The 52762-nt window shown below is 42.1% G+C and carries 42 protein-coding genes and 1 pseudogene; 20 read left to right on the top strand and 23 right to left on the bottom strand.

Annotated features, from left to right (window positions below):
• On the bottom strand, nucleotides 1-954 hold a 954-nt coding region (locus tag Q0688_RS03410; RefSeq protein ID WP_367179778.1), incomplete at its 3' end, for a sugar-binding domain-containing protein.
• 189 nt (nucleotides 955-1143) lie between these two features.
• Nucleotides 1144-2190, bottom strand: coding sequence for a LacI family DNA-binding transcriptional regulator (locus Q0688_RS03405; RefSeq protein ID WP_299073192.1), 1047 nt, complete (start codon nucleotides 2188-2190; stop codon nucleotides 1144-1146).
• A gap of 435 nt (nucleotides 2191-2625) precedes the next feature.
• Here Q0688_RS03405 and Q0688_RS03400 point away from each other — a divergent pair, with 435 nt between their 5' ends.
• From Q0688_RS03400 to Q0688_RS03380, 5 genes are all read left to right on the top strand, one after another.
• Nucleotides 2626-5295, top strand: a complete 2670-nt coding sequence (locus tag Q0688_RS03400; protein ID WP_299073191.1) for a TonB-dependent receptor — start codon at nucleotides 2626-2628, stop codon at nucleotides 5293-5295.
• Between the two features lie 155 nt (nucleotides 5296-5450).
• Entirely contained in the window at nucleotides 5451-7001 is a 1551-nt protein-coding gene (locus Q0688_RS03395; RefSeq protein ID WP_299073189.1) for a tryptophan halogenase family protein, read from the top strand.
• Nucleotides 7002-7048: 47 nt separating this feature from the next.
• Entirely contained in the window at nucleotides 7049-7768 is a 720-nt protein-coding gene (locus tag Q0688_RS03390; RefSeq protein ID WP_299073187.1) for a SapC family protein, read from the top strand.
• A 10-nt stretch (nucleotides 7769-7778) separates the two neighbouring features.
• Nucleotides 7779-8798 carry a cupin-like domain-containing protein gene (locus Q0688_RS03385; protein ID WP_299073185.1) on the top strand — a complete coding sequence of 340 codons (1020 nt, stop codon included), beginning with the start codon at nucleotides 7779-7781 and terminating at the stop codon, nucleotides 8796-8798.
• 59 nt (nucleotides 8799-8857) lie between these two features.
• Nucleotides 8858-10405: a tryptophan halogenase family protein gene (locus Q0688_RS03380; RefSeq protein ID WP_299073183.1), complete on the top strand. Its 1548-nt coding sequence runs from the start codon at nucleotides 8858-8860 to the stop codon at nucleotides 10403-10405.
• Nucleotides 10406-10454: 49 nt separating this feature from the next.
• On the opposite strand, the gene Q0688_RS03375 is transcribed toward Q0688_RS03380, so the two are convergent.
• Nucleotides 10455-11150: a PEP-CTERM sorting domain-containing protein gene (locus Q0688_RS03375; RefSeq protein ID WP_299073181.1), complete on the bottom strand. Its 696-nt coding sequence runs from the start codon at nucleotides 11148-11150 to the stop codon at nucleotides 10455-10457.
• Nucleotides 11151-11346: 196 nt separating this feature from the next.
• On the opposite strand from Q0688_RS03375, the gene Q0688_RS03370 reads away from it, so the two are divergent.
• The gene (locus Q0688_RS03370; protein WP_299073179.1) at nucleotides 11347-13491 is read left to right on the top strand and encodes a winged helix-turn-helix domain-containing protein; all 2145 of its coding nucleotides are present in this window, start codon (nucleotides 11347-11349) and stop codon (nucleotides 13489-13491) included.
• Nucleotides 13492-13549: 58 nt separating this feature from the next.
• Here the strand turns inward: Q0688_RS03370 and Q0688_RS03365 are convergent, their stop codons facing one another.
• On the bottom strand, nucleotides 13550-14653 hold the full coding sequence (locus Q0688_RS03365) for a sulfotransferase family 2 domain-containing protein (RefSeq protein WP_299073177.1): 1104 nt from the start codon (nucleotides 14651-14653) through the stop codon (nucleotides 13550-13552).
• Nucleotides 14654-14902: 249 nt separating this feature from the next.
• On the opposite strand from Q0688_RS03365, the gene nagB reads away from it, so the two are divergent.
• From nagB to Q0688_RS03330, 7 genes are all read left to right on the top strand, one after another.
• Complete coding sequence (nagB, locus tag Q0688_RS03360; protein ID WP_299073175.1) at nucleotides 14903-15709, top strand: glucosamine-6-phosphate deaminase; 807 nt, start codon at nucleotides 14903-14905, stop codon at nucleotides 15707-15709.
• Nucleotides 15710-15903: 194 nt separating this feature from the next.
• Nucleotides 15904-16797, top strand: a complete 894-nt coding sequence (locus Q0688_RS03355) for a BadF/BadG/BcrA/BcrD ATPase family protein (protein ID WP_299073173.1) — start codon at nucleotides 15904-15906, stop codon at nucleotides 16795-16797.
• Nucleotide 16798: 1 nt separating this feature from the next.
• The gene (gene nagA, locus Q0688_RS03350) at nucleotides 16799-17926 is read left to right on the top strand and encodes an N-acetylglucosamine-6-phosphate deacetylase (RefSeq protein ID WP_299073171.1); all 1128 of its coding nucleotides are present in this window, start codon (nucleotides 16799-16801) and stop codon (nucleotides 17924-17926) included.
• A gap of 37 nt (nucleotides 17927-17963) precedes the next feature.
• Nucleotides 17964-19277 carry a sugar MFS transporter gene (locus Q0688_RS03345; RefSeq protein WP_299073169.1) on the top strand — a complete coding sequence of 438 codons (1314 nt, stop codon included), beginning with the start codon at nucleotides 17964-17966 and terminating at the stop codon, nucleotides 19275-19277.
• A 99-nt stretch (nucleotides 19278-19376) separates the two neighbouring features.
• On the top strand, nucleotides 19377-21317 hold the full coding sequence (acs, locus tag Q0688_RS03340) for an acetate--CoA ligase (RefSeq protein WP_299073167.1): 1941 nt from the start codon (nucleotides 19377-19379) through the stop codon (nucleotides 21315-21317).
• A gap of 30 nt (nucleotides 21318-21347) precedes the next feature.
• On the top strand, nucleotides 21348-23987 hold the full coding sequence (locus tag Q0688_RS03335) for a family 20 glycosylhydrolase (protein WP_299073165.1): 2640 nt from the start codon (nucleotides 21348-21350) through the stop codon (nucleotides 23985-23987).
• Nucleotides 23988-25088: a heparan-alpha-glucosaminide N-acetyltransferase domain-containing protein gene (locus Q0688_RS03330; protein WP_299073163.1), complete on the top strand. Its 1101-nt coding sequence runs from the start codon at nucleotides 23988-23990 to the stop codon at nucleotides 25086-25088.
• Between the two features lies 1 nt (nucleotide 25089).
• Here Q0688_RS03330 and Q0688_RS03325 read toward each other — a convergent pair whose 3' ends face one another.
• From Q0688_RS03325 to Q0688_RS03265, 13 genes are all read right to left on the bottom strand, one after another.
• On the bottom strand, nucleotides 25090-26385 hold the full coding sequence (locus tag Q0688_RS03325) for an ATP-binding protein (protein ID WP_299073161.1): 1296 nt from the start codon (nucleotides 26383-26385) through the stop codon (nucleotides 25090-25092).
• Complete coding sequence (locus tag Q0688_RS03320) at nucleotides 26382-27722, bottom strand: sigma-54 dependent transcriptional regulator (protein WP_299073159.1); 1341 nt, start codon at nucleotides 27720-27722, stop codon at nucleotides 26382-26384. Before Q0688_RS03320 ends, Q0688_RS03325 begins: the two co-directional genes overlap by 4 nt.
• Nucleotides 27723-27866: 144 nt before the next feature.
• Complete coding sequence (locus Q0688_RS03315) at nucleotides 27867-29072, bottom strand: FtsX-like permease family protein (protein WP_299073158.1); 1206 nt, start codon at nucleotides 29070-29072, stop codon at nucleotides 27867-27869.
• Nucleotides 29073-29084: 12 nt separating this feature from the next.
• Complete coding sequence (locus Q0688_RS03310; RefSeq protein WP_299073156.1) at nucleotides 29085-30398, bottom strand: ABC transporter permease; 1314 nt, start codon at nucleotides 30396-30398, stop codon at nucleotides 29085-29087.
• A gap of 1 nt (nucleotide 30399) precedes the next feature.
• Entirely contained in the window at nucleotides 30400-31134 is a 735-nt protein-coding gene (locus Q0688_RS03305) for an ABC transporter ATP-binding protein (RefSeq protein ID WP_299073154.1), read from the bottom strand.
• Between the two features lie 54 nt (nucleotides 31135-31188).
• Entirely contained in the window at nucleotides 31189-32445 is a 1257-nt protein-coding gene (locus Q0688_RS03300) for an efflux RND transporter periplasmic adaptor subunit (RefSeq protein WP_299073152.1), read from the bottom strand.
• 744 nt (nucleotides 32446-33189) lie between these two features.
• Nucleotides 33190-34113 (bottom strand): DUF2608 domain-containing protein, encoded by a 924-nt coding sequence (locus Q0688_RS03295; protein WP_299073150.1) that lies wholly within the window; start codon nucleotides 34111-34113, stop codon nucleotides 33190-33192.
• Nucleotides 34114-34255: 142 nt separating this feature from the next.
• The gene (locus Q0688_RS03290) at nucleotides 34256-35314 is read right to left on the bottom strand and encodes a cyclase family protein (protein ID WP_299073148.1); all 1059 of its coding nucleotides are present in this window, start codon (nucleotides 35312-35314) and stop codon (nucleotides 34256-34258) included.
• A gap of 140 nt (nucleotides 35315-35454) precedes the next feature.
• Entirely contained in the window at nucleotides 35455-36837 is a 1383-nt protein-coding gene (locus Q0688_RS03285; protein WP_299073146.1) for a hypothetical protein, read from the bottom strand.
• A 453-nt stretch (nucleotides 36838-37290) separates the two neighbouring features.
• Nucleotides 37291-38214 (bottom strand): DUF2608 domain-containing protein, encoded by a 924-nt coding sequence (locus Q0688_RS03280; RefSeq protein WP_299073144.1) that lies wholly within the window; start codon nucleotides 38212-38214, stop codon nucleotides 37291-37293.
• 577 nt (nucleotides 38215-38791) lie between these two features.
• The gene (locus Q0688_RS03275; protein WP_299073142.1) at nucleotides 38792-39568 is read right to left on the bottom strand and encodes a hypothetical protein; all 777 of its coding nucleotides are present in this window, start codon (nucleotides 39566-39568) and stop codon (nucleotides 38792-38794) included.
• A 153-nt stretch (nucleotides 39569-39721) separates the two neighbouring features.
• Nucleotides 39722-40012: a DUF1330 domain-containing protein gene (locus Q0688_RS03270; RefSeq protein WP_299073139.1), complete on the bottom strand. Its 291-nt coding sequence runs from the start codon at nucleotides 40010-40012 to the stop codon at nucleotides 39722-39724.
• Between the two features lie 93 nt (nucleotides 40013-40105).
• Nucleotides 40106-40324, bottom strand: coding sequence for a hypothetical protein (locus Q0688_RS03265; protein ID WP_299073137.1), 219 nt, complete (start codon nucleotides 40322-40324; stop codon nucleotides 40106-40108).
• Nucleotides 40325-40603: 279 nt separating this feature from the next.
• Between Q0688_RS03265 and Q0688_RS03260 the strand changes: the two genes are divergently transcribed.
• Nucleotides 40604-41089: a hypothetical protein gene (locus Q0688_RS03260; protein ID WP_299073135.1), complete on the top strand. Its 486-nt coding sequence runs from the start codon at nucleotides 40604-40606 to the stop codon at nucleotides 41087-41089.
• Nucleotides 41090-41490: 401 nt separating this feature from the next.
• Here the strand turns inward: Q0688_RS03260 and Q0688_RS03255 are convergent.
• Nucleotides 41491-42496, bottom strand: a pseudogene (locus tag Q0688_RS03255) (transposase).
• Between the two features lie 122 nt (nucleotides 42497-42618).
• Here Q0688_RS03255 and Q0688_RS03250 point away from each other — a divergent pair.
• The 5 genes from Q0688_RS03250 (at nucleotide 42619) to Q0688_RS03230 (ending at nucleotide 47754) form a co-directional block, all read left to right on the top strand.
• The gene (locus Q0688_RS03250) at nucleotides 42619-42828 is read left to right on the top strand and encodes a hypothetical protein (RefSeq protein WP_299073133.1); all 210 of its coding nucleotides are present in this window, start codon (nucleotides 42619-42621) and stop codon (nucleotides 42826-42828) included.
• A 183-nt stretch (nucleotides 42829-43011) separates the two neighbouring features.
• Nucleotides 43012-44499, top strand: coding sequence for an HlyD family efflux transporter periplasmic adaptor subunit (locus Q0688_RS03245; RefSeq protein WP_299073131.1), 1488 nt, complete (start codon nucleotides 43012-43014; stop codon nucleotides 44497-44499).
• On the top strand, nucleotides 44499-45221 hold the full coding sequence (locus tag Q0688_RS03240) for an ABC transporter ATP-binding protein (protein WP_299073129.1): 723 nt from the start codon (nucleotides 44499-44501) through the stop codon (nucleotides 45219-45221). The genes Q0688_RS03245 and Q0688_RS03240 overlap by 1 nt, the downstream gene beginning before the upstream one ends.
• The gene (locus Q0688_RS03235) at nucleotides 45218-46447 is read left to right on the top strand and encodes an ABC transporter permease (RefSeq protein ID WP_299073127.1); all 1230 of its coding nucleotides are present in this window, start codon (nucleotides 45218-45220) and stop codon (nucleotides 46445-46447) included. The genes Q0688_RS03240 and Q0688_RS03235 overlap by 4 nt, the downstream gene beginning before the upstream one ends.
• Nucleotides 46448-47448: 1001 nt before the next feature.
• The gene (locus Q0688_RS03230; RefSeq protein WP_299073125.1) at nucleotides 47449-47754 is read left to right on the top strand and encodes a DUF2845 domain-containing protein; all 306 of its coding nucleotides are present in this window, start codon (nucleotides 47449-47451) and stop codon (nucleotides 47752-47754) included.
• A 126-nt stretch (nucleotides 47755-47880) separates the two neighbouring features.
• On the opposite strand, the gene Q0688_RS03225 is transcribed toward Q0688_RS03230, so the two are convergent.
• The 4 genes from Q0688_RS03225 to Q0688_RS03210 all read right to left on the bottom strand — a co-directional run bounded on the left by Q0688_RS03225 (nucleotide 47881) and on the right by Q0688_RS03210 (nucleotide 51046).
• Nucleotides 47881-48498: a PolC-type DNA polymerase III gene (locus Q0688_RS03225; RefSeq protein WP_299073123.1), complete on the bottom strand. Its 618-nt coding sequence runs from the start codon at nucleotides 48496-48498 to the stop codon at nucleotides 47881-47883.
• A gap of 74 nt (nucleotides 48499-48572) precedes the next feature.
• Nucleotides 48573-49013 carry a hypothetical protein gene (locus Q0688_RS03220; protein ID WP_299073121.1) on the bottom strand — a complete coding sequence of 147 codons (441 nt, stop codon included), beginning with the start codon at nucleotides 49011-49013 and terminating at the stop codon, nucleotides 48573-48575.
• Nucleotides 49014-49194: 181 nt separating this feature from the next.
• Nucleotides 49195-50352, bottom strand: a complete 1158-nt coding sequence (locus Q0688_RS03215; RefSeq protein WP_299073119.1) for an iron-containing alcohol dehydrogenase — start codon at nucleotides 50350-50352, stop codon at nucleotides 49195-49197.
• 28 nt (nucleotides 50353-50380) lie between these two features.
• Nucleotides 50381-51046 carry a type 1 glutamine amidotransferase domain-containing protein gene (locus Q0688_RS03210; protein ID WP_299073193.1) on the bottom strand — a complete coding sequence of 222 codons (666 nt, stop codon included), beginning with the start codon at nucleotides 51044-51046 and terminating at the stop codon, nucleotides 50381-50383.
• 153 nt (nucleotides 51047-51199) lie between these two features.
• On the opposite strand from Q0688_RS03210, the gene Q0688_RS03205 reads away from it, so the two are divergent.
• Nucleotides 51200-52144 carry a LysR family transcriptional regulator gene (locus Q0688_RS03205; RefSeq protein ID WP_299073117.1) on the top strand — a complete coding sequence of 315 codons (945 nt, stop codon included), beginning with the start codon at nucleotides 51200-51202 and terminating at the stop codon, nucleotides 52142-52144.
• Nucleotides 52145-52153: 9 nt separating this feature from the next.
• Here the strand turns inward: Q0688_RS03205 and Q0688_RS03200 are convergent.
• Nucleotides 52154-52762: acyl-CoA dehydrogenase family protein (locus tag Q0688_RS03200; protein ID WP_299073115.1), on the bottom strand; the 609-nt coding region annotated here is incomplete at its 5' end.

Here is a 52762-nt window from a genome sequence, read left to right as displayed (position 1 = left end):
AACAACTTCTCCCTGCTCATCGAGCAAGCTGACCACACAACGATACAAGTTAGGGGTTTCGGCTGTCCATTTTCGCGGGCTTTCTATGGCAATAGTTTGAAAAACCACGTCATCCCAACCGCCTTTTTCATCAACGCGCTTATTGTCGGTACTTTGTATTTCGGCTTCACCGATAATTGCATTTTTATCAAAAACCTGCACAGACACCTGGTAATGTTCAGGTGCATCTACAGTGGTTTTGACGGCCAAGGTAGCATCGCGGTAACAGGCATCAAGATCAGGCGTAATAAAAATATCTTTGATATGCGCTTGTGGCTTAGTCAATAAAGTCACATCACGAAATATGCCACTGAGCCACCACATATCCTGATCTTCAAGGTAACTGCCATCACTCCAACGTATTACCATCACCGCAATGCGATTTTTACCGGCAATTAAGAATGGCTGTAAATCAAACTCACTGGGTAAGCGACTATCTTGTGAATATCCCACCCACTCGCCGTTACACCACAAATGAAACGCCGAGTTCACACCATCAAAAATAATGTGATTACCTTGGGTTAATTGCTCTTGGGTGATAGAAAATTCAGTTCGATAACAGCCGGTAGGATTATCACTTGGCACAAAAGGTGGATTGACCGGAAAAGGGTATTTAACGTTGCAATAAATGGGCTTATCAAATCCCTGCAACTGCCAATTAGATGGGACAGCAATGCTGTGCCATGGCTCTGGAGTGTGTTCCTCCAGAAAAGAGTCATCTACCGCTTCGGGTTTTGCAAAAAGTTTAAATTGCCACTGGCCGTTTAGTAGCTGCCTGCCTGTGTTTAATTTATGTAGCGCGTCAGCAGAGGTTTTATATCCGTTTAGAGGGCTATGAGCCTTAACATTATTGATTTGGGTGCTTAATGGCGTTTCCCAGTCGCGGCGCAGAATAACCTGCTGTAAAGTCGTCATGAAGTTTTCCGTAGGCTGGTAAATGGTTAATATTTATTGTGCCAAATTATCATTTCATTTTACGAAAAACCACACAATAGAACATGGAAATACTGATAGGAAACACTAAAGGATGATTGCGTCCCCCTTTTTGGGGTTAACATTCAGGTTATACCAATCACCGTAAGTAATCAGCCTTTGCGTATTAATCTAGTCCTCAGTCACTCCAAGTGTCGACTCTCTGGTCACTAATTGCGGCCGGTAGTGCAAATGAGTAATGCTATCGGCATTGGTTTTAGGGGATCGCAAATGAGCAAGGTGCTGGATCAAAGACGCCGCTGCTTTGCGTGCAATCACATTTGTTGGCTGAGCGGCTGTGGTTAACTGCGGCCATGTTTGACGAGAAAAAGGGCTATCCTCAAAACCGGCGATGGCCATATCGCTGGGCACATTTAGTCCTTTTAAACGCACCGCAAATAACGCCCCTGCCGCAATCTCATCGTTACAAGAAAATATGCCTGTGGGTGGATTATCTAGAGATAATAGTTGTTTCGCCCCTTGTACACCAAATTCAAAAGAGTACGAGCCATCTATTTGATAATCTTCAATTATAGGCAAATTGTGCTTTTTTAAGGCCTGCTGATACCCTAATTTTCGTTCATGACTAGACTGGTGGCACTCGTCACCCCGTAAAAATGCAATCTTCCTATGACCTTGCTCAATTAAATGTTCGGTAATATCGAAGGCGGCATCGCGGTCATTGATACATACACAAGGTGAAGATCCTTGGCTCACTTCACTGGCAGAAATAATCCGAATAAAAGGAATATTCATGTCATCTAAGGCACTGAGCACATCGGTCATTTCTGACAGCGGCGGTGAAATAATCAAACCTGCTAATTGCGAGCGTTTAACCATAGTGGCTAATTCATCGACTATATCTTTGTTAGTGGCCGAACAAGGGTGAATAACCAGCTCATATCCGCGCTCTCGGCATTCCGCCAAAATGCCGTTTTGCATGTCGAGTACATAATAAGCATTGGGGTTGTCGTACACGTAACCTAGTGAAAAAGATTTATTCCCAGCTAAATTTCGCGCCGCATTATTGGGCTGATAGTTTAACTGACGGATTGCGTCGTTGACTTTTTTGAGGGTCTCTTTACGCACTGAGCCTTCATTATTAGTAACCCGCGAGACTGTTTTAAAAGACACGCCCGCCAGCTCAGCGACATCTTTAATGGTCGTTTTTGTTTTCATTGTTGTATCAAATACCACTTTTATATTGAGTTATGATGTCAAAATCCAAGGTCAATATTAACTCATTTAATTTCAATCGCTTACTAAACTTTTGCACACTTTTTTAGAACAAAAAATAAGCGCGATGCTGAATAAACACACATTTGGTTTTGTGTTTTTTTTGTAAAACATGTTGCAGAATTATTTCAATTGGATTAGATTACCCACAAATGACAACGCTGTCACCAGTTTACACAAAATAAAAACCAAGTTGTCATTATTATTTTTGGATGAATAACAGGGCTTAATCTTAATCATACCAGTGCATTAAGTTCAGGTGATCTAAGCATAAGTTCTATGTGAGTGCTTGAGCTTTCATCCTAGGTATTTTAAATATTTTTTTAGAATAAAATGACAACGCTGTCAATAATAACTGAAGGTAGGATATACATGAAAATGTCAAAGTTTAATAAAATCACTACAGGCATTAAAGTTGCCTGCGTAGTGGGCACGGCAATAGGAGGCGTTACGGCAACTTCTGCCACCGCCCAAGAATCTACCGGTAACGCCACCGAAGTCATTGAAGTGAAAGGTATTCGTGGTTCTTTAAAAGAAAACATCAATGCCAAGCGCTTCGCCGACGGCGTTGTTGATGTTATTACTGCTGAAGATGTAGGTAAATTTCCAGATAAAAACGTAGCCGATACGTTATCGCGTATTACGGGTGTGGCAGTAAGCCGTGAATTTGGTGAAGGTGAAAAAATTACAATTCGTGGTGCAGGTCCAAAATACAACCGTACTTTATTAAATGGCCAATCGGTGGGTACTGCCGATTGGTTTATTCTAGATGAAGCAAACCGCAGCTTTAACTACACCTTGCTACCTTCTGTTATTGTTAAAGGGTTGGAAGTACATAAATCTCCTTCTGCTTCAATTGATGAAGGTTCTTTAGGTGGTACGGTTATTCTAAACACCCGCCGCCCATTAGAGTTAGATGCCAATACGGTCAGCCTAGCTGCTGAAGCGCAATATTCAGAAAGTTCTGGCGAAACTGATCCTAACCTTGCCGCTATGTATTCATGGAAAAATGAAGACGAAAACATCGGTTTCATGCTATCTGCGGTTAAACAAGACCGCAACGTAGAACGTCAAGGCTTTGAAGTATTAGGTTGGGTTGAAGGCCCAGATGACGAATTCTCTGTGCCTCGTAACATAGGTGTGCCAAAGTTTGTTCAGCAACGTGAACGTGAAACCCTTTTCGGTACATTACAATACGCCCCATCTGACGACCTACTCATAACATTTAATGCTCTCTCTTCTGAAGTCGATGCCAATAACGAAAATGCTAACTTAATTAACTTTGCTGGTGTTTCTGAGCGTGATGAAAACATTGCGAATGCGACCAATGTTGTTAATGGCGCTGTATTGGCTTCATCAAGCGCCGAAGGTCGTTATGCTTACAACATGATCAACCGTGTATCATCAACAAAAACCAACCAGTTTCATCTAGATATTGATTATGCGACGGATAGCTTAGCAGTCAACTTTGAAATCGGCTCAACCGAAGCTAAAGGTGGAACATACCGCGAAACATCATGGGAATACGTAGCCAATGGCGTAGGTTATGCTTATGATCTAACGGGTACTCCAACGGTAGAAGTAGGCGCAGATCCGTCAGATGGCAGTAATTTTGCGGGCGGTTGGTTATGGGGTGGCTCTAAACCCACCACTGATGAAGAAACCTTTGCTCAGGTAGATCTTGAATTTCAAGTAGACGCAGGGCCATTTACAGCCATTAAAACCGGTGGTAAATATCGTCAAGCTGAACGTACTCAAGGACGTACTGCCTTTAGTTGGCATGGTCCACAACCAAATGGTGCGGGCGATCAAGATAACTACTTAGCCTATATTTTTGCCCAGTGTCCAACTATGGCTGATTGTGGCTTAGATGGTAACGGTTCTGTCAGTATTGATGCATTAGCCAACGGCAACCTAACTGAACAGGTCGCTCAAGTTCGCTCAGTAATGGAAGATATTGCCTTTAACGGCTTAAATGGTGTTGATGCCTTCCATTTTGAACATGATAACCTTGCTGAAATTTGGGCGGTAGAAGAAGATATTATTGCCTTATATGTTCAAGGTGATTTTTCAGGTGACGGTTTCCGCGGTAACTTAGGTTTACGTTACGTTTCTACTGACCAAACCTCTTTTGGTTATGAATATTCCAGTGATTCATCTGGTCTTAAAACCCTTAATGGAGAATGGTTAAACCCAAGTAGTTTAGAGTGGGTTTCGCAAGACAATGATTATGCTGAGTTTTTACCAAGCTTTAACATTGCCTTTGATTTAAGCGATGATAAAATTTTACGGGTAGGCGCAGCACGCGTTATGGCTCGTCAGAACTGGGCTGATATTTCAAGCCTAGAAACCTATGGTTCTTTAAGCGGTGATACCGCCAATGGTTCTCGTGGTAATCCCTTGTTGAAACCCACTATCGCCAATCAGTTTGACGTATCTTTTGAGTGGTATTATGGCGACTCATCAATGTTTTCAGCTGCTTACTTTATGAAAGACCTGAACTCATTACGTACCACAACCTTTTTTACAGAAGACCGTTTTGACCAACAAAGAGAAGTTAATGTTCCTGTCACCTTCTCTCAGCCGGGCAATGGCTTAGGTGGTGTGATTGAAGGTATTGAGCTTGCTATCCAACATGATTTTGGTGGTTATGGTGTAAGTGCAAACTATACCTACACTGATGCGTCTGCGGATGCCGAGCGTGACCCTGCCAACGTAGGCTCTGGCTTAGTTGAAGGTACCTCTGACAACATGCTTAATCTCACCGCTTACTATGAAAATGATACCTTTGGCGCCCGCTTAATGTATAACTACCGTAGTGAATGGTACAAAGGTATTCATTCCAATGGCGATGAAATTTATAATGATGAATTTGGCCAATGGGATGCAAGTGCTGCGTATAACGTCACTGAGAGCCTTTCTTTTACCTTAGAAGCCGTTAACATAACCGACGAAGAAGTCATGGAATACAACCTTGATAAGGCACGTATTATGTCTTTGTATGCCAACGGTCGTCGTTTTGTAGCAGGGGTACGTTATAGCTTCTAGCTTCTAGCTTCTAGCTTCTAGCTTCTAGCTTCTAGCTTCTAGCTTCTAGCTTCTAGCTTCTAAAGTGGGCATCAATAGAATATAAAAGTCGAGCTTAGGCTCGACTTTTTCTTACTACATTGCTTGCGAAGGTTATAAAACTCACTGAGGGTTATATGGATTCACCAATAAAACATATTGCCATTGTTGGGGGAGGCACAGCTGGGTGGTTAACGGCTTGTATACTTGCCAAACAATTAAATAATCAGGGCGACCTCACAACCACTATTAGCCTTATTGAATCGGCAGATATTCCACCTATAGGCGTAGGCGAAGGGACAGTGCCCACTATGCGCCAAACCCTTAAAATGATCGGCGTAAACGAAGCAGACTTTATTCAACAATGCGACGTTACCTTTAAGCAGTCCATCAAGTTTGTCGATTGGTTACACGCTCCCACAGCGCAGCGTAGTCACAGCTACCATCATTTATTTAACTACCCCAATACACCAGGTTTTGATCTGACCCCTTATTGGTTATTAAATAAAGCGCATAATAGCTACGCCAGCCATGTAAGTTTTCAAGAAAATATATGCGACTTACAGTTAAGCCCTAAACGTATAACAGACAAAGAGTATGTGGGCAGCTTGGAATATGCTTATCATTTAGATGCTGGCAAATTTGCAAAATTTTTAGCACAACATGGCTGCGACAAACTCGGAATCAAACATAGATTTTTCACTGTAGAAGAAGCCATATTGGGGCCTGATGGCAGCATACAAACATTACGTGCCAAAGACGGACAGGTAATAGCGGCAGATTTTTTTGTAGACTGCTCTGGTTTCTCTAGCCGCTTAATGGCAGAAGCGTTAAAGGTGGGCTTTGTCAGTAAAAAACATCAATTACTGGTCGATCATGCCATCGCCATGCAAGTGCCCTATAAGGATGAAAATAAAGAAATCTCCCCGTATACCCTAGCTACTGCCCACGAAGCAGGCTGGACTTGGGATATTGGCCTGTCGAAAAGAAGAGGTGTGGGTTATGTGTATTCTTCACACCACACCTCCCATGACAGAGCAGAACACATCCTAAGGCAATATGTGGGGGATGAGTCCATTGGACTATCCCCTAGGCGGATCCCCATGAATGTGGGATACAGAGAAAAATTTTGGCATAAAAACTGTGTAGCCATTGGCCTTGCCGCCGGTTTTGTAGAGCCCTTAGAAGCGACAGCCCTGCTTATTGTTGAGGCTTCAGCTAAGTTGTTGGCTGAAAAACTACCCACAACAACGCGAGGCATGGCCTATGCTGAAAAAACCTTTAACGACATCAGTCGTTACGCTTGGGATAGAGTCATCGATTTCATCAAGCTACATTATTTTTTAAGCCAGCGCCGCGACAGCGATTTTTGGCTGGATAATGTCAACCCAGACACCGCACCAGACAGTTTGTTAGCCAAGCTCGATTACTGGAAATTTAATTTACCTAGCCAGTCAGACTTTTCCAGTAAGTATGAAGTATTCCAATTAGAAAATTATCAGTATGTACTTTACGGTATGGATTTTAACACCGACTTGAGCCAAATAAGCCAGCGCTATCCACATCTAAAGGTGGCCGATAAAGCCACACAAAAAATGCAACAACATGGCCTTCAGGCACAACAGCATTTATCGTCTCACCGAGATACTATCAACAAAATTAAACAATTCGGTATGAGCAAAATATAATTGCATGCTTATGCTAACAGTACAGTTGAACACCACAGGACTTAACAATGACCAACATAAATATGATCCCTTTAGATCCCGTTAAACACAAAAACTTGCGTATCAATGTTGATCGTAATTATTCACACGTCAGTCATCAAAATATGACGGCTTTGCTGGCGTCAGAATTTTTACAGGCATCCACTAACTTCCCCATAGTCTTTGTTAAACAACCCGACACCGGCAAATTTAAAAGTGTGGCTTTGCTAGGATTAGATTCAGAAGAAAATGTAGTGTTTGCTAATAACAAAATCCACAGTAACTATATTCCTATAAACATTCGTCGCTACCCTTTTGCTGCGGGCGCAAAAAACGCAAAAGAAGATGAAATGATCTTATGTATCGATGAAAACAGCAGGTTACTAAATGAAAAGGAAGGTGTAGAAATTTTTGATGAAAATGGCAAACCTTCTGCTGCTACCAACCAAGTTACCACTATGCTCACTGACATTTTAGCCAAAGACGCCGCCACAGATATTTTTATCGAATTTTTGGTTGAGAATGATTTGCTACAAGCAGCCGAAGTGAAATTAACCCTAGGTGAAGAAGGGGAAAGAAAACTAAATGGGCTATATAAAGTGGATGAAGAAGCATTAAACGAACTCGATGATGATGAAGTACTCACCCTATACAAGCGCAAGTATTTTCCTGCCATATACGCACACTTAGCCTCGTTAAGTCAGTTTCAACGTCTGTTACAGCTAAAGTCTAACTTTACACCTGAGTAAGAGTGTCATTATGAATCACTCCGCCCTAACTGAAATTGAACATTGGCATAATGTCACCCCAGAGATATTTACCAAAGAAATACTGCCCTTACACAAACCCGCCGTATTAAAAGGGCTTGTTAATGATTGGCCTGCAGTAAAACAGGCAAAGACAGGCGTCGAAAATTTATACCAGTATTTTTCAGACTTATATGTGGGGGGCGATATTCAGTTTGCACGTATTCCCCCCAAAGAAAAGGGGCGCTTTTTTTATAACAAGGATATGTCAGGCTTTAATTTCAAAAGAGAAATAGGCCCATTAGATGTTTTTTTTCGTGACGTTCTAGCAGCGAGTCAAGATGACAGCGCCGATATACTGGCCCTGCAAAGCGCTCCTATTGCCGATTATTTTCCCGACTTTGATAATCAAAATCCCTTTCCCTATTTTGCCAAGAGTGTGCCCCCCAGAATTTGGATTGGCAACAATGCCATTGTATCCGCCCACTATGATGATTCAGAAAACCTTGCCTGCGTGGTAAGTGGTAAACGAATATTTACCCTATTTCCCCCCGAACAAGTTGAAAACCTCTATGTGGGGCCAATGGATTTCACTCCTGCAGGCGCACAGGTCAGTTTGGTTGATTTTGATCAGCCTGACTTTGATAACTTCCCAAAATTCCAGCAAGCATTAGAAAATGCAGTAGTTGCGGAATTAGAACCAGGCGACGCTATCTATATTCCAACGCTTTGGTGGCATCACGTACGTGCGCTAGGCGGTGTGAATATGTTGGTTAACTATTGGGAAGGAGGCTCTATTAATAGCACTACCAAACCTATGCCATCAGATAGCATTTTAATGGCCATGTTAACTATCCGTGATTTACCTTTAGAACAAAAAAACACTTGGAAAGCCTTATTTGATTACTACATTTTTTCAGACCAGCACCAAAAATACGATCACATCCCACAGCAAGCCAGAAGTATTTTAGAGCCGTTAAATGAGCACGCCAGAAAAGCCATTAAAAAATGGCTCAAAAAACAACTTAAATAGCCCAGCACTTGAATTTGACTAGATACACTAAAGGCAAAGAGACGCTGAAGGAAAAATACATGAATAAAGCGATAGAGAATATAGTGATTGTTGGTGGAGGCACCGCTGGTTGGATATCGGCGGCGATGTTAGCCAAACAACATTGTGGGGGTAAAAACTCTAACATTAGCATCACCTTAATTGAGTCGGATCAAATTGCGACTATAGGGGTAGGTGAAGGGACGTTTCCAACCATGAGAAAAACCTTAAGCACCATAGGTATCTCAGAGACTGAATTAATAAGGCGTTGTGACGCAACATTTAAACAAGGCGCTAAATTTGTAAGCTGGCGCTTAAATGACAGCAAAGAGTTTTATTATCATCCCTTCAATGTACCCAGTGGTTATGGCCAATTTGATATGACCGCGTACTGGCAAAAGCCAGAAAATCAAGCCAAGTATGGTCGCTTTGCAGAAGCGGTAGATTTTCAAGATCAAATTTGTGAAGCCGGACTCGCCCCGAAAAAAATAGTCACACCTGAATATCAATCGGTCTTAAATTATGCCTACCACTTTGATGCCATAAAAGTGGCAGAGCTTATTAAAGAAAAAGCCATTGAATTAGGCGTGCAACATGTGGTCGATAAAGTCATGGATGTGCAACTAGATAAAGGCGGTTACATTGAGCATTTGCACTGTGAAAAAAGCGGCGCCATTGCAGGGGATTTATTTATAGATTGTTCCGGTTTTGCCGCAGTATTAATTGATAAAACCATGAAAATCCCCTTTATTCCCGCTAAGAAAACCTTATTTAACGACTATGCAATAGCCACACAAATTCCTTATGACGATGGCGAAGATATTGCTTGCCACACTATTGCCACAGGGCAAACCGCCGGTTGGACTTGGGATATTGGCTTAAGTAGCCGTAAAGGTATGGGTTATGTTTACTCGAGCGACCACACCAGCCATGAAGATGCCATTCAAACATTTGCCAAACATATTGGCCCTAAAGCAGAAGGGCTAGACTTTAGGAAGATCCCTTTTACTTCGGGATACAGAGAAAAATTCTGGCATAAAAACTGTGTGGCGATTGGTTTATCTGCTGGGTTTTTAGAGCCATTAGAAGCATCGGCCCTCATACTGGTCGATAATTCAGCAGAATGGATAAGTGAGCGCTTACCTATTGACTTTACCAGTATGAAAGTGATTGCCAAACAATTTAATCATGGTTTTACTAAAAAATGGCAAGCCATAGTAGACTTTTTAAAGTTACATTATGTGCTGTCAGAAAGAACCGACGAAGCATACTGGCGGGATAACGTTCAAAAAGAAACCATGTCTGATCGCTTGCAAGATTTGTTAGCACTTTGGAAATACCACCCACCCCATGTCAATGACACCGATGCTCAGTTTGATGTGTTTCCGGTGGCCAGCATTCAATATGTGTTATACGGACTAAATTTTAAAACTGATGTGAGCAAACATGGGCACTTATACCAAAATGATATGCGCGCCCAAAAACACTTTCAACAAAACCTTAAAATGTTAGATAAAATCAAAACTAGCCTACTCAATCACCGTGATTTTATAGAACAAATTAAGTTACATGGCTTGCAAAAGATTTAATTTCAAGTTGGAGAATTAGCTAGCCCTAGTATACGTTTCGCAGCGATTATTATGTCCTTCTTGACATATTACGAGCAAAACCAATACCAATCAATGCTAGGCTAAAGATGGCAAAAGTGGATGGCTCTGGGACATCCGATGTTGTTGGTGAGTCCTGAACCATAAACCAACCCGACAAGTCCCATTGGGTTGTGCCATTGGCAATATGTTCATAATCATTTGTTCTCGCGTAGTATTCAAACAAAAAGTCATTTTGTAATGGGTCGCTTCGATCTGCAGACGCTATTCCTCCTAAACGGGTCGCAGTGCCATCCGCATAAAATCCATAACTATACAAACTATGCAAACTAGCATTGATACCTTCATTAGTGGCGCCAAAATATTGGGAAAATAAATTGTCGGTAAAGCCCGTATCTCCAACGGAATCACACCTTGCTCCTGTGCCATAATCAAAACAAGGCCCATTAGAAACAATGTCGATACCAAGTTGATCAGTAGGGTCGGCAAATTGTGAAAACATAGCGCTAAATTCAGCGAATGAAGCCACATGATACCCGGTTAACGCCAGTGTTTGGTTATAGGTCCAACCATCTGTTTCTGTTAAATCCAGCCATTCAACACCGTCAACTGTCACGTGATTGCCGTTGTCTATTATGCTAGCGTTAACATTAGCACTCAGTGCCAACACTAAAATTAGCGCCACTAGCAGTGTTATTACATGGTTCATTATTTCTGTGTGTTTCATTGTATTGTCCTTAAAGTAATTTAACTCAATTTTTGTTTTTTTGATTGATTTCAGTCGGAGCACTGATATACCCGTCATTAAGATAGTTTTGATCTATTTAAATGTTCTATGGAAAAGTTATGGAAAACCTATGTAAAGCTATGTGACCTAGGTATAGTGGGTTTTATGAGCAGTACAGGGGTAGGAATGGGTTTCAATGACGATTGATTTCCACGTAGGTAAATGGCAGTGTTTTCCTAATGGTTGTTTAATTTCTGATGGCAAACAGCAGATAAAGCTTGAACCCAAAGCCATGGATTTATTAGTGGTGTTGGCCTCAGCGGAGGGTCAATTAGTGACCCGTGATGATATTTTTGCAAATGTTTGGAAAAACCAGATTATTGCCGATCATGTCTTGTATAACTTAATTGCCAATTTACGCAAAATTTTAGAAGACGATCCGCAAAAACCGACCTACATAATTACGGTACCCAAAAAAGGTTATCGCTTAGGCCAGCCAACTCAGCCCTTGCAACAACCCGCGATTCAAGTAAAAAAACCAAGATGGCACACTTTAATGAATATCGCTGCCGGTATTTTATTGTTTGTTATTATGGCTTATTGGATCAACCAACCGCTTGACCAAAATCCAACACCCACAGAAAAAACGGCCATACCCTCTTCAATTGCTGTTTTACCTTTCGATATCTACGATGCAGACACTAATTTAAGTTACTTTGCCGATGGTTTGTCAGAAGAGATTATTCATCAATTAACGGCGATTCCCGAGTTGGCGGTGATTTCGAGAACCTCTTCGTTTGCTTTCAGAGGGAAAAGCATGGATATCCAATCCATTGCTAACAAACTCAACAGTCAATTTGTATTAGAAGGCTCAATCAGAAAATCAGGAGAGCAGCTAAGGCTGACCATTCAGCTAATTAAAGCCAAAACGGCGACTCATTTATGGTCAAAAGTATTTGATATAACAGAAACTGATGTCTTTAAGTTGCAACAAGACATTAGCCTCTCCATTGTAAATTCTATGCTGCCCGAATATGGCGATATCCCGGTAGGAAAGCTTCGCGTACACCCCCGTCATGGCGAGGCTTATCGGCATTTTTTGCGGGGCAAGGCCATGGCTGCCAAAGCCACAGTTGAGCATATCCAACAAGCCATAGCAGAATGGCAAACAGCAATCGAATTGCAGCCAGATTATGCGTTAGCCCATGTTTCGATTGCATTTAATACTATGGTGCTTTATCAACATCGGGTCATCGAGGCCGAAGAAGCCCGAGATATTGCGCAAAGGGCGATAGCAACGGCATTGCAACAAGACCCTTTTCTGGCATTAGCGCATACGGCACAAGGGTTATTGCATGTTAATTATGGGGAGTTTGCAGCTGCAGAAACCGCCTTTATACGTGCGCTTAATTTGGATCCCACTTTACCCCTAGCTCATCATAATTATGGCTATTTATTGTGGTTACAAAGTAAGCATCAGCAAGCATTGGGGCACTTTCAACGGGCGTTAGCCACCAATCCTATGTCTGCTATTAGTAACTTTGCGGTTGCGGATTCTTTATTTGTGACCGGTCAACTCGATGCTGCTTTAAAACAATATAAACATTGTGTCGCGTTACTTCCCGACTACCCGGCATGTCAATTGGGGATTGCCAATTTTTACCGTTTTACCGGTCAACCTCAAAACGTGCAGCAGCATATGCTAAAAGCCCAACAGCAATTAGCAAAAGACAATACCTATTGGTTAACGGCTAAGACTGTCGATGCAATGTGGCAAGGCAATCCCGTACAGGCTAGCCGCATACGAGACACAATGGCGATTTTTGAAGACAGTCATTACCTAGACTTACAACTGAAAACACTGATGAATGTGCAAATAGGCAAGTCGCAACAGTGGTCATTAAAGTTAGCGTATTCTGCTAAAAAATGGCCACAAAACAAGTCGATTACGCTGGTCTTGGCATTAAATTATTATTTTGCTGGTGATTATCCGGCTTCGATTAAACTATATGAATCGATCCCATTTAAAGACATTGAATTATATGAAAAATTTAGTGTTGCTGCGTGGGGTGTATCCCATGTAGCCAATATGGCTGATTGTTATCAACAATCAAATAATCAACCCAAGCTTCAAAAAATGTTGCTATCCCTAAGGCAACAAACAGACAAATTTAAGACCGACAACTATGTCATCCCAGGGTTGATGTTGCTACAAGCAAAAATGGATCTGTTATCGGGTAACGCTGCACAGGCAAAGACTAAACTGTCCAACTTAGATAAGTTAGATTGGCCATTAGAATGGATGCAACAGGTTGATCCTATTTTTGGGTCCATTCGATAAAGTGATTTATCTTGGGTAAATGCAATTAATCAGATTCTATTCTAAGGTTAGTTAGTACTCACCAGTTAATCACCCCTTTCACCACCACATCTTTTTGCTGTAACACTTTGCCCATTTGTGAGGTGAGCAGCAGTTTGATTTTGGGCTGGCCTAGTTCTAATCCTAAAGCGGGATTGCTTGTAGCGGCGTCAATTACTCTTGCTATGGCGATGATCTCATCTATTGCTGATGGCCGTCTAATTTGTTTGATCTGCTTGGCAAATTTAGTGCCTTTAAAATACTCGGCTACCGATTTTTTGAATAACTTTACCCAATTTTTGGCGTATTCTTTTCCCGATCCTGTGGTTTTATGTAAATACAAATTAAGGGTCACAAAAAAGGTTTTGTTTTCTTCGATAAAGCGACGATTTGAGAGCTCGATATCCAAAATACAATTCCAAACCGTGTAAGGAATAACAAAGTCCAATTTGCCACCTTGGTATTTTATTTTATTGATTGAAAGTTGCTGCGTACGCTCGATGAGTTTAGCCTTGCAATGCTGGTAAAGTTGCAAATCAAGCTCATTAGCCGCCAGTATTTTATCGACTACTTCGGAGGAAATTTGTTTAACACTTGGGCGGTTGATGGTGGCTCTTTTGACATCAATAGTCTGCGGCCAAGTAAAGTCTCCGACCTCACTAAAATAACTTAAAGAACGATCGTATTCTTCGAATATTCCCACATGCATATCTAACTCATCGATAAGGGAAATAATCTCTGTGGCCCGCTTGGATGTTAAGGCGCTTTCTGAATAGATACGTTGTCCATCTAAAAACTTCAGCATGTAGTTCGAGGTTTGTGGGTTAGAGATATATTCTGCAAAGCTGTTAGGGTGAGTCGTTAAAAACCCCATGAATTCGGGATTTTTTCTGATGTAGTAATATTCTGAGATAAGCCTATCGACGGGATGGCGCAACATCATAAAAATAAACTCTTGCTTATATTTTTCTCGGTTGGCGCGGTCAAAAATATCGCCGCAAGTAGACGTTTTTGTCTCAAATTCCAAATGCCGATAATAATAGTCGAGGGGCGTTTGCCACTCGGTACCTTTGATCACGCAGTTGATGCTAGTGCCACCTGTTTTAGGAATGTGAATAAATATAGGCTGCTGTTTTTCTTGCATAAAACTCTCTAAGGCGTGAAACCATGATAAAAAACGGTAGTCTGGATCTGGCTCTACAATACGATTAATTATAGGTATTGTCGATCCTAGCCATCCACCCAATCGATCAAAATGTTGCAAATAGTTTAATACAATGTATTATAAATGACAACGCTGTCATTTTGACGAATAAACAAATAACAAAAGGGTTTTGTCGTCGCCATTAGGGCAACGAATACCAGTAAGTTGATTGAGGTTTTAGAAAAGCTTATGCAAATTATTATTTATGATAACGCTCAGCAGGTTGCTCAAAGTGCCGCCCAATGGGTTAAAGAGCTTATCAATAAAAAACCCGATCCTGTGTTAGGTCTAGCCACGGGTAGTACGCCTATTAGCCTATACAAAGAGTTAGTTGCGCAATATACAGCTGGCCAACTGAGCTTTAAGAATGTCAGCACTTTTAATCTTGATGAATATCACCAAATCGACCCAGCTAATCCTCAAAGTTATCGCAGTTTTATGCACCAAAACTTATTTAAGCATGTGGATATCGATACAAATAATACATCATTACCTACTTGCGCTGTGGGCGAAAACCCAAGAACCCAAGGCTTGGCTTATGAGCAAAAAATCAAACAAGCCGGTGGCATTGATTTGCAAATTTTAGGCATAGGAGGCAATGGTCATATTGGTTTTAACGAGCCCACTTCCAGCCTGTCATCCCGCACTCGCATCAAAACCTTAACCCAGCAGACTATTAGCGATAATAGCCGTTTATTTAAACAAGGTGAGGTTCAGCCAACTATGGCCATGACTATGGGCATTGCCACTATTATGGATGCCCGTTACGTAGTGTTAATGGCAACCGGCGCAAGCAAAGCCCAAGCAGTAAAAGAGATGATTACTGGTGGTGTGTCTGCCATGTGCCCTGCTTCTGCGCTACAAATGCACGAAAATGCCATTGTATTGTTAGATCAAGCAGCAGCCAGTGAATTAGGTGAAAAAAATTATTACCAATGGGCCAATAACGAAAACCGTAAGCTCATTGAAGATTACGGTTATTTTCATAACTATTAAAGGAAACTATCACTAAATAGCCCGCTCAATTTGTTGCAAATAGTTTAATAATAGGTAAACTAAAATGACAACGCTGTCATATTGTAAGCATTTAACCCGCTTACAATGACTTTAACTATTGATTGATGCTCGAAAATTAGTGCACAGATACACCTTTACAAGTAGCTATTGTTTTAAGAACAGAGGAATTATTTTTGACTAATTCAACAGACATCTTTCTAGGCATTGATGGCGGCGGTACTAAATGTAAGGCTCGCTTGGAAGATGCACAAGGCAAGTTATTGTCCGAAGCTATGGCGGGGCCCGCCAATGCTTATCGTAATTTGCCAGGTTCGGTTGCAGCGGTTCTAGAAGCCAGCCAAAAAGCAGTGGCTAAGGCCAATGTCCAAGGGTTAGACCTAAGCCAAGTTCATGCTGGGATCGGCTTGGCTGGGATTAATATTCCTCAAGTTAAACAAGCGTTTTTAAAACAGAGCCTTCCTTTTGCAAGTTGGCATGTCACCACAGATTTGCATATTGCCTGCCTTGGCGCGCATTTAGGCCAAGATGGCGCCATAGTGATAGTAGGCACTGGCTCGTCAGGTATTGCCATTCACAATGCTCAACATCTAGAGATTGGTGGCCATGGCTTTATTGTGGGCGACAAAGGCAGTGGCGCTTGGCTTGGCAAAAAAGCCATTAGTCAATGCCTAGAATCATTAGATGGGCTCAGCCCCCATAATTTGCTGAGCCAACAACTTATGCACAAACTCAATTGCCACAATGCCTATGATGTAGTGAGTTTAACCTTAGAAGCAAAACCGGCATTTTACGCTTCGATTGCGCCCCTCATTTTTGAATTGGCCGAAAGTCAGCAACAAGATGCATTATTATTAGTGAAACAAGCGGCGGATTATATTAACAAAATTTGTTTTAGGCTATTGAAGGGCAATTCAGGTAGTCTTTCTTTAATAGGTGGCATAACCCAGCCGTTACTGGGATATTTGCATAGCGAATTGCAAGCAATCATTCAGCCCGCCAAAGCGACGCCCGAGCAAGGTGCTGTTTTGTATGCTAAGTCCAAGTTTACTCAGAATATAAGAGGCTAAAATGCAGCATTATTTTGCCCAGCGTTTATTTGATGGCTCCACAGTAAAGCAAAATCAATTGATTAAGGTTAACAAGGGCAGCATTCACTCTATTGAATCATCGCAACCGCTAAACCAAGCCATTCAACTTAATGGTTTAGTGGTGCCCGGTTTTGTGGATGTGCAAGTCAATGGCGGCGGCGGGGTATTATTTAATAACCATCCCAGTGCAGAAACCTTAGTGACCATGAGTCGCGCCCATCAACAATTTGGCAGCACGGCTATTTTACCTACCCTTATCACCGATGATTTAGCCACCATGCAATCGGCGGCCCATGCCGTGGCATCGGCTATGGAACAAAAAGTGCCGGGTATAGTGGGTATTCATTTTGAAGGGCCTCATTTAAGTCAGCCCAAAAAAGGCATTCATCCCCAGCAGCATATTAGGCACATTAGTCCTGCCGAAATGGCCTTATTTACCCGCCAAGATCTTGGTGTGGTTTGTGTCACCTTAGCCCCAGAAAATGTCTCCATTGAGTCAATCGAAGAGTTAGTCAGCGCTAAGGTCAAAGTGTGTTTAGGCCACTCAAATGCCAGTGCCCAACAAACTCAAGCAGCACTTAATGCTGGCGCAACAGGCTTTACCCATTTATTCAATGCCATGTCACCTTTGCAAAGCAGGGCAGCGGGCATGGTGGGAGCAGCATTATTAGACTCATCCAGCTATTGTGGACTCATAGTTGATCACGAACATGTTGATATTCCCAGTTGCCAATTGGCCATAAAATGTAAAACTCCTGAGCGCATCATGCTGGTGACCGATGCCATGTCTCATGTGGGTAGCGATCAAATTGCACTTGAATTTGCGGGTATGCAAATCCATCGACAAGGTAACAAATTAACCATTGAAGGCGGCAGATTAGCCGGCTCGGCTCTCGATATGGCCACTGCGGTGCGTAACAGCATAGTGGATCTAGGCTGCGCCGTTGAAGATGCCTTAAAAATGGCCTCGGCTACGCCCGCAGCATTTTTAGGGTTGCAACAACAAAAGGGCGCTTTAGCCGCTGGGTTTGACGCCGATTGGGTAGTACTAACTGACCAATACCAAGTAGATGCCACTTACATCGCGGGCCAACACGTTTCCGCTTAATTCAGACTTAACATTAGACTCATTGAGAAGGTGAACAATGCAAACAAATTCCTCACAACAGCCTAGTTCGGGCGCACTGGTACCTATGCTCATAATAGGTATGCTGTTTTTTGTCTTTGGCTTTGTCACTTGGCTGAACGGCGCCTTGATCCCATTTTTACAAATTGTATGTGACTTAACTGAATCACAAGCGCTGTTGGTGGCCTTTTCTTTTTACATTGCCTACGTGGTAATGGCGCTGCCTATGTCATGGGTACTCGACAAAGTAGGGTATAAACACGCTATGTGTTTAGGGCTAGTCGGCATTGCCTTAGGCTGTCTATTGTTTATTCCCGCCGCCTATTCGCAAGAGTTTGCAGTATTTTTAGTGGCGCAATTTATTGTGGGGACGGGACTGACTATTCTGCAAACCGCTTCTAATCCTTATATCGTTAAAATTGGCCCCCAAGAAACTGCCGCGGTGCGTATTTCTATCATGGGACTACTCAATAAATTTGCCGGTTTCTTAGCACCTATCGTTTTTACTGCCTTAGTGTTAGGTGAATTTGCAGGGGTGAATGCACAGTCAATCGCGGCCTTATCCGAGGCAGAGCGAGTCTCTCAAATTACTGCTTTAGCCGATGGCCTAGTGTTACCTTATGCCTATATGGCGCTGGCGCTATTTGCTTTAGCGGTTTTATTAAAGTTTTCTTCATTGCCTGATCTTGTGCTTGAAACGCCCCCCACAGCAGATGCCGAAGCCGGTAGTTTAAATGCCTACCCACAACTAATACTTGGGGTGATTGCACTGTTTTTATATGTAGGTGTTGAAGTGATAGCCGGCGATACCATCGGCCTATTTGGCTCCCAGTTAGGTGTGGCGAATGCCACTTCGCTTACCTCCTATACTATGGCGTTTATGGTGATTGGCTATTTGATGGGCCTAGTGTTAATTCCACGCTTTATTGATCAAGCGCAGGCGTTGGCTGGCTCGGCCATTTTAGGTTTAGTGCTAAGTGTGGCTGTGGTATTTGCCGATGTTGAATCCACTTCTATCTCGAGTGTGTTATGGGGTTGGATGGGCATAGCCGAACTACCTAACGCCGTCACCCTCATCGCCATATTAGGTTTTGCCAATGCATTAGTGTGGCCTGCAGTGTGGCCCTTAGCCTTAGACGGTTTATATAGCTTAACGGCTCGTGGGTCGGCTTGGCTAATAATGGGAATATCGGGCGGCGCAGTATTGCCGTTACTTTATGGTGTTTTGGCCGAGCATTTTGATAGCCAGGCGGCCTACTGGATGATGCTGCCTTGTTACGGTTTCATCCTATTTTATGCCTTAAAAGGGCATAAAATCAGGACATGGTCTTAACCCTATAGCAAGCCTAAAGATCCCATCTTTAGGCTTATTTATTCCTTCACATTGAATAGTAAACCAAGCTATCAGGCTTCATTTTTACTGGAATCCCTTATGACTAAAATGCTCTATCCCGTGCCAGATAACGCTACGCAAAATTCTTATTTGAGCGCCGAAAAATATCAAACCATGTATCAACAATCCATTGGATCTCCAGATGAGTTTTGGCAGCAACAATCACATATTATAGATTGGTACAAAGCCCCTACTATCATTAAAAACACTCAGTTTGCTAAAGATGATTTACTTATAAAGTGGTTTGAAGATGGTGAGCTAAATGTTAGCTACAACTGCATCGATAGACACCTAGCCAAACAAGCTCAACAAACCGCCATCATATGGGAAGGCGACGACCCAGACACCGATAAACACATCAGTTATCAACAATTACATGATGAAGTATGCCGTTTAGCTAACGGTTTAAAAAAACTAGGGATAACCAAAGGCGACAGAGTGGCAATCTATATGCCCATGGTGCCAGAAGCCGCATACGCTATGCTGGCTTGCACCCGAATTGGCGCGGTACATTCAATCATTTTTGCAGGGTTTTCGCCTAATGCCATAGCCGATCGCATCAACGACTGCGATGCTAAAGTAGTGATCACAGCCGACGAAGGTCGCCGTGGTGGTAAAACAGTTCCCCTCAAAATCAACGTAGATGTGGCCTTAAAAGATAACCGCTGCCCCAGTATTGAGCACTGTATTGTGTTTCAAAACACCCAAGCTGACTTACAATTGAATACGCTAGATTGTTGGTGGCACCAATTAGTTGCAGACTGCGGCACAGATTGCCCGCCAGCCGTGATGAACGCCGAAGATCCGTTATTTATTCTCTACACCTCTGGCTCAACGGGCACCCCTAAAGGTGTGGTGCATACCACAGGGGGATATTTAGTCTACACAGCACTGACTCACAAATACGTGTTTGATTATCACCCCGGCGAAATATACTGGTGCGCCGCCGATGTGGGCTGGATCACCGGCCACAGCTATATGGTGTACGGCCCCCTCGCTAATGGTGCCACCACCTTGTTGTTTGAAGGCATACCCACCTACCCAGATGTCAGGCGTATTTGCCAAGTGGTTGATAAGCATCAGGTGAATATTCTGTATACCGCGCCCACTGCTATACGGGCGCTCATGGCCCATGGTGATTATCCCGCCGCTGGCAGCCACTGTGACTCACTGCGGCTACTAGGCTCGGTTGGCGAGCCCATCAACCCTCAAGCGTGGCAATGGTATTATCAAACCATAGGCAAAAGCCGCTGCCCCATAGTCGATACTTGGTGGCAAACCGAAACGGGCGGCATCATGATCACTCCTTTACCCAGTGTCACCGACTTAAAGCCAGGCGCCGCAAGTATGCCATTTTTTGGGATCCAGCCCGCCATAGTCGACAGTACAGGCAATGAATTAGTCGGTGCCGCTGAAGGTAACTTGGTAATTCAAGACAGTTGGCCAGGCCAAGCCAGAACGGTTTATGGCGACCATGAACGGTTTATTCAAACCTATTTCAGCACCTACCATAACCAGTATTTTACCGGCGATGGTTGCCGCCGAGATGAAGACGGCTATTATTGGATAACGGGACGCGTGGATGATGTGCTTAATGTGTCTGGCCATCGCTTGGGCACCGCCGAAATAGAAAGCGCGCTAGTATCACACCCAGCTGTAGCTGAAGCGGCGGTTGTGGGCTATAACCACGATATTAAAGGCCAAGGGATATACGTGTATGTAAGCCCAGTCGCTGGCCAACACTATGATGAAGACCTCACAATCGAACTCAAAAACTGGGTGCGCCAAGAGCTCAGTCCCATTGCCACCCCAGATATGCTGCAATGGACCCAAGGTTTACCTAAAACTCGCTCAGGCAAAATTATGCGTCGAATTTTACGGAAAATTGCCGCCAATGAGCATCAGCAACTCGGTGATGTATCGACGCTGGCAGATCCTAGCGTGGTAGAGAGTTTGATTGAAAATAGACTAAACCGCTAACTTACCCACTATGTACACAGGACTTAACCTATGAAAATCGGTACTGCGACTACGCCGTTAAACAACCCACTAAAGAAACCTGCCTTTGCTTGTTTAACTGTTTTTTTGGCACTGTTAATGGCTGGTTGCGGCCAAGCAAACCACGCACAACTAGCCTCTCAAGAAAACTTGCCCCTTAAGGTAAGCGAGGCGGCGCAACATATTAAAATCAAGCTGGGGATTGAGCACAATTATCTGACTGCAGGTTGCCCCAACAACACACAAGATTGTTACCGGGCCACCATGACCCTTCAGCTTCCAACTAATATGCCCCAAGATTGGCGCATACTATTTAGTCATTTATCGCCTATTAATAAGTCCATCAGTGAGGCATTTAATTTAAGCCATATAAATGGCGATATGCATCAAATTTCCCCCAAAGCAGTTAAATTACAAGCAAACACTGCCTATAAGATTACCTTTTATGGCAACACACCTTTAGTCTCAGGCTCTGTGTTGTTTCCTAATTACCTACTCGTGGCAGGCGATGGTAAAACCAGCATAATAGCCTCAACCACAGAACATATAGCACCTGGGCACCAAGTGCCAAGCCCACAACATATAATGCCATTTACCCGCCCAGAACAAATGCTCAGAAAGGCAGATGACAAGGTGGCGATTGCAGATGCCAATGAACGATTTGCGCGATTTTCTGCAAGAACAGTCAATCATACCGCCGCTCAAGCCCCGCGTATCATCCCCCAATTGCATACCGCCAAATGGTCAGGAACGACTATTGAGCTACATACAGGGCTGCGATTACCCAAAATGCCCAAAAATCTCGCTACTGCTGTCATCCAAAGATTTAATGCCAACGCCATAGAAACAAGCCCACAAGGTTTACCTATAATGGCAAAATTGCAAACCGATGCCACACCGCAAAGCTACGTTTTGAGCATCAGCACTAATAAGATACAAATAGACTATGGCGATAGCGCTGGTTTTTATTACGCCATGATGTCAATCGCCCAACTTTATGATGCCAGTAGTCAGTCTCTGCCTATTGGTGTAATACACGACCAACCCAATATGGCATTTCGCGGCTTGCATATTGACGTATCACGAAACTTCCGTAGTAAAGACTTTATCTTGCAAACCTTAGATCAAATGTCTTACTACAAACTCAATAAACTACATTTACATTTAGCCGACGACGAAGGCTGGCGCTTACAGATTGACGGCTTACCTGAGCTAACCCAAGTAGGGGCATTTAGATGCTGGGATGAAGCAGAACAAAACTGTCTATTACCGCAACTTGCAGGAGGCAATGGCGAACTGGCTACAACTAGACAAAACAGCGGCTTTTATAGCGTTAATGATTACATAGAAATCTTGCAATATGCCCATGCAAGGCAAATTGAAGTGTTGCCGTCTTTGGATATGCCAGGTCATTCTAGGGCCGCCATTGTCTCGATGAACGCCAGATATCACCGCTTGATGCAGCAAGAAAAGCCTGCCGAGGCGCAACAGTACTTTTTAACTGAGTTGGCGGATAGCAGCCAGTACCGCTCTATTCAGCATTATAACGACAACACCTTAAACCCCTGTTTACCCGCTACTTATACTTTTGTTAGCGAAGTGCTGAACCAGTTGATTCATATGCACAAAACCGCGGGGGTACCGTTAAAACGCTATCACATAGGTGCAGATGAAACTGCTGGGGCATGGACTGATTCACCTGCCTGTAAAGCGCTGATTGCTAGTGACGATAGGCTTACAGAGGCGGCACAACTGGGCTCTTATTTCGTCGAGAAAGTGGCCAATACTATCAGCGAGCTGGGTATAGTACCGGCTGCGTGGAGCGATGGCTTTACCCATGCAAATGATAAAAATTTGCCCAATAAAGTCCAATCTAACGCATGGGAAACTTTGTACTCAGGCGGCCATACTAAAGTGCATAAGATGTTAAACAAAGGCTGGGAAGTGGTATTGTCTTCACCGGATGTGCTGTATTTTGATTTTCCTTATGAAGCCGACCCTATAGAGCCGGGATATTACTGGGGTTCTAGAAGCACTGACACCTATCAAGTCTTCCAATTTATGCCACATAATTTGGCTGTGCATGCCGAAATTTGGAAAGATAAATTTGGCCACGATTACCAAGCATCAGCCAGCATAGATATTCAAAACAACCGACAAGTATTAGGTATTCAAGCACAGCTTTGGGGAGAAACCGTACGCTCAGATGCCCAAGCAAACTATATGCTATACCCAAGATTACTAGCCGTTGCCGAACGAGCTTGGCACTCGCCGGCTTGGGCAGAGCCTTATCAATCTGGCGTAGATTATTCCGCCGAAAGCACACATTTTGACGACACCCAAAAACACGCCATGAACACAGATTGGTTAGGCTTTAGCCAAGTGTTAACAACTAAGGCTATGCCGCAGCTCATAAAAGACTCCATAGTGCCCAGAGTGCCATTACCCGGCGCTAGGCAAAAAGACGGGGGGTTGACCTTACACTCTGCTATGGGTGGCTTACCACTTGAATATAAAGTGTCTGGTCAAGATTGGCAGCTTTATAAAAATCCAACAGCGCTTCCAAAGCAAAATGAGATCCGTATCAGGGCAAAGATCCCTAACAGCCAAATTAGCAGCCGCGAGCAAGTTTTGCCAGCGATGGAACAATAAATGTCACAGCCTAGCCAAACCCGTATCGATGCCATTGATGTATTACGAGGCTTAGCCTTAGCCTTGATGTTGTTGGTGAATAATCCAGGCTCGTGGTCGGCGGTTTATGGACCATTTTTACATGCAGATTGGCACGGATTGACGCCAACAGATCTAGTATTTCCGTTCTTTTTGTTTGTGGTAGGCGCGTCAATGGCATGCTCACTTAGAGGCCAAATTCAACACTCTGGTTTACCTTGGTTGTCGGTGCTAAAGCGTAGTTTTTTATTGTGTTTGATTGGCTTTATTTTACAGATTATTCCTCTTGACCAAACACCAGACACATGGCGAATAATGGGAGTGCTACAGCGCATCGGTCTGTGTTTTTTATTGGTTGCTATTGCAATAACCATCCTAAAAGAGCGTTGGCTTATACTAGTTTGCAGCTTAGTTTTAATAGCATATTGGTTGTTGCTGTTAACCGCAGGCTCCTCACCTTATTCTTTAGAAAGTAATCTTGTACGTCATGTGGACATGGCCATACTTAGTAGTTCACATATGTGGCCAGGAAAAGGCTTAGCGTTTGATCCTGAAGGCCTGCTTAGCACTATTGGCGCTAGTATCACTGTATTAAGCGGTTATTTAGTCTGCGTTAAGGTTTTACAACAAAAAACTAAAAATCAGCAAATCATACAGCTACTACTAGTTGCATTTGCCTTACTTTGCATAGGGTTAATTTGGTCTTTATGGCATCCTATCAATAAAAATTTATGGACAGGCTCTTTTGTACTAGTTAGCAGTGCAGCAGCGTGTTTAAGCCTCGCGTTAATCATTTGGATGTGGCGCGTCTCGGTTTTCACACCTGTACTTAACGGATTAAAAATCTATGGTAGTAACCCAATATTCATCTACGTGGCTGCTTGGCTTTTTTCGGTGTTTTTAAGTAGAGTTACAATCACCGTCAATCAGCAAACACTGTCTGTTCAGGAATGGATATTTGGCTGCTTACAGAACCTTATGACCGCAAAACTTGCTTCTTTGATATACGCGATAATTTTTGCAACATTATTCTATTTAGTAGCACTAGTTTTATATAGAAAACGCATATTTATTAAACTGTAATTTAATTAGGCAGTGTCACACGAACCATCAAACCGCCTTGCTCTCGGTTGTATAGTGAAATATTGCCTTGATGTGCCTCCACAATTTCTCTACACAGTGCTAAACCTAGGCCACTGCCCGTTGCCTTAGTGGAGTAAAAGGGAATCAATACGCTATTTAATCTAGATTCTGCAATTCCTTTGCCTTGGTCGGTCACAATTATAGTGGTGTCGTTGACTCGTTGCTGGATTTCTACTGTGACCTTATCGGGATCAGTTTCGGACTCATGGGCATTTTTTATTAAGTTTATTAGCAATTGCTCTAATTGTGACTTGTCGGCGAATAGGTGTTCCACACCATGATTGACATAGTTAAACTGCCATTGTTCAGACAATTGCTCAAAAAGCTTTCCGCAGTCTATCGCTTCTTGTTTAGGCTCGGGTATTTTGGCGAATTTTCCGTATCCTTGCACAAAAGTACTTAAGTGTTTGATGCGTTCATCTATGGTTTCAAACACTCTTGTTAGGCGATCATCTTTTGCATTGTTACTTAAGATTTGACCACTATGTAGCATTGAAGAGATCGGCCCGAGAGAGTTGTTAAGTTCGTGGCTAATGACTCGAATCACCTTTTTCCAAACAGCCACTTCTTGACGACTGAGTTCTCGCGTCATTTGCTTAAGTATGTACAAGGTATGAGATTGGTTATTTAAGACAAATGTGCCTAAGGAAATATGCCAAGTCTCTGGCTCTTGTTCGTCTTTAACGACACTAAAAAGCCCTTCTTTGTTTTCTTCAATGGCTGCTTGTGTGCCTTTTGGGGTGTGTTCATACAAAGACGAAAGTTCTCGCCCTTCTATGCCGTCGTGTACTTTAAAAAAATGCCGAGCGGCAATATTGCTAAATACAATTTGCTCTTGTTGATTAACTAAAAATAAGACTTCTGGCGAACTTTGGGTAATTTTATCGAGCATAAGTTCGCGTTGATACAGCCAATGCTTTTCATCTCGTAGTTGCTCAATGGTTTGATTAAAGAGCGCGCACATAAGCCCTAGCTCATCTTTATTTTGATAATTTAGGCTAGTTGAAAATTCGCGATCTTTTAAGTTGAGTAGTCCTGTCTCTAAGGCGCTTAAACCCTCACCAAGATCTTTGAACAAAAAACGCAGTAATAAAAAGCAAATTGACATGACGCTTGCGGCAAAGCCAAACTTTTTTAATATGTCCCAATCTAAAAACCAAAATATTGGAATAAGGGCAAGCACACAGCAAAACGAAGTGATCAGCCAAATCCGCGTAACTATGCGCAAATTTTTCAATATTCAATCCCAAATTTATTTAAGCGCCTATACAGCGCTTGGCGACTCATACCATAATGTCTGGCTACTTTTGCAATGACACCTTGGTGTTCCTTCATAGAGGCTTCAAGTTGATCTTTATCCGGCTCAATAGTTTTAGGCGAAGTGGCAGACGCGCTGTCTCTTGGCTGTTCTGAAACAGCGAAGTCTTCTGGTTCAATAATCCCTTCGGCTTTAAGTACCGCGACTCGTTTGCAGGCATTTTCAAGCTCACGGACATTGCCTGGCCAAGCATGTTGTAACAATGCTTTTTCCGCTGACAAACTCAGTGTTCTGTGAGGTAAAAAGTGGTTTACCAGCGGCATGATATCGTCTACACGTTGATGCAAAGGCGGAAGTTGCAATTCAATCACGTTCAATCTGTAATACAAATCTTCTCTAAAAGTGCCTGCATTTATGGCGTCTTTTAAGTGCGCATTGGTAGCTGAAATCACTCTTACGTTAACTTGTTGGGTTTTAACTGAGCCTACGCGCTCAAATTGCCCAGTTTGCAATACCCGCAAAAGCTTGGTTTGACCGGAATAAGACAAATTACCAATTTCGTCTAAAAATAACGTTCCTCCGTCGGCGGCTTCAAAACGACCTATTCTTGTTTTGGTTGCTCCGGTGAAGGCCCCTGCTTCTGCTCCAAATAATTCTGCCTCAATTAAATCTGCGGGTAACGCGGCACAATTCAATTTGATGAATGGTTTTTTGAATTGCTGTGATTGTGATTGAATAACTTCTGCAATTTTTTCCTTGCCAGAACCATTAGGACCGGTAATTAACACTGAGACATCTGACTTTGCAACCTGAATGGCCATATCAATCACCCGCTGCATTGCCGCACTAGCGTAGACTAAACCAACATTTGCAGCAGCAGTTTGAGTAGGCGCTTGTTGCTCTTGATGTCGTGCTAAGGTTGCTGTTTTTTCTCGCGTTTTGCCTAGTTCTATTAGATTGGCAACGCTGGTAAGCAATTTTACGTCGTCCCAAGGTTTAGCAATATAATCAGCAGCTCCGGCTTTTACTAAACCAATGGCTTGCTCTAAATCGGTCCATGCGGTGATTAAAATAATGGGTAGATTAGAATTTAGGTTTCTCAGCTCTGTGAACAGCGCTTTACCTTCCTCGCCTGATGTTGTGTCACTGGTAAAATTCATATCTTGAATCACTAACGACACTCTTAGTTGATTAACAAATTGGAGCGCTTGTTCGGGAGACGTAGTGGTAACCACCTCGTAACCATGGATTTCGAGCAATAATGATAGCGCTTGAAGCACTGCGGTGTTGTCATCTACTATTAAAATCTTATCCATTTATTATTGTATTTACTTACTTTTAAAAGAGTTTTTTAGAAAAAGCTTTAACTCATCTATTTAAAAAACGACATTATTGTTACCTGTTAAAGGTATCAATAATGCCAATCCGTAATTGTCTATCCCTATTAGAGATAATGTTGGTTATATGCTTCTTGTTGCAATGCTGGGTGAAATATTAGCCGCTCTATTGGCTGGCAGTAAGACCGACAATAAACTAAAACTCAATACGAAAATAGCGGTTATCGCTATATAACTGTGGTTCAATGCAGGCAAAGAGTAATATTCAAATAGGGCTTGCCCTAAAATCAATGCTCCCACGGCTCCAAATATCAAGCCGGCAATACAAATCAGACAGTTTTCGACCAAAAAATAGCGGACAATAGCCGACTTGCGTGCACCTAGTGCTCGTCGGGTGCCAATTTGTTTAGTGCGTTTGTTAATATTAAAAACGGTTAAGCCAAAAATCCCCAACGCTGTCACTAGCACTAATACAACTATCAGCACTATCAGCATTCTCATCATTAACACATCGCCAGCGTTATACTCATCCTTGGCATCATCTAAGCCCTTTAAACCGAAAATAACTCGTTTGTTATATGACGCTAACATGGCATCTTCAATTTGCCCCAAAATGGACGAACGCGAAGATGCATCGGTGCGTACTACTATTTTCTGCAACGAGCCCGTTTTAGACATGGGTAAAATAACCATATTCTTAGGAGAATCATCTTTTAGCCAAGGCCCCAACATTTTGTTTACCACACCAACAATTTTTACCGGATAAGGGCCTAAGTAAATGATGTTGCCCAAGCCGTCACCATTAGGGAACATTTCATCTAAAAAAGATTTAGACGCAATCGCTACCGTTGGTATAGTCGCGCTTCCTTTAAAGACAATAACATCATCTGGCGTAAAGCCACGTCCTTCAGACACTTCAAGTCCCAGTGAATTAAGTACATGTTCATCAGCCATGGTAAACCCAGCTCGCACACCTTTACTGTCTTTCGAATCAGCATCCAAATGAAAGCTTGAAGCCGCTCCACTGCCACTTAATGGAACTGTGCTTAAAATACTAGCGTCGATTACGCCAGGAATATTGCGTAACATCGCTTCATCTGCTTCAAAAACTTGATTTAGGTCTCTGTCTTTACCGTAGGTAAGTACCGCAAAACTGAATATTTCATCTTCTGGATAACCTGTGTCTTGCTGCAAATACTCGACTTTATCTTTAATAATAAATGCGGCATTGCTTACAATGGCGGTAGTAATCGCTATTTGAATAAGTAGCATCATGGCACCCGCTTTTGAGCGACACAATGAGTTGAATATTGGTTTTATTTCTAACATTTTTATCCGCTCCTATTGGGTTTTTAAATAAAGGGCAGGTGTGGTTCTACACACTAACCAAGCTGGGTATAATCCGGCCACAACGCACGCGCTTATCGCAATTACCGGCGCTGCAAGGAGCATACTTAAGTCCATTGTGGCCAAGTCCGAGTAATAACTGTAAGTTGAGCGCACACCCCACAATCCAAGTTGGGCCAGACCTATGCCTAAGATCCCTCCCATAAACCCAAGCAATGACACTTCTACTAAATGCTGCATAAAGATATTGCGTTTACTTGCACCTAGTGCTCGACGTACTCCCACTTCTGGTGCGCGGCGCAAAAACTTACCCAACAGTAATCCTAAAATATTTGCCAAGCACACAACAAGGAACATAAAACTTAGTCCAACTAAAATTCTATTCTCTTCAGACACAACATTATTGTAGGTTAGCCACTGGTTGACGTTGCGCAGGCCGAAATACTCTTTTTCTCGGGTGTATCGCCCAAGCTGACCTTGCCCGTCTAAATAGGCACTTAAAAACTCACGATATTTTGTTTCTTGTTTAGGTGATGTAAGTTCAACCCAAAACTGTATCCAGTACATTTCTGAGTTTAAGCGATCTTGATAGGTGTTAACTTCTTCATATTTCCAGCTATTGGTATTACCCCAAGTTGGAATTTCCATAGCGGGTATCAGTGAAAATGGTATAAACACTTTTTCGCTGTTAACAAACGCGCCATTATTAATATCGTAGTACTTAATATGAATATTCCATTTTTTAGTCACGCCTACTATTTGGAAGCTAGCGTCATCTAAGTAAATTTGTTTGCCAATCGAGTTTTCACCTCCAAATAATTTGTCGTTGAGTTCTTCACTTATAACAACTACCGGTGCGGCCCCTTTTTCTTGCGCCATTGACCAAGTGTCGCCGTATAAGAATTCAAGATTAAACATGGCAAAAAAGTCGCGACCCGTTACGCGAGTACTTTCTAAAAATGGTTTTACGTGATCGCTATTCATGTGCACTGTAAACCCACTTTTGATAGACGGCACTTTGCGCATTGGAGTGTCTGCTTGATAGAGTGATATGGCGTCTTTGTATGTGATTTGATGGGGCAAATCATCTTCAGTCCACCATGTATTGCCATCATCCATAGTGCCTAATTGAAGGTTAAAAAGCTGGTCACTTTTTGATGGAATGGGATCCATAGACATCATGTGATAAACCGACAAACTGGTCATGGTAATACCAATCCCTACGGCAATAGCCAGCACCATTAATATTGATACTAGAGGCGTGCGTTTAAAGCTACGCCAAGCTAAATCTATATAGTGGCTAAACATTTTACACCTCCGCAACTTTTGGCAATTCTGACTGAGGTACAACAACTCCGCTTTCTCGACTTTGATATAAAGTAAAGTCCGCTAATTGACCATCTACAACTTGAATATTTCTAGGTGCACGACGAGCTAATTCAGGATCGTGAGTCACCATAACAATGGTTGCCCCTTCTTTATTGATGTTTTCTAGCAATTCCATTACTTGACGCGCCATCAAGCTGTCTAAATTACCGGTTGGTTCATCCGCTAGTAAAAATCTAGGTTCGCCCGCTAATGCTCTTGCAATTGCGACTCGTTGTTGTTGCCCACCTGAAAGCTGCTGTGGCAAATGTTTTGCCCGGCTGGCTAAGCCTACTTTTTCAAGACAGTCTTCAATTCTGCGCTTGCGTTCAGCTGATTTAATGCCACGATAGCGCAACGGTACTTCAACGTTTTCGTACAAGTTCAAATCAGGAATTAGGTTAAACCCCTGGAATATAAAACCTATTTTTTGGTTTCTCAAATCGGCGCGTTGGTTGTCGTTTAGTTTACCAATGTCAACGCCATCCAATAGAAATTCGCCAGAGCTGAAATCTTCCAACATACCCGCAATGTTCAAGAACGTAGTTTTACCCGAACCTGATGGCCCGGTTACGGCGATAAACTCGCCTTCTTCTACATTTAAATTAAAGTCTCGCAGTGCGTGTGTCTGCACTTTTTCTGTTTGATAGACTTTGGTGATATTTTTCATTGATAGCATGTTCATGATCCTTTTAAATAATTCTGTTTAGTTTCTATAAATTCTTGGTTTAACTTAGTTAAGTAAGATTGACTCGGAATCGTCAAACGCTTCGTAAGTTGAGATGATAATTTGGTCGTTGGCATTTAGGCCGGTGAGTATTTCCACTTCTCGCATGCTGGTCGCGCCAATTTGGATAGGCACTCGTTTTGCTACATCACCTTCTAACTTGTAGGCAACAAAACCACCTGCTTGTACAAAACTTCCGCGACGTACTTTTAAAACTTGGGATTTGTTTTCTAACAAAATACGCGCTGTGACTTGTTGATTTTGGCGGATACCTCTGATGTCTTTTTGATCGAAGCGCACTCTTGTGGTTACTTCACGATTAGTGACCTCAGGGGAGATACCAGACAAGGTCCCTACTAACTCTTGTCCTCCAATGGAGATTTCTACTTCCATGCCTAGGCTTAGTTCATTTGCATAACTTTCTGCTACATTTAGCTCGGCCTCATAAGCGCTTAGATCGACTAGTGTCATAAGTGGTTGGTTTTTACTGACTAACGAACGTTGTTGAGTAAGTAAGTTACCCACCACGCCATCTACACTCGCCAAAATATTCAACTCACTGGTTTTACGTTCGAGTTCAGCCACCACTAATTCTTGGCGGGAAACGGTACTGCGTGCACTATCCAGTTCAAATTCAAGGGTATCTTTAGCCAATGTGACTTCTTCTTTAGCGTGCTTAAAAGTCAATTTGGCGCGGGCTAAATCATCGATTGCTTTTTCCAAATCAATTTGACTAATTACGTTGCTCACAATAGAAGTTTGGGCACGCCTTTCTTCACGATGGGCAGCTTGTAAGTCAACTTCGGCTAAATCAAAAAGTTTAGTTAACTGTAAGGTTTGACGACGGGCGTCGAGTTTTTGTCTAGCCAGTTCGCCAGATAAACGCCCCAATTCAGAACGTTCTTGTTGCAATTGATTTTGCAATTCAGGGCTATCAACAGAAGCAACAATTTGTCCAATGGTTACTGTGTCGCCAGCATTAACCTTTAAATTTACGAATCCTTGCTCGGGTGAATATAGTTGCGGTGCATTGGCAGCAACAATTTTACCAGTAGATAATACGTCTCTTATCAAATCCCCTACTTCTAAGGTCGCTATTTGAACCGATGCACTATCGATGGAGCGATTAGCTGAGGGAGACCCAATGTAAGCGTATGCACTTGTAGCAACGATGAATATTAATATTGAAACAATCATCAGTTTGCGTTTATTGAATGATGTTTCTGAGACTTCGATGTCGGTGGCGCTAGTGTCTTTAATCATATTGATGAGCCTTTGATAAAAAATTAAAAAATAAGCATTACTTATGCGCTTACAGGTTGTTCGAACAAAGAAATAACCCAAGCAAGCATCAAAACGGTTATTGGTGAGATAAGAAAATAAATAATCATTTGAATACCTTTAAAGTTCTGTATTAATGAGCCAATTGCGAACCGTAATTATAATCATCATTACATTTCGTCTGCTTTATTTAGGAATTAATGCTAAAGCCGTGCCAGTTATTAAGTCATTGTTTTTTTTAAAATAACTATTGAATTTTATTTTTGAAAAAAGTGTCCGCGGACACAAATACCGTCCGAATCGGACACTATTCTATGAGTGGATTGCGTGAATGCTAATTGCAGGTGTTGGCATTTGTATATGGTGCCTCAAGCTAATTGAAACTGGGGGTTAAGGCTATGGAAGGCAGCATCCTATATTTTTTCTTAGCGGGTGTACTGCTAATTGCCATATCAATAAGAGATTTACTATTGCTCGCGACTAACCCGTTTCTTGGTATATACCCAAATCTTAAACTTAAACTCAGTGGAGACTTTTGGACATTTCTTTTAAACCCAGAAGTTAAGGATAAACAATCTACTTATTGAATGATGCTACCTTGTTACGGATTTATCCTGTTTTACGCCTTAAAAGGTCATAAAATCAGATAATGATCTTAACATTCTATTAAGCCTGAAGATCCCATCTTTAGGCTTAATAAAAGAGAGACTTTACGCCCAACATTCTTTAACGACCCAAACAACCTTGCTCTAGATCTCTAGCTGGAAAGATCTGCTGCAATGTTCTATTCAATTGCAGCCATTGCTCGGCCATGTTATCGGCTTGATCTTGGGTTAATACATGGCCAAATTGTTTTTCGCGCTGATCTTCTATATGGGTGTAGTGATAAATGCGCATATCCAGATTTTTAACATCCTGATAAGCCTTATAGATATTATCAATATTCTTTTGTGAATCATCTACAAAAACAATAGCCGAAAATTCTCTCTGAGTTTTATCTAGAAGGTGTTGCAACATTTCGCCTTTATTCAAGCCAGAGGTCATCATCACCCCTTGCATGTAGCTAATTTCTCGGCCTTTTATCTCGCGAAATGTCATTGAATCCTGCCCTTTTGGTACAAGAGCGCTTGCCGCTAAATTAACCTGATTACGGGCTAATTCACGCTCGGTCGCCGCACGATACTTAGGTGCACGTGAGGTTAATGCAATAACGGTATGCCCTGCTTTTTGCCAGTTAGTTATGTTGTGATCCACATTCTGCTCGGTCAGCTTCATAGGCGCTAATTCGTATAGCAAGCCGATTGAGTCTTCAAACAAACAAGCGACTTGCTGCGCTGCAGTGGGCTTTACGGCAAGTTTTCCCCTTTGCCACTGATACCAAACATCACTGCCCAAATCTGTCGTGCTAGTCAGAATGGTGTTATCAATATCCAGCACAACCAAAACGTTCTCCGCGCCATATTGCGCAGTTAATGACGCGGTATCAGATACAATCTCTGCATAAGCATTGGATTCAATTTTGACTACGCTTTTTGCCACAGGGTTTGTGCTAGCAACAGCCGATTCATCTTGCAGGCCGACTGCCGCGCATGATGACATCAACAAAGAAGTGAAGAAAAAGGGTAAATAGCGTGATAGGTTAATTTTCAAAATTATTCCAGTAAATATTGTTTAAAATTTTCAGACTTGACAGCCTATTATCAGCATATTCAGAGGTGAAGTCGAACAATCTCGCATTTTTTATCTGAGATAAAATGAGTGAAGGGGCTGAATAGCCCCTTTTTTTCAAGCGTTACTTAATGACCATAGGATTGATTGGAGAACCTGTTCCGCCTTTCATCTTGAGAGGAGCAACAGTGAAAAAGAAACTATACTGGCCATCTTCTGCAGAATCATCTGCCAAATCATCGAGCCAATATAACTCGGTTAAAACCACACCGAGGTTTCTAATTAGCGCGCCGTGTAAAGGGATCACCACGCTGCTGCCATCAATATCTTGAGCGGCTTTTTCAACGGCCAAATTATCCGCTGCGATAACAGGAATTTCCATATCATCGATCCAATTAACTAATGCGTCACTGTGACACAATCCTGGTTCGCTTAGGGCATTCCAATTTTTGTTATCGGACTCATCGTAAAAACGGCCCATTGAGCCAGTGCGAATAAGTAAAATATCTCTCTTTTTGATTTCTAGTTTTTGCTTTTTAGCCGCGGCTTCAATGTCTTTTAATGTGACACAATCATTAGGCGCCAAGCGATGATTAGCATCACCACGCAGTCTTCCTACATCAACTAACACACCTCGGCCAGCCACACCTACGTTGCCTAACTGCGCGATATCTACGAAATCATGGCCGTGTACGGTCGTGTCTGATGATTTGCCATTATATACTTGGTCCGAATACCACGCATGACCCAGCGCATCCATGTGGGTGGTGCCTTGCAAGTACATAAATACGGCATCATCAGAGTATTTCATTCCACCACTAGCTGGCTCTGACTTATTGGCAGAATAAATGCCTTCGTCTTGTGACATAAAATGCATCACGGGGATCCGACCAGGAAATACTGGACCAATGCCGTGAACCATTGGTAATTGCAGGGTGAAGCGATCCCCAGAACGAACGGCTTTAACACCACGTTTGACTTGATTCTCATCTAGATAATTGAGCGCCCCAATTTGGTCGTCCTTTCCCCATTTACCCCAATTTTTTGGCGAATCGGCTAATAAATCTGCAATTTTTGTTGAATCCTCTGCAAGCGAGGCAAAAGAGATAGTAGCCATCGCCACCCCAAAAAATAACGTAGAGAGAGTCGTCTTAAATTTTGTCTTAATCGTAATATCTGACATGTTCCACCTTTCTTGTTATGCCACTAATGGCGAGTTATTTTCCCTGTACGAACGCACAAAGATCTTTCAACTTTACATGCTGCTGTATCGTTCCTATGCCACATCTAAAATTGGCAAAAGTAGCATTGCGGTTAACCACCTTATTTATCACCTTTACGTGGCAATGGTTTAAACAATGTATTTTCGGTATCACCCTTAAAAAAATGTTTGCCGTAAATCAACAATACCAACAATATTCCTACAGCAAATGCCCACGCGGCCCCTTTGATGACAAGGATCGCGGCAATAACCCCAGCGATACCTAAGTCTGTTTGACTCTTGGCTTCCATAACACCAATACGAAAGCTCACAAAACCTTGGATTAAAAGTGTTAGCGCTAATGCGACTCCTAAGATCGGCTGAACCAAACTAACAACAGGCAGCAGCAATAACCCAGTATTGGTGCCCCATCTAAATGAGCCAGAACCGCCAAAGATAGATTGCATGGCGGCCCTTCCCTGCTTGTATCTTTCTACAATAACAACGTGCATTGCGGCCCATAAAGGCCCGCACATCACAACATCAGGGCCAAATATGCTCATTAAAACGTTTCTACCGCCAAATATCAGATGAGAGCGATTGGGATCATAGTCAATTTTTTCATCTGGCCTCACGTGGTCAGCCTCATCTAAAATGGCCTTGGTTTGCAGCACGTCACCGAATAACACAATGTATGCAGCAAGTGCCGTAGGGATAGCGGTAAAAAACATAGAAAATTCTGGGAGACCTACACCAAACACCGTGTATTCATTAAACATTAACGCAAAACTTGGGCTCGTTATGCCCCACTCAATATCAGGCCAACTGGCTTCAGAGACCAGTGGTGCGACAATCACCGCTAAAATGATAATGGGAAAAATACCCAAATTGCCAAAAGCAGCCCAAAATTGGTTACGCTTTTTAAGACCAGCAAAGTGTGGCGAAAAAATGAGATAAAATGCCAACCCCACAGCAACTGAGATAGTAATGGGAAATTGCTCAAACCTGCCGCCTTCTTTAAAGACCACTGCAACAGCGGCTAGACCCGCACCTAATATGACGCCCGATTTGATGGCTGACGGGATAAGCATAACAACTTTGGCGGCAAGTTTAGTTTGCCCTAACACCATAACCAGCAATCCAAGTGTGAGCTGAAACGCAATGAGGGCATGCACCCTATCGGTACCTGGATCAAATGTTTGCACATAGGTAATTAACAAAGGTACCGCGGGTGTTATCCATCCTGGCACTACTGGGTCGCCCAATATGTGATGTAATAAATATAAAAATCCATTGATCATGACAATGGCAATGGCAGCTTCAAATGGCATCCCAAGCAGTTCTACCATCAAGGGTATAGCAGCCAAGTCGACGGCACACATCAACAGCCCTTGAAGGTAATCAGGTAATTCAAATCTATAGTGGAAAAAAGGCAGGCGTACTTTAAATGGCCCTAGGGGATAAAAACTAGTTTCACTGCCATATTGGTGGTTTTTCCATCGCATTCGCTGTTGTCCGAATTGTTAAAGGTTGAAGTTAATATGCTTATTTGGATGTACGTTCACTGTCAGCTGCAGAGCATTGTCAGTAACAATGCGCGGAGTATTTAATTTAAATAAACTTTCAACCCGTAAGCTAACTAAACAACAATGCCAAAAATAAAAACATATTACAAACATATAGTTAACAAACGTATGGGTAACATCCGTGTAATTATTAGCGCGTTTGGATATGCTGAATAAGTACCGCATGGATCAGATGTTGACGCTGATTTTTATGCAGCGTTAAGACAATGGAATGGGCTTTGATGCGTTGTTTACAGACCTAAACTTATGAACGCCTTATGGCAACAAGGTTACTGTTACCCCTGGCGTTCGCAAAGACTTATCGGTAATCAGGCGTTTTTTGCGATTGTTTTTGATTGCAGTACAGTAAGAATCACGCTTACTCCAGAGTTTCTATCGATCTAAACAGCCTTGTTCTAGATTTCTCGCAGGAAAGATGTGCTGCAATGTTCTGTTCAATTGTTGCCATTGCTCAGCCATATTATCCGCCTGATCTTGGGTTAATACATGGCCAAATTGTTTTTCACGCTCATCTTCTACACGGGTGTAATGGTAAATATGCATATCAAGATTTTGAGTATTTTGATAAGCGTTATAGATATTATCGATATTCTTTTTAGAATCATCGACAAAAACGATAGCCGAAAATGTTCTTTGGGTTTTATCTAGTAGGTGTTGCAACATTTCGCCTTTATTCAAGCCAGAAGTCATCATCACACCTTGCATGTAGCTAATTTCCCTGCCTTTTATCTCTCTAAATAGCATTGAATATTGCCCTACAGGTACAAGTGCACTAGCAGTCAAATCAACCTGATTACGGGTTAACTCGCGCTCAGTAGCAGCACGATACTTAGGTGCACGAGACGTTAACGCGACTACGGTATGCCCAGCAGTTTGCCAATTAGATATAGTCTGATTTATGTTTTTCTCGGTTAACCGCATCGGTGCTAATTCGTAAAGCAAGCCGATTGAATCTTCAAACAGACACGCCACTTGTTGCGCTGCTGTAGGTTTAATATCCAGCTTGCCCCTTTGCCATTGATACCAAAGATCACTGCCCAAATCTGTAGTACTGGTGAGAATAGTGTTATCAATATCCAGCACAACCAAGACGTTCTCCGTGCCATATTGCGCACTTAAGGATGCGGTATCAGACACAATTTCTGCATAAGCATTGGTTTCTATTTTGACTATCCTTTTTGCTACATGACTTGGTGAAATAACAGCAGACTCATCATCTGAGCTAACAGCTGCACAAGATGACACCAAAAAAGCAGTGAAGAAAAAAGGTAAATAGCTTGGTAGGGTAATTTTCAAAATTATTCCTGTAAATATGGTTTAAAATTTTCAGACTCAACAGCCTATTCAGCTGTGAAGTCGAAACTGAATTACAGCCATTAACTTGTGTTTACCTCTAAACGTCAAGATCCCAAAACCTATGCTGAAGCTGTGTTGTAAGGCAACAAAGTATCTTTAAACGTGGGATTAAATAATGCAGAGACATTCAATCGAATTTATTGTCGCAATCCTTATGGCAGATGATCCGACATTATCGTCACAACGAGTTTGTCGTACCTTACGATAACAACGCGAACAAAACCTACCTATGATTCTCGTCTGGAAAAGCCGTCATAAGGCTCTGGTCTAAAAAGAGGAGCAAACTACCTAAAGCTGTTTTAAGAAAATTCAAACTACCAAACTATTATTGATCCAAAAATCATCATACGATTAATCAAACATAACTTTCGGCAATAGGCAATCTGATGCCATTAAAATAACAACCGAAAATATCAGCGTAGCAATGTTAATATTGCATGGATCCGGAACATGCTTGTTAAAGTTTTGTGAGGCAAGGCTTTCGCAAAAATTCTCAATCAAACATTAAGCAATACATTTAACCGTACTTCTTTTGGTGACGCTTTAAGATTTTTTCTTCCCGTTGTAATGCTGTCATGATCATAGCCGCAATAGATGGTGATGTGTTTTTAACAACTAATATTTGAGAATGCGCGGCGCATAGCACCTCAGCTTCACTCCATTGCTCTGCTATTTGAGCAACCCAAAGACGAAAATCATCAGCAGCACTTTCACGCCGCTCTAACGTATTAGACAAGGTCATATGGAAAGACAATTCAGGACTTTTTAAAACACCGAGTAAACCGGGTAATTTTAGAAACATTAAGGTGTCGTCAACATGTATGGTTTTTGATGCGATGTGGTAAGCCAATACCGATGAAAAATGCAGGTGCTCGTTATTGGAAATAAAATCAACACCTCGAGGCACTGAAAATTCAAAATCTGCCGAAAACAAGCTCTCAAACTCATTTGAATTAGTTAGCTCTGTTTGCCAGGGTAAGTCTGGTAACTTATCAAGATGTCGCTGTGTGCCGTACAATTTTGCGTTTGGATAGTCAGCATGTGCTTTTGCAACATGTATAGTATGGAAGGGGTGCAAGTTGATTATCGCTTCAATGTCGGCGCCATTGTTAGTTAGCGAGTCGACTTGCTGTTTAATATCATCTTGCAAAGTATAAGCGTCTAATAGCACAAACTTACCATTAGCGAGCTTTACCAACGATGCTTGGGTACCAATATTCAACAATCCGAAAACTTTAAATTCGCCGCGAATATTCCAAAAGTCATCAGAAATCTTGATTATTTTGTCAGTCATAAATAATGTTCATTTTGTATAATGTAATAAGTTTAACAGAAAACGACCCCAGAAAAGCTGCCTTGACACGGCTATCTACTATCTTGATATGCACAGCTTGTCGATTAAAGCAGATATAAGAACGAGCTTATTTTTTTTCGGAAGCTAGCGCCTTTATTCTAATCCCTCAACTAATATCGAGCATGCAGTGCTTCCGGCATCACGGTGCTTAGCTATCGCTTGATAGTCATCAGACGTCATCCAAGATAAAGCCGATTTTTTTGATGGAAACTCAATAATCACCGACCGCGTATCGTTCCAGTCTCCCATCAATACCGTCGGATTTTCGTCGACACTTAACATTTTGCCGTCAAATTTTTTGAACACCTCCATGAATCCAGCCGAGTACTTACCATACTGACTACGATCGTGTATTTTGAATCTAGCTATTATATAAACGGACAATGTATTGGGTTCCTTTTTGCCTAGTCTAAGATTAGTTAAACAAACTATTAGCGTGTCTGCAATGTAGTCAGTATTGTTGATATTTATAAGCCCCTAAATTTGGGCTAATACATGTTGGCCTTGCAAGCTATTTCCATATCGAGTGAAAATGCCATTAGTATTATTAAAGATTGCGTAAATACGCATCCAAACCCTTTTTTGGCCTGTTAACTGCTTGCAGCGGAGGTTATTTGGGTATTCTTCTTGCTCCACTACTAAGCCATTGAGTACCGCCCACTTCCATATTGGCTTAAATCGGCCTGAAGTGGACATAAGCTTCAACTCTGTAAAGGGCTTGAATTTGACCTAAAGTGGACCTTACACCAATTACATTCGTATGGCCGCAGATCAGACATACCAGCCTGTTTACTAAGTGGTTAAGGCATGGCTTTGTAAAGTTTATGTATAGGTCAAAAATTAGAATCAAAAGCACGTTATGATGGATTTTAGTGGTGGGTTGCACAAGGCTTAATAGGGACCGCTGCAATCCATTTTACACTTAGGGTTTTAGATCTTAATTTTAAAATATCTCTTTCACTTAGGAATACCATCATGCTTCTGCGTTTCAATTTATTACTCCTACTTTTATCACTATGCTTAATCGCTTGTTCAAGTAAACCAGAGTACAACAAAGGGGAGCCTAATCAATTCAGCACTGATATTCATTCCGATGGCTCAAAACGTTTTACATTGTCTATGACCTATGCAACCGAAAAACCTAAGGGTGAACGAGGTGAAAACAAACGCTCTGGTAAAAGAGGAGAGGGTGAACGTTCAGGCAAAGGTAGAGGTGGTCGCGGACAATCAGGTCAAAAACGCGATGAAAAGCAAGTGAGCTTGCCTGAATATGCTGAGTACATTTCAGACGATGAAAGACGTGAGTCTATTATTACATTGCTAGAGGAAAAAATAGCTGAAACTGGCTATTGTAGACTTGGGTACATTGAATTAGATTTTTCGCAAATGCCTGAAATAACCGAAATAACAGGTGAGTGTGTTGAAAGCGCCACAGACCAAGATAAGCAACAGTGGGATTAGTGAATTGGCATAGCACTTTGTGTCTCAATCTTTAGGCAATAGTGTTGATTGTCAGCCATGACCATAGCGTTTTTTAAGGCCATTTTTACCGTTGCGATTTCTGTTTGCTTAAGCAAAATATATGGAGCCGGCCGTGAGGCGGATCTTAATCAGATACAACACACAACAAAAAGTTAAGAAGCTTAAGTAGACACCCAAAATAATAAAGTAACCAATCACAAGCAAAATCAAAGAGTAAAAAGTGGTAACTGCTTGCTCAATTTTAAGTTTTTCAGTGGAGTGGTGAACTTATTTAGGGATGGGTTAGAAGAATGTTCTTAAAAACGTGACTTAGCTCAAATTGCAGGCAGCATGATTGAGTCACGTTTTTTGAGGGGCTGTAGTGTAAATCTGTTTGAAGCTTAGGCTGACTGAAGCAAGGCTCTGGCCTTTGCCATCCCTCGTATGCGTTGATGGTCAGTTTGTTGTTTGAATTGTTGTAACATATGCTCAGCGCCTACTGCTGTGCTGAAGTGTTGCTCAATATAACCTGCTTTATCATCTCGAATACATCGACCTGTTGAATCAACCAACTCACTGTAATCAATCAAGCTAAAAGCAATGCCTTTAGGCATATCTTGTCTGTGATTGCCTACTAAACGCATAAGCTTTTTGGGTTGCTCTCCATTGATTAATGCATGAATGCGTTGTTGAATACTAGTGTGTTTCGACGTTTCTGGTGTGGTTTCCATTTTGGCTCGTATCGGATTTAAGTCTACATAAGCCATACAGGCTAATACCGCCGTTTCATCTAACAACGCTTGGGATTTAAACCGCCCTTCTCACAAATTTTTCTGGAAAAAAGTTGAACAGCTTCAGCTGGCCCGCGGGGTGAGCGCCAAGGATGGCGGCGAATAAAACCGGCCTGTGCAGTCATCTTCTTTGTTCGCTTCACGGGCAATATGCTCATTGAGATTACGCATCAGCCAACTAATATCATATAAACGCTGGCGAAAAACCGTCACGGTCTCTTCTAAACTGAACCATTCACCTTTGCTGAGTTTGTCCTCTATTTGAAATTTTTGAGTCAATAACGTGCCTTGATACAGTTGATGCCAACGCCTTATGACTTCCTCCACCGACCAACTCTCAGCCATGTCTTTGTCAACACACAGCACCACATGGGTATGATTACTCATGACGGCATAGGCGCAAATACGGTAGCCGCGCTATCGATAGAAAATACCGAAGATAAAAACAACAAACGCTTCTCTACCCAAGCTCTAAGATGCTCATAACTTTGCCCTGTAAATTTGTCTTCAGCGCGGCTGCCGCACCACACAAAAAAGAACGGCGGACACAGCGGGAAACACAATGATAAAACGGGGTATCGATTAAACTGATTTGGTTTTTACGTGGTTGAGGCATGACAGACCATCCTTGGTTATGTGAGAGCCTTTAAGCTTAGTTCATGAGCGCTTTATTGCTATATTTTAAAGTGGGTGTCTGCTTTAGCTATAGGTGGAAACCTGGTTTTTGAGAATAATACTGTGACACAATCAGGTGAAACCGAAGGTACCCTAATCAAAAATCGTGGAATAGTGAACCTAGTATTAAAAGGTAACACCTTTAAAAATAACCCGGTTAAATTGATTGCCGTTCTTTGGGGAGAAAAAGGTCAGAAACCAGAGAATAATACCATTAACCATTCAGGCAAAATTGAAATCGTACAAAATTTGAAACTGAAATTAATGTACTGATTTAAATCAGACTTACCTATTTAAAACAGGCAATTAGCTCCTGAATTACAACAGGAGCTAAAGGTGTTACCTATTGAAACACCTTGGCGTTGCAACTTTACATTACCTTGACGTTACTAAGGTCTTATTTATGTTTTAATTCACCTGTCAGAGCAGCCGCTCTTATTGTGATGGGGTAAAGGCATGATTAAGTTACAAACAGTTGTGAAAGCGACCATTACTGTTTTGATGGTTATAGTATTGTGGTGGTGGTTGATCCCCGAACAAAGCAATGAACAAATTAAATATTACACTCAGGAAATCACCCTGGGTAAAATTGAAAGTACGGTAAATTCCTCTGGTACAATTTCACCAGTAGTTACTGTTGATGTGGGATCCGAGTTGTCAGGATTGATTTCGCAACTTAATGTGGACTTTAATGATGTTGTTACTAGTGGCCAAGTCATTGCTCGAATTGATGATCGGACGGTGCAATCTAAATTACGTCAAAGTGAAGCCGATTTAGCTTCGGCCCGAGCCTCATTGGTACAGTTACAAGCCGGGTTGACTAAAGCGCTCACAGAAGAGAAATTGGCTGAACGTGAAGTTCAACGTACCCGCGAATTACGTCAAAAAAAGCTAGTCAGTGAATCAGAATTAGATATTAGCGAAACAACTTACCAACTATCAAAGGTGAGTATCGAAACAGCTAAAGCGGCTATTTTGGTAGGTGAAGCCAGAGTTCAGCAGTCATTATCGAGTTTAGAGCAGGCTAAGTTGGACATCGATAGAACATACATTCGTTCGCCTGTTGATGGTGTGGTTATTGACCGACAAGTGGATAAAGGGCAAGCAGTATCGGCAAGTTTATCCGCTCCAACCCTTTTTTCGATTGCCCAAGACTTAGTTTCGATGCAAATAGAAACCGATGTTGATGAAGCGGATATCGGGCGTATCAAACAGAATCAAAAGGTAAGATTTACTGTGGATGCTTACCCAGAACACAATTTTTCTGGAACGGTTAGCCAAGTACGTAAATCAGCCACAGTGACCAGCAATGTCGTCACTTATAAAGTAATTATTAGTCTTGAGAATAAAGACTTGTTATTGCTACCAGGAATGACCGCCAACGTTGACATTATATTGGGTCAACGAGACAACGTATTACGGGTAAGTAACTCTGCTTTACGGTTTACCCCAGAAGGCCAAGCAACCGATAGCCAAAAGGGTAATGGTCGAGATATGTCAGGTCGAGCAATAGAACTTGGCGAACAACTCAATTTAACTGCTGAACAACAAAAACAAATGGCTGAGGTGCTGACTACTATGCAAACTAACATAGCCGCAGCCAGAGAGTCTGCACGTGGAAGCAGAGGTGGAAGACCACCATCAGGCCCTAATGATGCAATGAAAAACATTCGTAGCCAAACGGATATTGCGTTACGTGGATTTTTAAGCCCAGAACAAATGCAACAATACCAAGGGTTGAATCAGCAACGTCGTAAACCTCGTAGTAGTCAGGAGGCAAATAATGATTTTCAGCGAGGAGTTGTGTGGGTGCTGCGTGATGGAGAACCACAGCGTATAAATGTCAGAGTGGGTATCGCTGATTTAGAATATAGCGAGATTAAATCAGATGATTTGCAGGAAGGTGATGCCGTTATCACTCGTGCACAAAGAGTGACTAACTAATGTCAGACCCATTGATATCAGTTAAACAAGCTAAAAAGATCTACCAGATGGGTGAAGAAAAAGTCTTTGCACTAAAGGGCGTAGACTTACAAATTGAACAAGGTGATTTTGTTGCAATTATGGGCTCTTCTGGTTCAGGTAAGTCAACCATGATGAATTTATTAGGTTGTTTAGATATTGCCACTGAAGGCAGTATAGCCCTAGATGGTATTGAGCTTTCTCATTTAACTAAAAATGAGTTAGCGACTATTCGCAACCAACGTATTGGATTTGTTTTTCAGCAGTTTAATTTATTGCCACGCACTAGCGCACTCGACAATGTCACCTTGCCTTTGTTGTACAGTCAAGTGCCAGAGTCAGAGTGGCCCAAGCGGGCTAAACTTTGTTTAGAGCAAGTAGGGCTTGGCAGTCGTATGGGCCACCATCCTTCGCAGCTATCGGGCGGACAACAGCAACGTGTTGCTATCGCCAGAGCATTGGTTAATGAGCCTGTGATGATTTTGGCTGATGAGCCTACAGGCGCGTTGGATACCCAAACAGGATTAGACGTTATGGCATTATTTCAGCGACTCAATCAGCAAGGAAAAACCATTATATTAGTCACCCATGAGCCTGATATTGCTGAATTTGCTAAGCGTAAACTCATTTTTCGCGATGGTGAGTTGGTGGCTGATGAGCGTAATCCAAGCCCTCGAGTCGCTAATGATGGTGAGCAAGAATGAAGATATTCATACTATTGAAAACTGCTATTACGGCTTTACGGATCAATTTGTTACGCAGCTTTTTAACTATGTTAGGCATTATTATAGGTGTATCGGCAGTGATTATTATGGTCGCCATGGGGGCAGGAGCGCAGCAACAAGTCGATGAGCAAATCAAGTCATTAGGCGGTAATGTGTTTTTTGTTACGGGAGCTCGTCTATCCAGTGGTGGAGCGCGTGCAACATCTGTGGTAAAAATTAATGAAAACGATGCAAATTTGATTGAGAATCAGGTGCCTGGAGTTGAATCAGCCGCTCCTTATCTATCTGCAAATGGTCAAGTTATATATGGCAATCTTAATTGGTCAACTGAAATTAGTGGTATCGATAATCGCTATTTTTTAGTGCGAGACTGGCCTATAGCGACAGGGCGTCAGTTTACAACTCAAGAAATTAACAGCGGCGCAAAAGTCGCTATTATTGGTGAACGTTTGCGCTCTGAACTATTTGGTATGAGTGAAGCCATCGGCCAAACCATGAGAGTGAAAAACTTTAATGTGACGGTAGTGGGTATTCTGGAAGAGAAAGGTCAAGATGCTCGTGGTGAAGATCAAGATGATGTGATTTTTTTACCAATCAAAACTGTGCGCAATAGAATAACGGGTATCGATTCTACCAACACTAAATCGGTAAGTTTTATCCAGGTCAGCGCCTATGACGGTGAGGATATGGATTACATTGAAGCCGAAATGACAATACTATTACGGCAACGGATGCGAATTCCTGTTGATGGTGACGATATGTTTAGGATCCGTAATGTATCTGAAATGATTTCTACGCGAGCCGAAACTATGCAGGTATTCAATACATTATTAGCTTGGGTTGCCTCGGTAAGTTTAGTGGTAGGCGGCATTGGCATAATGAATATCATGTTGGTATCAGTGACAGAGCGTACTCGTGAGATTGGTCTACGTATGGCCGTAGGGGCAAAACCTGCTGATATTCTCAAACAGTTCTTAATTGAGTCCATTGTTCTGTGTGGGTTAGGAGGCGGGACTGGCGTTATCATTGCCTATTTATTTGTTTACTTAGGTAACAACTATGGCATAGGTGCTGGCGGTGTTATTAATACTGATGTGGTATTAATTAGCTTGGGTTTCTCCGCTTTCATCGGAGTGTTTTTTGGATATTATCCAGCCCTGAAAGCATCTCGTTTAGAACCCATTGATGCTCTACGTTATGAATAAAGCAGTTAAATAAACTAGTTCGGCATGGCTTATGGTGGTTTTGAGTATAGGTAAAATAAAACGTCATTTTTCATAAAATGAAAATACATCTTGCCTCATATTTACCTCTCTTTTATATCCTTGAGTGAGTGAAAATCGGTTGTTTTTAGTCTATTACTCAACCGTTTTCACGTATTTCAGAATTCAAAACAAGCGCCTCCCACTGTTGTGCAAACCAGTTTTAAATATTGCTTTTGTTTATGATGATGAACTGCTTTTATTCAAACAGACTTATCTGAGGTGGCGCTCAAATAAAAGAGTCAGAGACACTTTAATTAAACTTAACTCTAAACCAGTTGGAGAAAGCCTTAATATGAGTTGCTTTTCAGCTATAAAAAATAATTGCTAATGTCTTCTTTGTCGGAATGTTTGTCGTTAGCAAGATGGATGTTTAGGTCCGCTCAAAGCAGTCTGTCAGGTTTGATAAATTAGATGATTATTTCTGGCCCGAAATAGTTTGATAATTTAAATTGTATTATGACGGTTTTAGGTCGCTTTTTGCTAATCTGCTAACGACAAAAACTCCGACATTGCCGACATAAGAGATTCGGCACTCTGGTGAAACGTCATCACAGCAACCCTAGACTTTTATAAAAAGTAATCAAAACCTAGGGGGGGCAAGATCATATTCCACATAACTTAATGACCTTAGTGTCAAACTGCCTGTCTTCCATTGTTAAAGAAGACGTTGCGGAAACTATTTCAGATAAATTACTTATAAAATTACTAAATCTATCGCCTTGTATCAAAAGTAAAATAAATAAATGACCTATGCAGTAGGCATCGATTTGGTTAGGATTTGGGTAATTGAACTGGCTTTTAGGGTTGTTTACGAAGAAAGTAAGGCTATTAATTTGCAAAAACCTTGCTCCACATTTGCGTTGAATATTTGAGCAACTAATCACTTGATTACTTATGGCTAAATATTTTTCTAATATCCATTAGAATAGGAATTTGACTAGATGAAAGCTTTTCCCAAAGTAGTAATAATTAACATAAGTATATTAATAACTTTACTCTCAATGCCTGTTTATGCAGAAAGCTTTAGATGCAATAGCAAGGTAGTGATGGTTGGCTACAGCTCTTTTGAAGTCAAAGACAAGTGCGGTCAACCACAAGATGAAGAGGATATTGGCTATGTTATGTTTGATGGTGAGTATGCAAGCGTCAAGCGATTCGTCTATGATTTTAGTCACGGAAAATTACTAAAAACATTAGAGTTTCACAATGGAAAACCCTTTAAAATTAGTGATGGCTCACGAAGATGAACTCTTAGTATTTGGATAGAGGATTCTATGTCTTTTTGTCGGCGTTAGTAGCACTAGCTACTTTGTGGTGGCAATGACGATTTTAACATTAAGCGCAGCAATGTGCTTTAAGCTGCGTCACAATGGTTACCCTGCTTGCAGCAATCTAGTTACTGCGTTTTTGGGTGTTTTAGCAAGCTTTTGAATGAATGTGAAAGGCACGGATTGTGCCGTTGTTAACTGAGAAATATCTTCCAACATCGATACCCACAATTTAGCGGTCATTTCTGAGTCGTATAAAGCTCGGTGAAAATCACCCTCCGAGGGGATATTTTTATAGGCTATTAACGAGCCTAATTTATGATTAGGTGCATCATGATATAAACGCCTAGCCACCAGTAAAGAGCACGCAAAACTGCCGGTGTAGTATCTAGCAATTCTGCTTAATTCAGCATCCAAAAAGCGTTTATCAAATGAGGCATTGTGGGCAACAAGGTTACTGTCACCCATGAAGTTAGCAAACTCGTCCATGACTTCATCACAAGGCGCGGCTTGGCTTAACATTTGATTCGTGATGCCAGTGTAGTTTTCAATAAACCCACTGATACGTTTCCCTGGGTTCATTAGCGCTTGAAAGCGTTCAACCACCCGCCCTTTTTCAAGACGTACAGCGCCTATTTCTATGGCCCTGTCTCCCATGTTAGGTGACAATCCAGTGGTTTCGAAATCGAGTACAATAAGGGAGTCGGCGCAGGTTTGCGTCATGGAAGATTTACCTGTTTAATCTAATCTAGATATTTTATCAAATATTTAGCTAAAAAATTAACAAGAAATCCATGTTAAGGATCATTATCTTTAGGCTGGGCTACGTTATCAGACTTAACTAACACTTCAATTTTTTGTTCAACCTCTACCATTTCATCTTCTGGTTTATCTAGCATAAAGGCACTGGGCAAGACATTCACACCCAATTTCTCACCCAATTTAACCACAAAGGGTAAAGTAATAGGTGCAAATGGTAAGACTACAAGGACGCCCAATCCTAATCCACGGATGACATCAACAAACTGTTTATTGGCGGCTTCCATTTCTTGCTTACTTGCCTGCCCTTTGCTGAATCGTTTGTAGGTACTCAGCATAAGTTTGGTTTCGCGGCTTTCTTGGGCCAGTCCTTGTTTAACGGTTAACAAACCCTGCTTGATTGGTATCAGCGCTCTATCTTTTACTGCTTCGTTTTGGCGCTTAACGGATTGCGTTATCCTAATAATGTAGTGCTTCAAAACGTGTCGCCTTTGGAAAGTAAGTGCTTTGATTATAATGGACTAAGGGCGTTTTTAGCATCCCAGTTTTTATTACGCGTTATACCAATACAACAAAGCGTAACGCGAGAAATATTGACTTTAATAACAAGCCAACTCGTATCCGCTTATGTAATACGAGCTAGCCTACTCCGATACCTTATTACAGAGCAGCGTTTAATATTTCGCGGCTTACATCTGGTGTCACTGTACTGTGCTCACCTAACTTGACCATGCCGTGCTGGGTTAATTTTTCGATTAACACATCAATATCCGCTGCGCCTAGATCCACATGAGATAAACGGGTTGGCACTTGCATAGTGGTGAAAAACTGCTCAGTTAATTCAATAGCACGATCGATACGCGCATCGTCATCGCCTTCTTTCACATTCCAGATACGCTCAGCATACTGCAATAGTTTTTCACGCTTGGCTTCCTTACATACTTTCATCACAGCCGGTAATACAATGGATAAAGTCCGCGCATGGTCGATACCGTGTGTACCTGTTAATTCGTGACCAATCATGTGGGTTGCCCAATCTTGTGGTACACCCGCTCCAATTAAGCCATTAAGTGCCATAGTTGCCGCCCACATAATGTTGCCACGGATTGCTAAGTCTTTAGATGTTTCAGGTGCCAGTGCTTTTGGTCCTTCTTCAATCAAGGTCAGCAATAGTCCTTCAGCAAAACGGTCTTGTACCTTAGCATTGACACTATAAGTCAAGTACTGCTCCATGGTGTGCACAAACGCATCCACGACACCATTACCTACTTGGCGTTCAGACAATGACAGGGTGACAGCAGGATCAAGCACCGCAAATATAGGACGAACTAATGGGCTGTTAAAAGGCAATTTAGTACCGTTTCGGGTTACTACCGCGCCTGTATTCGACTCAGATCCCGTTGCTGGCAAAGTCAGTACACAAGCAAGGGGTAATGCTTTTTTAACCCGTGTTTGTTTGGCTAATATATCCCAAGGATCATCACCTTCAAAAAACGCTGCAGCCGCAATAAATTTAGAGCCATCCACCACCGAACCACCACCAACCGCTAGAATAAAGTCGATATTATTTTCTTTAATAATACTTTGTGCCTTCATTAACGTATCGTAACTTGGGTTAGGCTCGATGCCTGAAAATTCAAACCAAGTATGCTTGGTTAAAGCTGCTGTCACTTGGTCATAAACGCCGTTACTTTTGATTGAACCGCCACCGTAAGTCACCAATATTTTGGCATCAAGGGGGATTTGTTTGCTTAGTGAGGCGATTTGACCTTCACCAAAGCGAATTTGAGTAGTATTTTGAAAACTAAAATTTAGCATGAATATTGTTCCTATTATTATTAATAATTTAAGCTAATGATGTTAATAATTTTTTTGCGGCTAATTCTGAACTCGCGGGATTTTGGCCGGTAATTAGTAAACCATCTTGGATCGCAAAGGCATTCCAGTCTGCAACTCTTTGATATTTTCCACCACGTTTAATCAATTCATCTTCCAGTAAAAAAGGTACGATCTCGGTTAACTGAACAGCATCTTCTTCACTATTGCTAAAACCTGTTACCCCTTTGCCTTTAACAACGTACTCACCGCTAGCATCCTTAATATTCAAAAAGGCCGCGCTTGCGTGACATACTGCGGCTATAGGTTTATTAGCGGCTAAGAAGCTTTCAATCAGTGAAATTGAGGCTAGGTTATCGGTAAGATCCCATAATGGACCATGACCACCAGGATAGAAAACCGCATCGTAGTCAGAAGCGTCAATATCAGCCAATATAGCAGTATTAGCCATTAGTTTTTGTACTTCTTTATCCGCGTCATAACGCTTAGTTGCTGGTGTTTGAAAATCTGCTAACTCACTCTTAGGATCAACAGGTGGCTGACCACCTGCTACAGACGCTAAGGTCACTTTTAAGCCTGCATCTGCAAAGACATAAAAGGGTGCTGCAAATTCTTCCACCCAAAAGCCAGTATCTTCACCCGTATTGCCTAACTCAGCATGTGAAGTAAGCACCATTAAGATGTGTTTAGATGTGTGTTGTGTATTCACTGTTTTTCTCACATTTATATTAAGTTGCAGCGAGTGTAAGTCTTAATGCAATTTCTAACAATATTAATAAATTGGACTACATTATTCTAATAATTGATACAATGTTTGATATGATGACACATGAACTTATATTTCGAACAACTTAAAAGCATGGTGGTTTTTGCTCAAGTTATTGAGCAAGGCAATCTCACCGCTGCCGCAAAACATATTGGATTATCCCGAGCGGTGGTCAGTTATCACATTAAAAAGCTCGAATCTCAGCTTGGAGTAAAACTGCTCAATCGTACTACGCGATCATTGTCCTTAACCGAAGCAGGGGCCGAGTATTACCAATCTTGCAGGATCATTGCCGAGCGAGCCACCACAGCTAACCAGCAAATAGAAAACCTCAAAAACGAACCCGAAGGGCTGCTGAAAATTACCTGCCCCGTTAACGCGGGTTTACAAATGGTCGTGCCAGCGTTGAATAATTTTCGCGATCTATACCCCAAAATAGACCTCGATGTGATGCTAACTGATGAGGTAGTAAATATCGTGCAAGAAGGCATTGATCTTGCGATCCGTGGTGCTCCTTTACCGGACTCAGGTTTACAAGCCAGTAAACTTGCTACATTGCCCACTTGTTTATGTGGTTCTCCTGACTATTTCAAAAAACGAGGGCGGCCTACAGAACCCTCTGATTTACAACAACACGACTGGATTGTTTATAAAATGACCTCGGGCGCCATTGAACTTAGTAAAGGTAAACTTTCGTACAGCGTTGCAGTGAAAGGCGGTATCAGTACCAACAATGCCGCCGCACGTACCGCTTTTCTGGAAGGTGGTCATGGAATAGGGCGAGTGCCGGTATATGACGCACTGCCCAAGATCCAAGCGGGCAGCCTTGAGTCTGTTTTAGATGATTACCAACTAAAAGACATAGACATATTTGGTGTTTTCCCACCGGGAAGTGCAGCTTCAAAAAAGCTACGGTTACTATTGGATCATCTAAAAGAATACTTCATTAAAATCGAGCGTCAAACACAACATGCTGTGCCCAGTGTAAGGCGCTCAATGTCTAAATAGCATGACCGGTTAGTAGAAAGCCTGAATATCGGTAATCGCACGCCCTAAAATCAAGGCATGCACATCATGTGTGCCTTCGTAGGTATTTACCGCTTCAAGGTTCATCACATGGCGAATCACCCCAAATTCATCGCTGATACCGTTACCACCGTGCATATCGCGGGAAACCCGTGCCATGTCGAGGGCCTTACCACAGTTGTTACGTTTCATCATCGAAATAAGTTCAACAGGACATTGGCCCGCATCCATCAAGCGCCCCATTTGTAAGCAACCTTGAAGTCCCAAGGTGATCTCGGTTTGCATATCTGCCAGTTTCTTTTGAATCAGCTGATTGGCTGCTAAAGGGCGGCCAAATTGCTCGCGATCTAGGGTGTAGGTACGAGCAGAATTAAAACAAAACTCCGCCGCGCCCATGGAGCCCCAAGCAATGCCATAACGGGCTTTATTTAAACAGCCAAAAGGCCCAGCCAACCCTTTGATTTCAGGAAACATGTTTTCTTCAGGTACAAACACATTATCCATCACGATTTCGCCCGTTATCGAAGCACGTAGTGAAAACTTACCTTCAATTTTGGGTGCTGATAATCCTTGCATGCCTTTTTCAAGCACAAAGCCACG

This window comes from uncultured Paraglaciecola sp., assembly GCF_937123705.1.
Classification (GTDB): Bacteria; Pseudomonadota; Gammaproteobacteria; order Enterobacterales; family Alteromonadaceae; genus Paraglaciecola.
Note: the sequence above shows the minus strand (reverse complement) of the source record. Positions and strands in the feature narration are given on the sequence as shown.

Coding starts and splice junctions, on each gene's coding strand:
- Q0688_RS03305 (WP_299073154.1), bottom strand. CDS start 31,134: ATGCTATCAATGAAAAATATCACCAAAGTCTATCAAACAGAAAAAGTG.
- Q0688_RS03300 (WP_299073152.1), bottom strand. CDS start 32,445: ATGATTAAAGACACTAGCGCCACCGACATCGAAGTCTCAGAAACATCA.
- Q0688_RS03370 (WP_299073179.1), top strand. CDS start 11,347: ATGACGATTGATTTCCACGTAGGTAAATGGCAGTGTTTTCCTAATGGT.
- Q0688_RS03310 (WP_299073156.1), bottom strand. CDS start 30,398: ATGTTTAGCCACTATATAGATTTAGCTTGGCGTAGCTTTAAACGCACG.
- acs (WP_299073167.1), top strand. CDS start 19,377: ATGACTAAAATGCTCTATCCCGTGCCAGATAACGCTACGCAAAATTCT.
- Q0688_RS03335 (WP_299073165.1), top strand. CDS start 21,348: ATGAAAATCGGTACTGCGACTACGCCGTTAAACAACCCACTAAAGAAA.
- Q0688_RS03235 (WP_299073127.1), top strand. CDS start 45,218: ATGAAGATATTCATACTATTGAAAACTGCTATTACGGCTTTACGGATC.
- Q0688_RS03205 (WP_299073117.1), top strand. CDS start 51,200: ATGAACTTATATTTCGAACAACTTAAAAGCATGGTGGTTTTTGCTCAA.
- Q0688_RS03395 (WP_299073189.1), top strand. CDS start 5,451: ATGGATTCACCAATAAAACATATTGCCATTGTTGGGGGAGGCACAGCT.
- Q0688_RS03320 (WP_299073159.1), bottom strand. CDS start 27,722: ATGGATAAGATTTTAATAGTAGATGACAACACCGCAGTGCTTCAAGCG.
- Q0688_RS03400 (WP_299073191.1), top strand. CDS start 2,626: ATGTCAAAGTTTAATAAAATCACTACAGGCATTAAAGTTGCCTGCGTA.
- Q0688_RS03345 (WP_299073169.1), top strand. CDS start 17,964: ATGCAAACAAATTCCTCACAACAGCCTAGTTCGGGCGCACTGGTACCT.
- Q0688_RS03265 (WP_299073137.1), bottom strand. CDS start 40,324: ATGTCCACTTCAGGCCGATTTAAGCCAATATGGAAGTGGGCGGTACTC.
- nagA (WP_299073171.1), top strand. CDS start 16,799: ATGCAGCATTATTTTGCCCAGCGTTTATTTGATGGCTCCACAGTAAAG.
- Q0688_RS03210 (WP_299073193.1), bottom strand. CDS start 51,046: ATGGTGCTTACTTCACATGCTGAGTTAGGCAATACGGGTGAAGATACT.
- Q0688_RS03215 (WP_299073119.1), bottom strand. CDS start 50,352: ATGCTAAATTTTAGTTTTCAAAATACTACTCAAATTCGCTTTGGTGAA.
- Q0688_RS03365 (WP_299073177.1), bottom strand. CDS start 14,653: ATGCAAGAAAAACAGCAGCCTATATTTATTCACATTCCTAAAACAGGT.
- Q0688_RS03405 (WP_299073192.1), bottom strand. CDS start 2,190: ATGAAAACAAAAACGACCATTAAAGATGTCGCTGAGCTGGCGGGCGTG.
- Q0688_RS03315 (WP_299073158.1), bottom strand. CDS start 29,072: ATGTTAGAAATAAAACCAATATTCAACTCATTGTGTCGCTCAAAAGCG.
- Q0688_RS03290 (WP_299073148.1), bottom strand. CDS start 35,314: ATGTCAGATATTACGATTAAGACAAAATTTAAGACGACTCTCTCTACG.
- Q0688_RS03260 (WP_299073135.1), top strand. CDS start 40,604: ATGCTTCTGCGTTTCAATTTATTACTCCTACTTTTATCACTATGCTTA.
- Q0688_RS03385 (WP_299073185.1), top strand. CDS start 7,779: ATGAATCACTCCGCCCTAACTGAAATTGAACATTGGCATAATGTCACC.
- nagB (WP_299073175.1), top strand. CDS start 14,903: ATGCAAATTATTATTTATGATAACGCTCAGCAGGTTGCTCAAAGTGCC.
- Q0688_RS03275 (WP_299073142.1), bottom strand. CDS start 39,568: ATGACTGACAAAATAATCAAGATTTCTGATGACTTTTGGAATATTCGC.
- Q0688_RS03240 (WP_299073129.1), top strand. CDS start 44,499: ATGTCAGACCCATTGATATCAGTTAAACAAGCTAAAAAGATCTACCAG.
- Q0688_RS03285 (WP_299073146.1), bottom strand. CDS start 36,837: ATGCGATGGAAAAACCACCAATATGGCAGTGAAACTAGTTTTTATCCC.
- Q0688_RS03330 (WP_299073163.1), top strand. CDS start 23,988: ATGTCACAGCCTAGCCAAACCCGTATCGATGCCATTGATGTATTACGA.
- Q0688_RS03245 (WP_299073131.1), top strand. CDS start 43,012: ATGATTAAGTTACAAACAGTTGTGAAAGCGACCATTACTGTTTTGATG.
- Q0688_RS03225 (WP_299073123.1), bottom strand. CDS start 48,498: ATGACGCAAACCTGCGCCGACTCCCTTATTGTACTCGATTTCGAAACC.
- Q0688_RS03380 (WP_299073183.1), top strand. CDS start 8,858: ATGAATAAAGCGATAGAGAATATAGTGATTGTTGGTGGAGGCACCGCT.
- Q0688_RS03390 (WP_299073187.1), top strand. CDS start 7,049: ATGACCAACATAAATATGATCCCTTTAGATCCCGTTAAACACAAAAAC.
- Q0688_RS03230 (WP_299073125.1), top strand. CDS start 47,449: ATGAAAGCTTTTCCCAAAGTAGTAATAATTAACATAAGTATATTAATA.
- Q0688_RS03375 (WP_299073181.1), bottom strand. CDS start 11,150: ATGAAACACACAGAAATAATGAACCATGTAATAACACTGCTAGTGGCG.